Source organism: Williamsia sp. z71 (assembly GCF_059553375.1).
On sequence record NZ_JCANWX010000016.1, the window covers coordinates 1 to 43,042 of the forward strand.

46 protein-coding genes and 1 tRNA gene are annotated in these 43,042 nt (G+C 65.7%); 31 read left to right on the forward strand and 16 right to left on the reverse strand.

All coding sequences use genetic code 11. The annotated features are described in order from the left end of the window. Positions 1–20 precede the first annotated feature (20 nt). Positions 21–1,076: an IS110 family RNA-guided transposase gene (locus AC51GR_RS25280; RefSeq protein WP_496323328.1), complete on the reverse strand. Its 1,056-nt coding sequence runs from the start codon at positions 1,074–1,076 to the stop codon at positions 21–23. Positions 1,077–1,332: 256 nt separating this feature from the next. Continuing rightward, positions 1,333–1,917, reverse strand: coding sequence for a TetR/AcrR family transcriptional regulator (locus tag AC51GR_RS25285; protein ID WP_496327410.1), 585 nt, complete (start codon positions 1,915–1,917; stop codon positions 1,333–1,335). A gap of 81 nt (positions 1,918–1,998) precedes the next feature. Here AC51GR_RS25285 and AC51GR_RS25290 point away from each other — a divergent pair, with 81 nt between their 5' ends. Then, positions 1,999–2,748 carry an SDR family NAD(P)-dependent oxidoreductase gene (locus AC51GR_RS25290; RefSeq protein ID WP_496327411.1) on the forward strand — a complete coding sequence of 250 codons (750 nt, stop codon included), beginning with the start codon at positions 1,999–2,001 and terminating at the stop codon, positions 2,746–2,748. A 159-nt stretch (positions 2,749–2,907) separates the two neighbouring features. On the opposite strand, the gene AC51GR_RS25295 is transcribed toward AC51GR_RS25290, so the two are convergent. Next, positions 2,908–2,981, reverse strand: a tRNA-Pro gene (locus AC51GR_RS25295). 65 nt (positions 2,982–3,046) lie between these two features. After that, the gene (locus AC51GR_RS25300; RefSeq protein WP_496327412.1) at positions 3,047–4,042 is read right to left on the reverse strand and encodes a metallophosphoesterase; all 996 of its coding nucleotides are present in this window, start codon (positions 4,040–4,042) and stop codon (positions 3,047–3,049) included. Between the two features lie 115 nt (positions 4,043–4,157). On the opposite strand from AC51GR_RS25300, the gene AC51GR_RS25305 reads away from it, so the two are divergent. Further along, on the forward strand, positions 4,158–4,625 hold the full coding sequence (locus AC51GR_RS25305; RefSeq protein ID WP_496327413.1) for a GatB/YqeY domain-containing protein: 468 nt from the start codon (positions 4,158–4,160) through the stop codon (positions 4,623–4,625). A gap of 99 nt (positions 4,626–4,724) precedes the next feature. Here the strand turns inward: AC51GR_RS25305 and AC51GR_RS25310 are convergent, their stop codons facing one another. Then, on the reverse strand, positions 4,725–7,193 hold the full coding sequence (locus AC51GR_RS25310; RefSeq protein ID WP_496327414.1) for a penicillin-binding protein: 2,469 nt from the start codon (positions 7,191–7,193) through the stop codon (positions 4,725–4,727). A 225-nt stretch (positions 7,194–7,418) separates the two neighbouring features. On the opposite strand from AC51GR_RS25310, the gene AC51GR_RS25315 reads away from it, so the two are divergent. Continuing rightward, complete coding sequence (locus AC51GR_RS25315; protein WP_495513341.1) at positions 7,419–7,736, forward strand: WhiB family transcriptional regulator; 318 nt, start codon at positions 7,419–7,421, stop codon at positions 7,734–7,736. A gap of 56 nt (positions 7,737–7,792) precedes the next feature. Here the strand turns inward: AC51GR_RS25315 and bagB are convergent, their stop codons facing one another. Continuing rightward, positions 7,793–8,887, reverse strand: a complete 1,095-nt coding sequence (bagB, locus tag AC51GR_RS25320) for an ATPase BagB (RefSeq protein ID WP_496327415.1) — start codon at positions 8,885–8,887, stop codon at positions 7,793–7,795. Further along, positions 8,887–9,897, reverse strand: coding sequence for an ATPase BagA (bagA, locus tag AC51GR_RS25325; protein WP_496327416.1), 1,011 nt, complete (start codon positions 9,895–9,897; stop codon positions 8,887–8,889). The genes bagB and bagA overlap by 1 nt, the downstream gene beginning before the upstream one ends. 144 nt (positions 9,898–10,041) lie before the next feature. Between bagA and sp36 the strand changes: the two genes are divergently transcribed. The 5 genes from sp36 to AC51GR_RS25350 all read left to right on the forward strand — a co-directional run bounded on the left by sp36 (position 10,042) and on the right by AC51GR_RS25350 (position 14,299). Further along, on the forward strand, positions 10,042–10,206 hold the full coding sequence (gene sp36 / locus AC51GR_RS25330; RefSeq protein WP_023956445.1) for a Sp36 family protein: 165 nt from the start codon (positions 10,042–10,044) through the stop codon (positions 10,204–10,206). A gap of 7 nt (positions 10,207–10,213) precedes the next feature. Beyond that, a complete protein-coding gene (locus AC51GR_RS25335; RefSeq protein WP_496327417.1) occupies positions 10,214–10,678 on the forward strand; it encodes a RidA family protein in 465 nt (154 codons plus the stop codon). A 191-nt stretch (positions 10,679–10,869) separates the two neighbouring features. Then, positions 10,870–12,042, forward strand: a complete 1,173-nt coding sequence (locus tag AC51GR_RS25340; RefSeq protein WP_496327418.1) for a CoA transferase — start codon at positions 10,870–10,872, stop codon at positions 12,040–12,042. After that, positions 12,036–13,373, forward strand: coding sequence for an amidohydrolase family protein (locus tag AC51GR_RS25345; RefSeq protein ID WP_496327419.1), 1,338 nt, complete (start codon positions 12,036–12,038; stop codon positions 13,371–13,373). Before AC51GR_RS25340 ends, AC51GR_RS25345 begins: the two co-directional genes overlap by 7 nt. Positions 13,374–13,384: 11 nt before the next feature. Next, a complete protein-coding gene (locus tag AC51GR_RS25350) occupies positions 13,385–14,299 on the forward strand; it encodes an LLM class flavin-dependent oxidoreductase (protein WP_496327420.1) in 915 nt (304 codons plus the stop codon). An 84-nt stretch (positions 14,300–14,383) separates the two neighbouring features. Here AC51GR_RS25350 and AC51GR_RS25355 read toward each other — a convergent pair whose 3' ends face one another. Then, complete coding sequence (locus AC51GR_RS25355) at positions 14,384–15,370, reverse strand: MaoC family dehydratase (RefSeq protein ID WP_496327421.1); 987 nt, start codon at positions 15,368–15,370, stop codon at positions 14,384–14,386. A 169-nt stretch (positions 15,371–15,539) separates the two neighbouring features. Here AC51GR_RS25355 and AC51GR_RS25360 point away from each other — a divergent pair, with 169 nt between their 5' ends. The 8 genes from AC51GR_RS25360 to AC51GR_RS25395 all read left to right on the forward strand — a co-directional run bounded on the left by AC51GR_RS25360 (position 15,540) and on the right by AC51GR_RS25395 (position 23,425). Then, complete coding sequence (locus AC51GR_RS25360; protein ID WP_496327422.1) at positions 15,540–16,694, forward strand: acyl-CoA dehydrogenase family protein; 1,155 nt, start codon at positions 15,540–15,542, stop codon at positions 16,692–16,694. Positions 16,695–16,722: 28 nt separating this feature from the next. Beyond that, complete coding sequence (locus AC51GR_RS25365) at positions 16,723–17,469, forward strand: GntR family transcriptional regulator (RefSeq protein ID WP_496327423.1); 747 nt, start codon at positions 16,723–16,725, stop codon at positions 17,467–17,469. Positions 17,470–17,503: 34 nt separating this feature from the next. Continuing rightward, positions 17,504–18,310 carry an MBL fold metallo-hydrolase gene (locus tag AC51GR_RS25370; RefSeq protein ID WP_496327424.1) on the forward strand — a complete coding sequence of 269 codons (807 nt, stop codon included), beginning with the start codon at positions 17,504–17,506 and terminating at the stop codon, positions 18,308–18,310. Positions 18,311–18,683: 373 nt separating this feature from the next. Beyond that, positions 18,684–21,419 (forward strand): sensor histidine kinase, encoded by a 2,736-nt coding sequence (locus tag AC51GR_RS25375; protein WP_496327425.1) that lies wholly within the window; start codon positions 18,684–18,686, stop codon positions 21,417–21,419. Continuing rightward, entirely contained in the window at positions 21,416–21,829 is a 414-nt protein-coding gene (locus AC51GR_RS25380) for a roadblock/LC7 domain-containing protein (protein WP_496327426.1), read from the forward strand. The genes AC51GR_RS25375 and AC51GR_RS25380 overlap by 4 nt, the downstream gene beginning before the upstream one ends. A 7-nt stretch (positions 21,830–21,836) precedes the next feature. Further along, the gene (locus tag AC51GR_RS25385) at positions 21,837–22,229 is read left to right on the forward strand and encodes a DUF742 domain-containing protein (protein WP_496327427.1); all 393 of its coding nucleotides are present in this window, start codon (positions 21,837–21,839) and stop codon (positions 22,227–22,229) included. After that, positions 22,210–22,791 carry a GTP-binding protein gene (locus AC51GR_RS25390; RefSeq protein ID WP_496327428.1) on the forward strand — a complete coding sequence of 194 codons (582 nt, stop codon included), beginning with the start codon at positions 22,210–22,212 and terminating at the stop codon, positions 22,789–22,791. The genes AC51GR_RS25385 and AC51GR_RS25390 overlap by 20 nt, the downstream gene beginning before the upstream one ends. Positions 22,792–22,861: 70 nt before the next feature. Next, entirely contained in the window at positions 22,862–23,425 is a 564-nt protein-coding gene (locus AC51GR_RS25395; RefSeq protein WP_496327429.1) for a dihydrofolate reductase family protein, read from the forward strand. A gap of 114 nt (positions 23,426–23,539) precedes the next feature. Here the strand turns inward: AC51GR_RS25395 and AC51GR_RS25400 are convergent, their stop codons facing one another. Together AC51GR_RS25400 and AC51GR_RS25405 are read right to left on the reverse strand one after the other, a co-directional pair. Then, positions 23,540–24,214 (reverse strand): Crp/Fnr family transcriptional regulator, encoded by a 675-nt coding sequence (locus AC51GR_RS25400; RefSeq protein ID WP_496327430.1) that lies wholly within the window; start codon positions 24,212–24,214, stop codon positions 23,540–23,542. 168 nt (positions 24,215–24,382) lie between these two features. Beyond that, positions 24,383–24,631, reverse strand: a complete 249-nt coding sequence (locus AC51GR_RS25405; RefSeq protein WP_496327431.1) for a hypothetical protein — start codon at positions 24,629–24,631, stop codon at positions 24,383–24,385. A 246-nt stretch (positions 24,632–24,877) separates the two neighbouring features. Between AC51GR_RS25405 and nth the strand changes: the two genes are divergently transcribed. From nth to AC51GR_RS25425, 4 genes are read left to right on the forward strand one after another with little or no spacing between them, the layout of a single operon-like run. Beyond that, positions 24,878–25,558 (forward strand): endonuclease III, encoded by a 681-nt coding sequence (nth, locus tag AC51GR_RS25410; protein WP_496327452.1) that lies wholly within the window; start codon positions 24,878–24,880, stop codon positions 25,556–25,558. 3 nt (positions 25,559–25,561) lie between these two features. Next, the gene (locus AC51GR_RS25415; RefSeq protein ID WP_496327432.1) at positions 25,562–26,290 is read left to right on the forward strand and encodes a TlpA family protein disulfide reductase; all 729 of its coding nucleotides are present in this window, start codon (positions 25,562–25,564) and stop codon (positions 26,288–26,290) included. After that, the gene (locus tag AC51GR_RS25420; protein WP_496327433.1) at positions 26,287–27,021 is read left to right on the forward strand and encodes an NUDIX hydrolase; all 735 of its coding nucleotides are present in this window, start codon (positions 26,287–26,289) and stop codon (positions 27,019–27,021) included. The genes AC51GR_RS25415 and AC51GR_RS25420 overlap by 4 nt, the downstream gene beginning before the upstream one ends. Then, positions 27,021–28,220: a MarP family serine protease gene (locus AC51GR_RS25425; RefSeq protein WP_496327434.1), complete on the forward strand. Its 1,200-nt coding sequence runs from the start codon at positions 27,021–27,023 to the stop codon at positions 28,218–28,220. Before AC51GR_RS25420 ends, AC51GR_RS25425 begins: the two co-directional genes overlap by 1 nt. Before the next feature lie 36 nt (positions 28,221–28,256). Here AC51GR_RS25425 and AC51GR_RS25430 read toward each other — a convergent pair whose 3' ends face one another. Both AC51GR_RS25430 and AC51GR_RS25435 read right to left on the reverse strand, forming a co-directional pair. Beyond that, positions 28,257–29,183 (reverse strand): alpha/beta fold hydrolase, encoded by a 927-nt coding sequence (locus AC51GR_RS25430; protein WP_496327435.1) that lies wholly within the window; start codon positions 29,181–29,183, stop codon positions 28,257–28,259. A gap of 3 nt (positions 29,184–29,186) precedes the next feature. Then, a complete protein-coding gene (locus tag AC51GR_RS25435) occupies positions 29,187–29,705 on the reverse strand; it encodes a phage holin family protein (protein WP_496327436.1) in 519 nt (172 codons plus the stop codon). A 190-nt stretch (positions 29,706–29,895) separates the two neighbouring features. On the opposite strand from AC51GR_RS25435, the gene AC51GR_RS25440 reads away from it, so the two are divergent. Then, the gene (locus tag AC51GR_RS25440) at positions 29,896–30,399 is read left to right on the forward strand and encodes an SRPBCC family protein (protein WP_496327437.1); all 504 of its coding nucleotides are present in this window, start codon (positions 29,896–29,898) and stop codon (positions 30,397–30,399) included. Positions 30,400–30,415: 16 nt separating this feature from the next. On the opposite strand, the gene AC51GR_RS25445 is transcribed toward AC51GR_RS25440, so the two are convergent. Next, positions 30,416–31,090 carry a response regulator transcription factor gene (locus AC51GR_RS25445; protein WP_496327438.1) on the reverse strand — a complete coding sequence of 225 codons (675 nt, stop codon included), beginning with the start codon at positions 31,088–31,090 and terminating at the stop codon, positions 30,416–30,418. Continuing rightward, positions 31,080–32,282 (reverse strand): sensor histidine kinase, encoded by a 1,203-nt coding sequence (locus AC51GR_RS25450; RefSeq protein WP_496327439.1) that lies wholly within the window; start codon positions 32,280–32,282, stop codon positions 31,080–31,082. The genes AC51GR_RS25445 and AC51GR_RS25450 overlap by 11 nt, the downstream gene beginning before the upstream one ends. Before the next feature lie 183 nt (positions 32,283–32,465). Here AC51GR_RS25450 and AC51GR_RS25455 point away from each other — a divergent pair, with 183 nt between their 5' ends. Then, positions 32,466–32,690, forward strand: coding sequence for a hypothetical protein (locus AC51GR_RS25455; RefSeq protein WP_496327440.1), 225 nt, complete (start codon positions 32,466–32,468; stop codon positions 32,688–32,690). A gap of 14 nt (positions 32,691–32,704) precedes the next feature. On the opposite strand, the gene acs is transcribed toward AC51GR_RS25455, so the two are convergent. Beyond that, positions 32,705–34,648, reverse strand: coding sequence for an acetate--CoA ligase (acs, locus tag AC51GR_RS25460; RefSeq protein ID WP_496327441.1), 1,944 nt, complete (start codon positions 34,646–34,648; stop codon positions 32,705–32,707). Between the two features lie 135 nt (positions 34,649–34,783). Here acs and AC51GR_RS25465 point away from each other — a divergent pair, with 135 nt between their 5' ends. Next, positions 34,784–35,632 (forward strand): LuxR C-terminal-related transcriptional regulator, encoded by an 849-nt coding sequence (locus AC51GR_RS25465; RefSeq protein WP_496327442.1) that lies wholly within the window; start codon positions 34,784–34,786, stop codon positions 35,630–35,632. A gap of 56 nt (positions 35,633–35,688) precedes the next feature. After that, entirely contained in the window at positions 35,689–36,444 is a 756-nt protein-coding gene (locus tag AC51GR_RS25470) for a Fic family protein (RefSeq protein WP_496327443.1), read from the forward strand. A gap of 436 nt (positions 36,445–36,880) precedes the next feature. On the opposite strand, the gene AC51GR_RS25475 is transcribed toward AC51GR_RS25470, so the two are convergent. After that, complete coding sequence (locus AC51GR_RS25475) at positions 36,881–37,717, reverse strand: HAD family hydrolase (RefSeq protein ID WP_496327444.1); 837 nt, start codon at positions 37,715–37,717, stop codon at positions 36,881–36,883. 405 nt (positions 37,718–38,122) lie between these two features. On the opposite strand from AC51GR_RS25475, the gene ssd reads away from it, so the two are divergent. The 7 genes from ssd to AC51GR_RS25510 are packed head-to-tail and all read left to right on the forward strand — an operon-like array spanning position 38,123 to position 42,760. Beyond that, complete coding sequence (ssd, locus tag AC51GR_RS25480) at positions 38,123–39,190, forward strand: septum site-determining protein Ssd (RefSeq protein ID WP_496327445.1); 1,068 nt, start codon at positions 38,123–38,125, stop codon at positions 39,188–39,190. Beyond that, positions 39,187–40,383: a TadA family conjugal transfer-associated ATPase gene (locus AC51GR_RS25485; protein WP_496327446.1), complete on the forward strand. Its 1,197-nt coding sequence runs from the start codon at positions 39,187–39,189 to the stop codon at positions 40,381–40,383. Before ssd ends, AC51GR_RS25485 begins: the two co-directional genes overlap by 4 nt. Next, positions 40,380–41,189 (forward strand): type II secretion system F family protein, encoded by an 810-nt coding sequence (locus tag AC51GR_RS25490; protein WP_496327447.1) that lies wholly within the window; start codon positions 40,380–40,382, stop codon positions 41,187–41,189. Before AC51GR_RS25485 ends, AC51GR_RS25490 begins: the two co-directional genes overlap by 4 nt. Then, a complete protein-coding gene (locus AC51GR_RS25495; protein ID WP_496327448.1) occupies positions 41,186–41,788 on the forward strand; it encodes a type II secretion system F family protein in 603 nt (200 codons plus the stop codon). The genes AC51GR_RS25490 and AC51GR_RS25495 overlap by 4 nt, the downstream gene beginning before the upstream one ends. Before the next feature lie 47 nt (positions 41,789–41,835). Beyond that, complete coding sequence (locus AC51GR_RS25500) at positions 41,836–42,042, forward strand: DUF4244 domain-containing protein (RefSeq protein ID WP_496327449.1); 207 nt, start codon at positions 41,836–41,838, stop codon at positions 42,040–42,042. 41 nt (positions 42,043–42,083) lie between these two features. Continuing rightward, entirely contained in the window at positions 42,084–42,404 is a 321-nt protein-coding gene (locus tag AC51GR_RS25505) for a TadE family type IV pilus minor pilin (protein WP_496327450.1), read from the forward strand. Between the two features lie 5 nt (positions 42,405–42,409). Then, the gene (locus tag AC51GR_RS25510; RefSeq protein ID WP_496327451.1) at positions 42,410–42,760 is read left to right on the forward strand and encodes an Rv3654c family TadE-like protein; all 351 of its coding nucleotides are present in this window, start codon (positions 42,410–42,412) and stop codon (positions 42,758–42,760) included. The last annotated feature ends 282 nt before the right edge of the window (positions 42,761–43,042 follow it).

The following is a 43,042-nucleotide window of genomic DNA, read 5'->3' on the forward strand; positions in this document are numbered from 1 at the left end:
CGCCAAAAGTTGCTCCTATGTCAAGCGGCGGCGGTCTGAATGGCTCGTGGTTGGGGCGCAGTGTCGGTGATCAGGCGTTGATAGACGGTGCGGACCAGGCGGCGTCGGAGTGCTCGGAGGGCTGCGGTGGTGGAGTCGCCGGCGGCGCGGCGTTTGCGGTAGTAGGTGTAGCCGTCGCTGTCTTCGAGTCGGGTTTGGGTCAGGGCGATGCGGTGCAGGGCGGTGGTGAGTTGTCGGTTGCCGCAGCGCGGTAGCCGGACGCGGCCGGCGGTGTTGCCGGACCAGACCGGGATGGGGGCGGTGCCGGCGTAGTTGGCGTAGGCGTCGGCCGAGTGGAAGCGGGCGATGCCGGCGGTTTCGCCGACGATTTTGGCTGCGGTGAGTTCCCCGCAGCCGGGTAGCTGTAGTAGCGAGGGAACCAGTTCGCGGACTCGTTTGCCGATCTCGGTGGCCGTGGTGTTGATCCGGGTGGTCAGGGAGATGATCTCGTCGAGTTCTTCGCGGGCGATGTCGGCCAGCAGTCCGGTCTCGGTGGCCAGCTGTGCGGCGAGGATCTGTTGGTGTTTGTGCATGCTCAGCGAGCGTGGTTTGGGGGCGTAGGCGGGGTTGATTTCATGGACTCGCCACAGCAGTCGGTTGATTGTTGAGGTGCGTTGTGCGACAAACACTTCGCGTCGATCGACTAGTAGACGTATCTCGCGGGATCGGGGGTCGGCGCCGGCGGCGGGCAGGTTCGGTTCGCGCAGCACTGCCCGCGCGACGGCCAGAGCGTCGATGGGATCTGATTTGCCGCGGGTACGTGCCGAGGCACGGGTGTGGGCCATCATTTTGGTGGGTACCCGCACGGCGGTCTGGCCGGCGGTGAGTAGGTCGCGTTCGAGGCGGGTCGACATCTGTCGGCAGTCTTCGATGCCCCAGAGCAGGTCGGTACCGAACTGGGTGTGGGCCCATCGCATCGCGGCATGATGGCCGGCGGTGGTGGCCGGGGCGGTGAGTTGGCCTAGCTTTTTGCCGACGGGATCGACGGCAACAAATGTGTGTGAGCTCTTGTGTACATCGACTCCAACTACAACCATGGTGGTTGCCTCCTGATTTCAGAAACAGGGACCAGGGACGGTTGGGCCGGTCGGTGGGCAATCCTCAGTTGGGGGCGTTGCCACGCTCCTATCAAGCCACATCGGCCGGTCCTTCCCACCTGGTGTTGGCATAACTTTTGCAAGACCAGACATGCGCATCAATGCGATGCCGGCAGGCACATCAAGAGCCAAACACCAGGTGACCAGGACCCAACCACCGCTCAGGCGGCAACACAAGAGTCACACTGAGGGCACATCATCGGGGGAGTGCGTCAAGCGAGGTCGTGGCGATCGCGGTCAACTCGGGTCGGCCGACGCCGGCGTTGGCCAGCACCTCCATACCGCGGGTGACGGCCACAAAATAGGCGGCGAGGGTATGCGGGTCGGCCGAGGCGTCGATCTCGCCGCTGTCCTGGGCGTCGACGATGCAGTTGCAATAGATCGCTTCGAGTCGGGTGAACCCCTCGAGGGCCGAGGTGGCCACGTCCGAGTCCCGGTGGCCGAGTTCGACGACGGCTTTGGTGAACAGCGAGTCCTGGCGCCTCTGTTGGGTCAGTGCGAAGGCGACTTTCAGCATTTGGGCCCTGATCCGTTCCAGCGGGGTCGAATCGGGACCGCCCAAAGCCTGATCCACGGCGGCGACGGCGTCGTTGGCGCTTGCCGACAGCGCCTTCAGGAACAGTTCGCGTTTGCCGCCGAACGCGTTGTACAGGCTTTGTTTTCCGAGTCCGGTCGCCTTCATGAGGTCATCCATCGTGGTGCCGCCGTACCCGTTGTGCGCGAATACTTCGCCGGCCGATGCGATGACCTGGTCCTCGTTGAACTTTCTGGGGCGCGCCACCGGTCTACGTTAGCTGTTTTTGACGTTCTGGTCCATAAGTGTATTTTGGACCAGTCAGTCAATAATCATGGAGGAGAAGTCATGGGACAGATGGATTCGCGGACCGCGCTGGTCACCGGAGGGACTTCGGGTATCGGACGGGCAATCACCATCAAATTGGTCGGTGAAGGCACGCACGTGTTCGTCACCGGTCGTCGTCAAAGCGAGATCGACGCGCTCAAAGCCGAACTGGGTGACGGGATCACCGGCCTGCGCAGTGACGTGGCCGATCTGGAAGATCTCGACCGGTTGTACGCGGCGATCGCCGAACGGGGAAGCGGCCTCGATGTCGTTGTCGCCAACGCAGGAGGAGGCACGTTCGCCCCTTTGGCCGAGCTCGACGCCGAGTCCTTCGACCACACATTCGGCATCAATGTCCGTGGAACGGTGTTCACGGTGCAGAAGGCGTTGCCCCTGCTCAATCCCGGAGCGTCGATCGTGGTGATCGGATCGACCTCGGCGGCTCGGGCTGCCGAGTCGTTCGGTGTCTACTCGGCGAGCAAAGCCGCGATACGTCAGTTCAGCAGAGTGTGGGCGGTCGAACTCGCCGGGCAAGGTATCCGGGTCAACACGGTGACGCCCGGACCCACCGAAACACCCGGACTCGCCGGTCTGGCCGCTGATCCGGAGGCCTCTCGCGCACTGCTGGAGCGGGAGGCGGGACGGGTCCCACTCGGTCGGCTCGGTCGGCCATCGGAGATCGCCGACGCGGTCCTGTTCCTGTCCTCGCCTCAGGCGAGCTTCATCACCGGCAGTGAGATGTTCGTCGACGGCGGCGAATCACAGGTCTGAAAAGGTCTTCGAGGACATCTGCTGCGACCGACGCCCACGCGAGACCGGGAAGGCCAGTAGAACGAGGAAACCCCGGTCCGCATTTGGCGCGAACCGGGGTTTCACTGCTTGTGTCTCAACCAACACATCTTGCAAGACCGATCGAAATCGGTCTCTCTGTCGGGGTGGCGGGATTCGAACCCACGACCTCTTCGTCCCGAACGAAGCACGCTACCAAGCTGCGCCACACCCCGTGACAATCAACCTGCGATAGCTTACCGCAGTCCGACCGTGGCATTAAATCGCCTGGTCAGGAGCGTCAATTGGCCTCGGCACTGATCGGTGGCAGCGAGCCTTCCTGATCAAAATCGGAGTCGCTGTCGGAGACCGGTGTGAGCGTCAACAGCGACGCCTCCGGGCGGCAGCAAAAGCGCGCCGGTGCGTACGGGGAGGTGCCCAGTCCGGCACTGACGTGCAGACGCATCGACGAGCCCCACATGGACGGTCCCTTTACCCGCGAGCGGTCGAGGTGGCAGTTCGTCACCAGCGCGCCGTGCAGCGGCAGGCAGAGCTGTCCACCGTGGGTGTGCCCGGCCATGACGAGGTCGTAGCCGTCGGCGGCGAACCGGTCGAGCACCCGCGGCTCCGGGGAGTGGGTCAGACCCAGTCGCAGATGGGCCAGCGGGTTGGGGCGTCCCTCGATGGTCTCGTAGCGGTCGCGGCCGATATGTGGATCGTCGACGCCCGCAGCGGCCACCCGGACCCCGGCGACCTCGAGCTCGCGGACCGAATGGGTGGCGTCGAGCCAACCGCGCTCGGTGAAGGCCGCGCGCAGGTCCTGCCAGGGCAGAGGCTCACCGTGGGACCGCTTGTGGTCCTTCTTGAAGTACTTGAGCGGGTTCTTGGCGGTCGGACCGAAATAGTCGTTGGAGCCGAAGACGAACAACCCGGGCACCGACAGCAGTTCACCAAGGGCCTGCACGACCGCGGGTACCGCCTGGGGGTGAGCCAGGTTGTCGCCGGTGTTGATCACCAGATCGGGCTTGAGGCCCGCGAGTTCCTGCACCCACGCCTGCTTGAGGCGCTGGCCGGGCATCATGTGCAGATCGCTGATGTGCAACACCCGTAGTGGGCTGGCGCCGGGCTCGAGCACCGGCAGTGTCTGATGACGCAGCGCAAAGGCATTGCGCTCCACCAGGGTTGCGTAGGCCAGGCCGGTGGCGCCGGCGGCGACCGCACCGAGCGCGATCTGCGGCAGCGTCGGGCGTGAGAGTTGATTCCCGCGCCGAGGAGCGCCTTGTAGTCCGTGAATCATGGTCCCAGAATACGCGCCGGTACCGAACCCGCAGGTTGCTCGCCCTGCGCTCGCAGCGAAATCAGTCGGTAAATGGGTTGGGAGCGGGGTGCCCCGTCGGCGTAGCTTTGATCACATGTCAACCCTCAAGGAACAGATCCGCGCTGATCTGACCACCGCCATGAAAGCCAAAGAACCCCTCGTCACCGGGACGCTGCGAATGGTCCTCGCCGCGATCGGTGCCGAAGAGGTCTCCGGCAAGACGGCACGTGAGTTGACCGACGATGACGTCCTCAAAGTGCTTGCCCGCGAGAGCAAGAAGCGGGCCGAGGCGGCGTCGATCTTCGCCGAGAACGACCGTGAAGAACTCGCCGCCAAAGAGCGCGCCGAAGCCGAGATCATCGCCCGCTATCTGCCCAGTCAGCTCGACGACGCCGAACTCGAGGCCGTGGTGAACCAGGCTTATGCGGCCGTCGCCGAACAGACCGGGGCCGAGCCGACGATGAAGCAGATGGGCCGGATCATGGGCCAGGCCACCGCACTCGCAGCCGGCCGGGCCGACGGTAAACGGCTGTCGGCTGCGGTTCGGGCGCGACTTCAGTAACGGCACAACCCCGAGTTCGCGCCACATACGTGCGTTCGCGCTGGTTGCAACCGGCGCGAACGCACGCAAGTGGCGCGAATTTTTGGTTGCGGGGGGTGGCTACGGGGGTGTCGGTATCTCGATCGGACCGATCCCCGGCACGGTGATCGTCGTCGGCAGGACCGGGGCACGTGTCGTCGGCGGCGGCTGGGGTGCCTGCGTGCGCCCGGTGCTGACATAGATAGTGATGGTGCTGCCCCTGATCGAGGTGCCCTCCGGGCTCATCCACACGACGGTGCCCGCGGTCTGAGCGTTGTCGGACTGGACCTGGCTGACCCGGAATCCGGCGTCCTCCAGGCGCTTGACGGCCGCACCTGCCCCCATTCCGGCCACATTCGGGACCGACGTGCCACCGACTCCGGCGACATAGCGGGGATCGTTGGGCGGCAGGGTGGTGGGCCCGAAGTTGTTGGCGATCGGCAGGATCGCGGTGAACCAGGTCCGCGCCGGTTCGTTGCCGCCGAACAGGGTTCCGTCGCCGCATTGCCGAAGCGGATTCGAGCACAGTTCGGACGGCGTCGGGGAGTCGTTGTAGGTGTAGGTCGCCGCGGCAAGGTTGTTGGTGAAACCGACGAACGCCGACGAGCGGTGGGCTTCAGTGGTCCCGGTCTTGCTGGACAGCGGCAGGCTCCAGCCGGTGGAACTGGCGGCACCCGCAGCCGTTCCGGCGCCGCGATCGTCGGCGCTGAGGGCGTTGGCCAGGGTGTCTGCGAGTCCGGGTTCGACGACTTTCTCACACTTGGGTCGCTCGAACGCGACTTCCTGGACCGCGGGGGCGCCGTTGGCATCGACCACCTCGTTGCCGTAGCGGTCCCGTTTGGGCTGGGTGATCGAGGCGATCGGATTGGGTGGGCACCAGATCCCGTGTGAGGCCAGGGTTGCCCCCACATTCGACAGCTCCAATGCGTTGACCGCGGTCGGTCCCAGGGTGAACGACCCGAGGTTGCTCTGCTTGAAGTAGTCCGCGAGCGACTGCTCACCGTTCCCCGAACTTCCCGGACTGGCATAGGACCGCATGCCCAGCCGCACCGCGATGTCGACGGCCGGTGCCACACCGACGTCCTGCAGCAGCTTCACGAATGCGGTGTTGGGCGACTGTGCGAGCGCATTGGTCACCGACATCTGCCCCGGATATCGGCCGACATTCCTGACGCAGTAACTGGCCGCGGGACAACCGTTGACGCCGTCGCTGCTGCCCATCCCCTGAGCCTGAAAGAACGACGGGACCGAGAGCGTCGACCCGGCGCCGAGCCCGTTCTCCATGGCTGCGGCCACGGTGAAGATCTTGAAGACCGATCCGGCACCGTCGCCGACCATGGAGAACGGCTGCGGCTGCACGGTCTGGTTGGCATTCTGATCGAGTCCGTAGACGCGGCTCGAGGCCATCGACATGATGTCGTGCGATTCGGCGCCGGGCTTGATCACGCTCATCACCGTCGCCACACCCTCGAGATCGGGATCGGTGATCTTTTGCACGCCGGCATCGGTCGATCGTTGGACGACCGGGTCGAGCGTGGTGCGGATCGTGTAGCCGCCGCGGGTGATCGCCTCGCGGTTCATCCCGTTCGCGGCGAGGAACTGCAGTGCGTAGTCGCAGAAGAATCCGGCGTCCGCGGCCGAGATGCAGCCGTTCGGCAGCGTGATCGGGGAGGGGGCGACGCCCAGCGGGGCGCTCATCGCGGCCTGGTATTCGGCGGCGCGGTTCGGGAAGTTGGTGACCATCGTGTCGAGGACGACCCTGCGGCGTTCGAGTACGCCCTCGGGATTCGTGTACGGGTCCAGGGCCGAGCTCGACTGGACCATGCCGGCCAGCATCGCCGATTCGGGCACGTTCAGATCCCTGGCCGGTTTGGCGAAGTAGGTCTGGGCGGCGGCCTCGATGCCATAGGCCCCGTTGCCGAACGGCACCACGTTCAGATAGCGGGTGACGATCTCCTTCTTCGCTTCTTGCTTGGCCTGCGCCTCACTGAGATTCCGGTCGCTCTTGATCTGTTCGGTGAGTGTGTTCTCGAGGGTCAACGCCATCCGGACCTCTTTGAGCTTGCGGGCCGGGGTCGTCTCGGTGGCGGCCCGGCGCTCCGCGTCGTTCTGGGCGAGCACCAGCAGCTGGTAGTTCTTCACATACTGCTGGTCGATGGTCGATGCGCCCTGCTGGACCTCACCGGACGACTGGTTCTTGAGGAACGCCCGGATGGTCCCCTTCCAGTCGACGCCGTCGTGGTCGAGGAATCGGCGGTCCTCGACGGAGATGATCGCCCGGATCATCTCCGGGGAGATGTCGTTGTAGCCGACCTGGGTACGTCGCTGGTCATAGAGGTATGCGATCGGCTTGCCGTTGACATCGGTCATGGTCGTGACCTCGGGGACCTGCCCTTCGATGAGCTCCGACGACACGCTTTGCATGGTGTCTGCGGCCCGGTTCGACACCAGACCGAGGCCGCCGGCGATCGGGAACAGGAGTCCGGCGAGCAGAACCCCCGCCAGGACACACGATCCAACGAGCAGGGTTAGCGATTTCGACTTCGGCACGTTCGCCACGATACGTGTCACCCATCACTGCGAAGGCGTTCGAAGGGTCTTGAGATCGACCCGATACCTCATCTGTTTGGACGTCAGTGCCACTTTTTTCAACCCAGGTCTTGACTGTCCATGACTGTGATCCATAGATTAGTTCTACTTGAATGTGACTCACATAACATTCAGTCGTAAATGCAAGTCCGGGCGTACTTCATATGCTTTAGACAGGGGATGCACATGGCGAAAGCGGCAGCTGCGACCGTAGAGAACGAAGCCAGACTGGCCTGGGTTGCCAGGGCACGGTGCCGTGAGGTTGATCCTGACCAGCTGTTTGTCCGAGGCGCTGCACAGCGCAAGGCGGCAACCATCTGTCGGCATTGCCCGGTACAACTCGAATGTGGCGCGGACGCGCTCGACAACCACGTGGAGTTCGGCGTGTGGGGCGGGATGACGGAGCGTCAGCGTCGAGCACTTCTGCGGCAGCATCCCGAGGTCACCTCGTGGAGCACATTCTTCGAAACCCAGCGCAGACGTCAAATCGTCGGCGTCGGATAAGCGGTAACACCGACAACAAAGGAGGCGGCCGGGGAGACCGCCTCCTTCCTTTGTTTTCAGCCTCTGTTGGTGATCTCTTCGGCCACGGCACGCAACGCCGTCATATCCGCGACCTCGAACGGCAGGGCCGGAACTCCCACGATCGGAACCGTGGGATGGGAGGTCGTGAAACTGTGCAGCAGATGGAGTTCACGTTTACCAGTGGTGGCACGCTCGGCGTGAATGGTCAGAATCGCCTTGGTCAGCGGATCTTCGATCTGCGCCGCCGCGGCCTCGGCGGTCGATCCGGTGATACCGGTCAGATTCGGATGGGTCCGATTGAGGATCAGCCCGGCCAGCGGCATCTTTTCCTCGGACAACCGGTCAACGAAAAATGCGGCTTCGCGCAAGGCATCCGGCTCGGCCGTGGCCACGACGGCAAACTGGGTCCCCGGTTGCTTGAGCAAGGTGTATGTCCGGTCGGCACGTTCCCGGAAACTGCCGAACATGGTGTCGAGTGACTGTACGAACACCGAGACGTCGCGCAGGGTTTCGCCGCCGATGATCGTCGAGACGCCCTTCATCGCCAGGCCCACCGCGCCGGTCACCACGCGGCCCACGCCACGTCCACCGCCGACCAGCACCTTCATCAGGCGGCCTTCGAGGAACGAGCCGAGGCGCTGTGGTGCGTCGAGGAAGTCCAGGGCGTTGCGCGACGGCGGGGTGTCGACCACCACCAGATCCCAATCATCCTGCGCCAGAAGCTGGCCCAGCTTCTCCATCGCCATGTACTCCTGCGTCCCGGAGAACGAGCTGGCGACGGTCTGGTAGAAGGAGTTGTTCATGATCGCCTCGGCCCGGTCGGGCGGCGAGTACTGGGTGACCATCTCGTCGAAGGTCCGGCGCATGTCGAGCATCATCGCGTCGAGGGTTCCCTCGCCATCGATCTTCACCGGCTGGGGACTGTTGGTCAGCTCGTCCATGCCCAGTGACTGGGCGAGTCGTTTGGCCGGATCGATGGTCAGGACAACAACTTTGCGACCCCGCTCGGCAGCCCAGACCGCCATCGCGGCGGCTGTGGTCGTCTTGCCGACTCCGCCTGCGCCACAACAGATCACAACCTTGGTACCCGGGTCGGTGAGGATCGCACCCATTTTGAGATCGATGGGCATCAGGCACCCGCTTTCTGAAGGATCTCGGACAGGTCATAAAGGCCGCCGAGGTCCACACCTTCGTCAAAGTTCGGGAGTTGCAGCTTGTCCTTGTGCAACGTCTGCAGTTCCGCACCGGCCTCGAGCTGTGCCTGCACCCGGCTGGCGTGTTCGATGGTCTCGGTCAGCAGGCCCGCGAAGTCGGCTTCGGTGATGGTCAGGCCTGCGGCGTCGAGCTTCGACCGCAACCGGTCTGCGTCGATCACGCCGTCGGCGATGTCGCTGACCGAATCTGCAGGTAGATGCTGCGGTGACACCTTGTTGATGATCAGTGACCCGATGGTGAGATCTTTGCCCTCGAGTTCGCCCACCGCCTCGATGGTCTCCTGGATCGGCATCGCCTCGAGCAGCGTCACCAGGTGCACCACCGTCTCGCTCGAGTGCAGCAGCTTCACGACGCCCTCGCTCTGATTACGCAGCGGGCCGGTCTTGGTCAGATCGGCCATCGCCTTGGTGACATCGAGGAAGTTGCCGATCCGGCCGGTCGGTGGTGAATCCACCACCACGGCATCGTAGATCCGGTTGCCCTTCTTGTCGGTCCGGACCACACACTCCTTGATCTTTCCGGTCACCAGAACATCGCGAAGCCCCGGCGCGACGGTGGTGACAAAATCGATCGCCCCGATCCGGCGCATGGCGCGGCCGGCGAATCCGAGGCTGTAGAACATGTCGAGGTATTCGAGCAAGGCGTGTTCTATGTCGATGGCCAGCGCCGAGACCTGGCCGCCGCCCTCCGCGGTCGCCACCTTGGTCTCGGTCGGTGCCAGCGGTGGAACGTCGAAGATCTGCGCGATGCCCTGCCGCCCCTCGCATTCCACGAGCAGCACCTTCTTGCCCTCGGCCGCAAGAGCCAACGCGAGCGCAGCCGCGACGGTCGTCTTGCCGGTCCCACCCTTACCCGACACGAAATGAAGCCGTGCTTTCCTGGCGGCTTCCGGCCAGTGATAACCCTGGGGCTGTTCTGACGTCACCGGCTCACCTTATCCATCCGATGCGGTGACCAACATGGCGCAGCGAACTTCGGGCCCAAGTTTTGTCGGCTCGCGCGACGGCAGTTCCGGTGGCTCGCCGCGGCTGCCCCTGGCATGCGCATATGCAGCCGTTAGGCTGGGCACATGAGTGAGCCAACTGCCTGGGAATACGTGACCGTTCCGCTTCTGACCCACGCCACCAAACAGATCCTCGACCAGTGGGGTGCCGACGGTTGGGAGCTGGTCAGCGTCCTGCCCGGCCCCACCGGCGAACAGCACGTCGCCTACCTCAAGCGCGCGAAAGGCTGATCTGCACATGACCTGGTCGGAGCGATTGACCGAACTGAACATCGTGCTCCCCAAAGTGGTGGCACCGCTCGCCGCGTACGTGCCGGCCGTCCAGACCGGCAACCTCGTCTACACCTCGGGCCAGCTGCCGATGCTCGGTGGAGAGCTCACCGCGCACGGCAAGGTATCCGAGGGAGCCGAAGGTGTGGTCCGGCCCGACGCTGCCGCCGAGGCCGCTCGGATCTGCGCACTGAACGCGCTGGCCGCGATCGACGCGCTCGTGGGGATCGACTCGATCAAGCGGATCGTCAAGGTTGTCGGGTTCGTGGCATCGGCCCCGGGATTCACCGGACAGCCGGCCGTCATCAACGGCGCCTCGCACCTGCTCGGTGAGATCTTCGGTGAAGCCGGTGCCCACGCGCGATCGGCGGTCGGTGTGGCCGAACTGCCACTCGGTGCACCGGTCGAGGTCGAACTCATCGTCGAGGTCTGACCCCCAGCGGAATCGATCCGTCTGCACCACCGCTCCAACCTTCACCGGTCCGCGCGTCCACTCTCCGAATCATGTGGGCGCGCGGATTCGTCTGCGCGATCACGCCGGCAACCCGAAACCTTGCCGGTGTCGGTGGGTGTGAGCCGGGTAATAGGCTGGTGCGAAATGCCAGGACCGAAAAGGAGCATCCGGTGACCGATCCGGCGAGCCGCTGGGCCAGTGGCGGGATGGCTCATCTGACCGGTGATCCGGATGGCCCAGCCGATTTCAGCCGGGCCGGCATCTTGGCAGTGGCCGATGAGGTCGCCGCGCCGTTCGATGTCTCGGTCGATGACCTCCTGGCCGGTCGGTCGGCGCTGATGGGGACCCGGCGGCAGGGACGGATCTCGGTCGGTGGTGCCACGCGGTTGATCCGCTGTAGTGACAACTGGACGGCGTTCTCCCTGGCCCGCAGCAACGACGTGGACTCGCTGGGAGCGTTGCTCAGTACCGACGAACCCATCGAGGATGTGTGGTCGACGCTCGAGGGCGCGGCCCGGGTCTGGATGGCGAGCGAACTCGTCGAACGCGCACAGATGCTCGAGATCCCGGCGGCCGTGCTGGGTTCGGCGACCGCGCCACCGTCTGTGATCACCCGGGGCTGGGACCGGTCGCGGGAGCGGGTGATCGACCGCGATCTGTTGGTGGTCGACCTGTCCGCGATGTGGGCCGGGCCGCTCTGCGGACAACTCCTCGGGAGTATGGGAGCCACCGTGATCAAGGTGGAGAGTCCGGGCCGGCCGGACGGCGCCCGAGCCGGGAACCCCGACTTCTTCCGGTGGATGAACGGTGGAAAACTTCTCTTCCCGGCCGAGATCACCGGTCAGAACAGCGAATTGGCGCATCTGCTGGACGTCGCCGACGTGGTGATCGAGGCGTCGCGACCGCGGGCGTTGGAGTCCGCCGGGCTCGATGCCGCGAGGCGGGCATCCCGCCCGGGACGGGTCTGGGTTCGGATCACCGGATACGGCACGGCCGCTGACGTGCGGAATCGGGTCGCGTTCGGCGACGACGCGGCAGTCGCGGGCGGCCTTGTCGGACAGGGGAACCGGGGCCCGGTCTTCTGCGGAGATGCCATTGCCGATCCGTTGACCGGCCTCGAGGCCGCGGGCGCGGTGATCGAATCGCTCGGTCGGGGTGGAGGCGAGATCATCGACGTGGTCATGTCTGGGGTGGCGGCCAAATATGCTGCAGTGCCGACGATCCCGAGCCGCGGTGACCACGCCGCGGTCCTCGCGCGGGTGCCCGCGATCCCGCAGGCCACCGGTCGGCAGGTCGACGCACTATGGGTGGCACGTCTGGTCGAGAGCCGGATGGCATGTTGATCATCAATGCGCGACGACTCACCGGAGAGCCCGTCGCACTTCGAACGATCGGCGACCGTATCGGTGAGGTCGGCACCGAACTGGATGCCGCGCCTGACGAAGCGGTTCTGGATGCGCGGGGCGGTGCCCTCATCCCCGGCCTCTGTGACCATCACATCCATCTGCGGGCCACCGCGGCGGCGGCCACGTCGATCAGGGTCGGACCACCACAGGTCCGCACGCCGGAGGAGTTGCGGGCCGCGCTGGTCACCGGGACACCGCAACCCGACGGTTGGATTCGCGCGGTCGGCTACCACCACAGCGTGGCCGGCGACCTCGATCGATACGCTCTGGATGCGTTGATCCCGCACGTGCCCTTGCGGATCCAGCATCGCAGTGGTGCGATGTGGTTGGTGAACTCGGCAGGCCTGGCCGTCCTCGGGCAGGCGAGTCATCCCACCGGACAACTCTTTCGACAGGACGCCCAGGTGGCCGCGGCAACCATCGGCAGTCCAGCCGACTTCGACCGGCTGAGTCGTCGCCTGAGTGGGTACGGCGTCACCGCCGTCACCGAAGCAACCCCGAATTTGACTGCCGCCGAACTGGATTCACTCGACGACGCCGTCGGCAGCGGGCAGATCCGGCAGCGGGTCCTGGTGATGTCGGCCGATTCCGGTCGCTCGCATCCCCATCTGTCCTTCGGCCCGGTCAAGCGTATCCTCGACGACACCACCCTGGACCTCGACGCCCTCACCGAATGGATTGCGGCGGTGCATCACAGCGCAGCGGTGGCACTGCACTGCGTCACGGTGGTGCAGTTGGTGGTGGCCACCACCGCGCTGCGCGCTGCCGGGGTGCGTGCCGGCGACCGGATCGAACACGCTGCGGTGGTGCCGGAGTCGATGATCGATGACCTCATGGAGCTCGGCCTCACCGTGGTTACTCAGCCCGGCTTCGTTGCCGAACGCGGCGACGAGTATCTGCAGGACGTGCCCGCCATCGAACACGATGAACTCTGGCGGTTGCGGAGTCTGCAATGTGCCGGGATACCGGTGGCGGGCAGCACGGACGCCCCCTTCGGGGATCTCGATCCCTGGGCGGCAATGCGTGCGGCACGCGACCGAAGGACGCCGAGCGGATCGGAACTGGCCATCTCCGAACGTGTTCCGGCCATCTCCGCGGTCGAGCTGTTCCTGGGTGAGCCGGGAGACCCGGGAACGCTGCGCGATCTGACGCCCGGATCGGTGGCGGACCTGTGTCTGCTCTCCGAACCGCCCGAGGTGGTCCTGCAAGAGCTGAGCGCAGAATTGGTGGCCGCCACGCTGATCGGCGGACGGTTGATGGAGCGATGAGGAATGACGCGATGACACAGCTGCCGCAGTTCGGGATCTTCGTCCCCCAATTGGGGATGGAAGCCGAGGCCGTCATCGACGCGGCGCGGGGAGCCGAGCGGGCCGGATTCGATTCGTTCTGGGTGATGGACCACCTCTTCGCGCCGGGCGCTCCCACACTCGACGCGCTGGAGAGCTGGACACTACTCGCGGCGATCGCAGTATCCACCTCGGATATCCGGCTCGGGCATCTGGTGGTGTGCAACCCGCTTCGGCATCCGGCGGTTCTGGCGAAGATGGCGGCCACCGTCGACCGGATCTCCGGGGGCAGGCTCGATCTGGGCCTGGGGTGGGGATCGATCGAAGCCGAGTTCGAGATGTTCGGCATCGACCACGGGTCCCGGAAGCAACGCGCGCAGCAGTTGGGGGAAACCGTCGAGATCCTCCGGCTGATGTTCTCCGGGGAGCCGTTCGACTTCGACGGCGAGCACTTTCAGCTCTCCGGTGCCCATGGCAGGCCGACGCCGGCTCAAGGAACGATCCCCATCCACATCGGCGGGGCGGGTAGACAATTGACGATGCCGTTGGTCGCCGAGTACGCGGACTGGTGGAACTGTGTCGGCGGCGCGCGTGATCAGCTCGACGACCTGCGGCCGTTGAGCGGCGGTGCGCGCCTGTCGGTGCAGTACGCCGTGGGTGTGGTCACCGACGAGTCGCTGCGCGCCAAGGTGATCGAGCGGACAGCCCGCCGTCTGCCCCAATCCGGCTGGGGTGCAGCCATGGTCGGCACACCTGCCGAGCTGGTCGACATGTTCGAGGCCGAGATCGATCGGGGAGTGGAACTCTGCATCGTCCGCCTCCACGATCTCGCAGATCCGGAGACCATCAAGATCTTCGGGCGCGAGGTGATCGCCCCCATCCAAGAGCGCAGATCACCTTCGCGATAGGCATTTTCGGCACGGTCGACGGTGATTTCGGCACGGTCGACGGAGGGGGTGTCGAGCGTGCCGTTGTTGTCGGGCGTCGAGGCGCTAGGTGGTCAGGGCGGTGAACTTCCAGTCGAGGACCGGTGCCGTCGAACCATCTGCCGCAACAACATCGGCGAGCGACCGCAGCTTCAGCACTGTTCCACCGCCGTCGAGCGGTTCGGCCGACTCCACCTCCAGGCGGCTGGTGATCGTGTCGCCCTCGTGCACCGGACCCACGTGGTCGCAGGACTGCCATCCCAGCACCGTCACCAGGTTCGGCAGCGCCCGATTGGCCTGCGCCAGGGCGATGCCGATGGTGTGACCGCCGTACACCAGGCGGCTGCCACCGACCCGCGCATCATGATGCGTGGCGGCGATATTGAGCGAGAGTCGTGCCAGCTCCGGGGCACTCGACACCACGTCGGCGCTGGAGTCGTAGACCGTGCCCGGGGCCGGAACCTGGTCCGACTGCGGCAATGCGGATAGATCCCACCCGGCCGGGACCTCATAGGCGGGTTCGTCGGCCGGGCCGATCGTCGAGAGGTCGTCGTTCGGCTGCGGATGGTCGGCGGCCGAAGAGTCGGACAGCGGGATCATCGCGCATCGGTAGAAGTCCAGGATCTTGTTGCCCGCGGCATCGGTGGTCTCCATCCGCAACGCGGCAAGTCCGGTCGGCCGTCGTCCGGGTTTGATCGAATTGGCCCGCAGCCCGACAACTTCGGTGCGCGTGTACAGCGTGTCGCCGATGTGGGGGAAACGGTGGAACCGAAGGCCGCGGTAGAAGAGATTGGCCTTCACGTGGTGTGTGACCAGTGTCGATTGTCCGATCGCCACGTCGCAGACCAGTCCGGGGTGGGCCAGCGCCCTCGGTTGCCCGGTCACCGACCCTGCCAGGTGGACGTCGAGGGACAGGCGCATGCGGTCACCGAGGATCGACTGATGCACGGCGGCGGCACCTTCGGTCAGCGTCATCGACGGCGCGGTGTCGAAGACCTGTCCCACCACGAGTTCATCGAAATACGGTCCACCGACGGTCACCGGATCAGACATGGGTGTTCTCCTCTGCTTTGTCTCATCGGGACCCTTCGATTTCGGTTCAGATTCTATGTACGGCCAAATCATGTCGGTCGTTGTTTCCGCTGTCAAGCAATGGTGGTTGACAACCGACCAACGAGCGCCGAATATGGCCGTACAAAGTTTCACTCTCGCGGAGGATGTCATGAGCTACAACCTGAACGACGAAGAATCGATGCTGGTGCAGACGGTGCGTGACTTCGTCGACCGTGAGGTGAAGCCCTCGGTGCGAGAGGTCGAGAAGGCCAACGAGTACCCCGACAAGTGGATCGATCAGATGAAGCAGATCGGTATCTACGGTCTTGCCGTCGATGAGGAATTCGGTGGCTCACCGGTGTCGATGCCCTGCTACGTGGCGGTCACCGAAGAACTGTCCCGTGGCTGGATGAGCCTGGCCGGAGCCATGGGCGGCCACACTGTCGTCGCCAAACTGATCACCACTTTCGGGACCGACGAACAGAAGCAGAAGTACCTCCCGCTGATGGCGACCGGCGAGATGCGGGCCACGATGGCGCTGACCGAACCCGGTGGCGGTTCGGATCTGCAGGCGCTGAGCACCGTGGCCAGGACCGACGGCGACGACCTCGTCATCAACGGATCCAAGACCTGGATCAGCAACGCGAGGCGATCGGGCCTGATCGCGCTGCTCTGTAAAACCGATCCGGACGCCACGCCGCGTCACGCCGGCATCTCCATCGTTCTGGTCGAACACGGACCGGGACTGACGGTCTCGCGGGACCTGCCGAAACTCGGATACAAGGGCGTCGAGTCCTGCGAGCTCTCGTTCGACAACTACCGCATCCCGCAGTCGGCGATCCTCGGTGGTACGCCCGGCAAGGGGTTCCCCCAGATGATGAAGGGTCTCGAGACCGGGCGCATCCAGGTCGCCTCGCGGGCACTGGGTGTTGCCGCGGCCGCCCTCGAGGACGCGTTGGCCTACGCCCAGCAGCGGGAGAGCTTCGGCAAGCCGATCTGGAAGCACCAGTCGATCGGAAATTACTTGGCAGACATGGCAACCAAGCTGACCGCTGCCCGCCAGCTCACCCGGTTTGCGGCCGAGAAGTTCGACTCGGGACAGCGCTGCGACATGGAGGCCGGTATGGCCAAACTCTTCGCCTCCGAAGCCGCAATGGAGATCGCCCTCAACGCGGTCCGGATCCACGGCGGTTACGGATACTCCACCGAATACGACGTCGAGCGCTACTTCCGGGACGCTCCGCTGATGATCGTCGGTGAGGGCACCAACGAGATCCAGCGCAATGTCATTGCCGGACAATTGGTGTCCCGCGGCGGCCTATAGGCCCGGCCCGCGTAGCATCGTGGCGATCATGCCAGGGAAAAGGAGCGAGGCCGCGCCCGCCTACCAACTGTTGGCGACCCAGCTGCGGCAGGACATCGCCGCGGGCCGCTACGACAACGGGGTGCGCCTGCCGACGGAATCCGAGCTGTCGGAGCGCTACGAGGTCAGCAGGCAGACCGTCCGCCGGGCATTCGTGGACCTGGTGGCGGACGGCATCGTCTATCGCGTCCCCGGCCGCGGCACGTTCGTCAACGAGTCCGGTGGACGGTACGTGCGGCAGCAGGGGTCGATCGAGGACCTGCTGAACCTGTCGCACGACACCACGATGGAAGTGGTCGATCCGCTTCGCCGGAGGATCGATGTCGAGGCCGCCAGCCGACTGCGACTGGACAGCGACGTCGTCTACACAGTGGTGTTCCGGCGGATCCACGAGGGGATCCCGTTCGTGCTGACGACGGTTCATCTACCCGAGGATGTCGCACGGCTGGTGATCGACGCACCCGAGCTGGCGCAGGGCGCGGTCAGTACCTACACGGTGATCGGGCTCCTGGAACGGCACCTCGCCGCGCCGATCGCCGAGGCTGCGCAATCCATCACGGTCGGCCGGGCCGACGACCTCGACGCCGTTCATCTCGACTGTGAAGCGGGAGAGCCCGTCCTGCGGATCGATCGGCTCTACACCGACAGCAACGGGGTGGTCAGCGAGCTGTCGGTCAGTCACTTCCTGCCCGAGCACTACACCTACCGCGTCACGCTGTACCGCGATCGCGGGTGAGCTGCGTCATGCCGGGGGCGTTAGCCTGAGTCGCATGAGTGAATTGCAGCATCCCGCATACCGTGAAGTTCGGCCGGTCACCGATTTCGCCTCGGTGCTGCTGTGTCGCAATCCCGGCGTGATGACCTTGGACGGTACGAACACCTGGATCCTGCGGGCTCCCGGACACCCGGATTGTGTTGTGGTGGACCCGGGGCCGAAGGGCAAGAAAAAGCATGTGAAAGCCGTTGCTGCGCAAGGCAACGTGGTGTTGGGCCTGATCACGCACCGGCATCACGACCACACCGGTGCGATCAAGGACTTCCGCAAACAGACGGGGGCGCCGGTCCGGGCCCGCAGTGCCGAATACACCCGCGGCGCCCCGACCCTGGCCGACCGGGAGGTGATCGAGGCCGCCGGCCTGAAGATCACCGTCCTCCACACCCCGGGCCACACCGGGGACTCGGTCAGCTTCCTGGTCGAGCATGATGGCAGGCGCGCGATGCTGACCGGCGACACCATCCTCGGCGGCGGCACCACGGTTCTCGATCCGTCGGACGGATCGCTGCGCGACTACATGAACTCACTCAACCGGCTGATCGTGGAGGGCGACGATTGCGCGATGCTGCCCGGACACGGTCCCGATCATGCCCAGCTGATCCCGGTGGCCCGCTACTACAAGGCACACCGCGAGCAGCGCATCGATCAGGTGCGGGCGGCACTGACCGAACTCGGGGTCAGCGCACAGGATGCCAAAGCCGGCAAGGTGGTGAAAAAGGTATACGCCGACGTCGACAAGAAACTCTGGCCCGCCGCCAAGATGTCGGTCAAAACACAGCTCGCCTATCTTGCGGAACGTTAAAATTCAATGACATGGATTCTCCCGGCGATATTCAAAAGAATTCGTTAGCATTGAAAAATACTGTCGGACAACAGGTTTCGCCGTAGCTCTAATTCCCTGATCGTGACGATCAAAACGATGGCTTTGAAGCCAGTTCGACCAACGAACCGTTCATTGCTAAGTGAGTCAAGGCGATCTCAAAACTTTCTTGACGCACCTTGTTGGTATAAGTTGCACCCACAGAAGATGCCCAAGCTTTCGTTTATGCCACATCAAGCAAAGGCGTCCTTTGCGGGGGAACATCCGTTGTCCCTGTCTCCAGCCCACCCGGGCGAATCGAAGCAGGATTCGAGTCGTGGTCGAAATCGGAACAGAGTCATCGAAGCGTAGAGGTGTGCCGCGGGTATGGGCCCTCTCCGGCTGGCCGGTCAGCGTCAAGGTCGCGGCCGTCGTCGCGCTCCCACTCGCGCTGGCCATCTTTTTCGGTGCGTTGCGCATCCAATCCGTGGTGGCCGACGCATCGGACCTGTCGGCGAACGTCGAGAAGTCGAGTGCTTCCTCGATGCTGTTCGTCATCGACAACCTGGTTGGCGACCTCGCCACCACCGGTGATCCGGGGCAGGAGGATCAGCTCGGCAAAGTGTTGTCGGGGCTCGCAGTCGGTGACCGACTGGAAGATTCGCCGCTGCAGGCCAGCGTCGCCGGCGAGTTCCAGGCGGCCTTGGCGGCTGCGAGTGAGCTGCGAACTCGCCTGCAGTCCGGGCCGGTACCGATCGCAGAGCGAATTGCCGTCGCGGAGGGCATGACAGCGGCGGCAACGGAACTCTGGCTCGCCTCTGTGACTAACCTCACAAACGGATTGGCCGACGACAAAACGGATTTGAGGACACTCGGCAACGGCATCATCGATGCGCTCTCCGGTAACCGGGCCGCACAAACCCAGCAGATCCTGCTGTCCGAGCCGAACAGGGCCATGTTCGGCCTGGCCAACCGGGCCGCGGGTCGCGAGAGCGCTTATCTCGCGGCGTTGGCCGTGCTGCTCGGTGATGACTCCCCGGAGATCCAGGAGCTTCGTTCTCAACTCGACACCCGCCTCGCCATCTACTCCACCGCATCGAATGCGAACCTGGCCGAAGCGGCTGCCTCGGCGGAGAGGTCGGGGCAGATGTACAGCACCGTCACCGAACGTCTGCTCGGGGAGTCGATCCAGTCACTGACCGCGCAGGCCGACGACCGACGCAGGGCCGCGTGGATCGAGTCGGCGATCGTCCTGGCCGCCGTGTTGATCGCGTCTCTGGTAGCCCTGTTGGTGGCCCGATCGCTGATCCGGCCGATCAGGCGACTACGGCAAGGCGCGCTCGATGTCGCGCACCGGGCCCTTCCCGCGGAGATCGAAGAAATCCGCCTCGGCGGCGACATGCCCGAGGTCGCACCCATCCCGGTGCACACCAAGGAGGAGATCGGTCAGCTTGCCCGGGCCGTCGATGACATCCACGAAGAAGCCCTGGCACTCGCCGGCGAGCAGGCGCGATTGCGACTCCAGGTCGGCAACATGTTCGAGACGCTCTCGCGGCGGAGTCAATCGCTGGTGGACCACCAACTCTCCCTCATCGAGGAACTCGAGCGCGACGAGGACGACCCGCGCAGGCTGGAGAGCCTGTTCCGCCTCGATCACCTCGCGACGAGGATGCGGCGGAACGGGGCCAACCTGATGGTGCTCGCCGGCACCGCGCCGCGTAGAAACCAGAACGACCAACCGGTGGCTGTGGACACCGTCCTGAGCGCCGCAGTGTCCGAGGTCGAGGACTATCGCCGCGTGTCGATGCAGGAGGTGCCCGATGCGATGGTGGTGCCGACGGCGGCATCCGACATCGTGCATCTCCTCGCCGAGTTGATCGACAACGCGCTGCGGTACTCACCTCCCGACACTCTCGTCTCCGTCGCGGCCGCGCGTGCCGTCGACGGCGGCATCCTCATGGAGGTCGCCGACCGTGGTCTCGGGATGTCCGCAACGGAGATCGACGAAGCGAATGTCCGGCTGTCCGTCGGAGGCGAGGTCACACCCGAGACGGCGCGCCGGATGGGCCTGTACGTGGTGGGGAGCCTTGCGCAACGCCACAATGTGACGGTTCGACTCCGTATGACGCAGGCGCAGGGGAGTACGTCGGGAGTCACCGCCAGCGTGCACATCCCCGTGAACCTGGTCGTCACCTCCTTCCCGTCGCAGGGTCGGAACGGGCGGTCGGCCAGGCGGGACTCGGCAGCATCGCCTCGTGCTGCGGCCAACCGTCTGTACGAAGGTGCCGATGCGGGCAGGGGCGCCCCGACCACGCATGCACCTACAGCGGTCGCCTCACCGGCAGCACCCGCAGCGAGGTCCGGTCGCTCGGCGGCGTATACAGAGCTCACCGCGGCGAAGTTGCCACGTCGTAGGCCAGGCGCGAGTGGAGTCGACAAGGCACCGGCACAGGTCTTCCCTCCCACCGACTCCGTCTCGTCGACTGTCGACTGGAATGTGAACGGTTCGCCCTCCGATACATCTGCGTTCTTCAGTGCCCGGCCCGCGGCTCGTGCCGACAGAGCGGCGGCCGACGACACCGTGAACGGTCCGACAACCAACGGCCGCAACCGTCCACAGCCGCAGGACCAGACCTCCGCCTATGAAGCCACCTCCGCCTATGAAGCCACCTCCGCCTATGAAGCCACGGAGCGGGCCGTTCCTCCACCGCCGGAACGCGAGGCTGTGTCGTCTGAACAAGGCCCGCCGGCGTCCATCTATGACCGCATGGTCTCGGAATGGTTGCTCGATCCCGCAGACGCTCAGCGTCCGAGCGGTTCGTGGTTCACCGCTGCCGACGCCGGATGGGCCGCGGCGGAGAGCGCAACCGAGTCTCCGGTCACCACCCGGACGGAGAGCGGTCTGCCCGCCCGCACGCCCGGCGCCCGCCTGATCCCAGGAACCGTCAACTCGCCGCAGGCGTCCCCCCAACGGCCCCGCCCCGATCCGGCGAGTGGACCGGCGAGAAATCCTGAGGCCGTGCGGCGAAAGTTCACGAACCATTTCGACGGCGTCCGCGCCGGCCGTTCCGAAGACGCCTCCCATCGACACAGAACGGATGAGAACGAATGAATTACTCCGTGGCTCCAACACCCGACCGGTCGCTCGATTGGCTCGTGTCGAACTTCGCGAGAGACATCGTCGGTGTCGTGCACGCCGTCCTGGTCTCGGCCGACGGCCTGCTCATGGCGACAAGCGAAGACCTGCCGCAGGAGCGGGGCGAGCAGTTGGCGGCCGTGACATCCGGTCTGGCGAGCTTGTCCACAGGTGCGGCGCGATTGTTCGACGGCGGCCCGGTATTGCAGTCGGTGGTCGAGATGGAGAACGGCTACCTCCTGCTGATGAGCGTCGGTGACGGATCGCACCTGGCGACACTGACCGCCGCATCGTGCGACATCGGCCAGGTCGGGTACGAGATGGCCGTGCTCGTCTCGCGCGTCGGCAGCATGGTGGAACCGTCGGCCCGAATGCGAGAACGGTGACGCGCTCATGCCCCCACCCGATTCGACGCAGGACGATTTCTCTGAGGATGGTGCACCGTCGCCCAATTTGGTGAGGCCGTACACGCTCACGGCGGGACGTACCAACACCGACATCTACCTCCCGCTCGAAGCTCCGGTACACACCACACCGGACACCATCCCGAACTTCTGGCCGGCCAGCGACGTACGTACGAAAATCATTGCGCTATGCAGTAATGGGCCGTCCGTGGCCGAGATATCGGCCCGTCTGAATCTGCCCCTCGGCGTTGCGCGTGTGCTGGTCGGGGATCTCGTCGAAACCGGAAGCCTGCGCCTTTCGGAGACTCTCAGCGACGACGCGACTGCGGCCGAGCGCCGCGAACTCATCGGAAGGACACTTCGTGGACTACAGGCACTCTGATACGAGAGGCCGAGCCGCATCGACAAAGATCGTGGTCGCGGGCGGATTCGGCGTGGGCAAAACCACGTTGGTCGGCACGATCTCGGAAATCGTGCCCCTTCGCACCGAGGCCCTGATCACCGACGAGTCCGAAGGCGTCGACGACCTCGACACGTCGGGCACGAAATCGACGACCACCGTCGCCATGGACTTCGGCCGGATCACGCTGTCCGACGATCTCGTCCTCTACCTCTTCGGTACACCGGGCCAACGTCGCTTCTGGTTCATGTGGGACGACCTGGTGCGCGGAGCGATCGGTGCCATCGTGCTCATCGACACCCGACGCCTCGACGATTCGTTCGCGGCAATCGACTACTTCGAGGCCTGTGGTCTTCCGTTCGTGGTTGCCATCAACCAGTTCGACGAAGCACCACGTTTCGCGATCAACGATATTCGGGAAGCGTTGGCGATCTCGGCTTCCGTGCCCATTCTCGAGGTCGACGCCCGGCGTGCGCAGTCGGTCCGCCACGCTTTGATCACGCTCACCGAGTACGCACTGACGAGCGTGAAGTCAGCCAGCTAGCTGTACCGATCAGTTTTTTGCGCTGGGACGGTCTACATCTCGGAAACCGACCGACGAAAGGTGTTGCGCAATGCGGAAACTGATCTACGGGATGAACCTGACACTGGATGGCTACGTCGCCGCGCCCGGCGACGACATCGGGTGGAGCGGGCCGAGCGACGAGCTGTTCGAGTTCTGGCTCCAAGAGGAACGGCCGATCGGCGTGCAGCTGTATGGGCGCAAGCTGTGGGAGACAATGAGTTCGTACTGGCCGACCGGCGACGAGCAGCCCGATGCCACCGCGGCGCAAATCGAGTTCGCGCGGAACTGGCGGGACACCCCGAAGGTGGTGTTCTCCTCGACGCTCGAGAAGGTGGACTGGAACTCCCGCCTGGTCTCCGGCGACGCGGTCGCGGAGATCGCCCGGCTCAAGGCCCAGGACGGCGAGCCGATGAGGGTTGGTGGTGCCACGCTCGCCGGGGCGGCCATGCGGGCCGGGCTGATCGACGAGTACACGATTGTGACCCATCCGGTCCTGGTGGGCGGCGGCACGCCGTTTTTCGCCGAGCTGGACAGTTGGGTGAACCTGGACCTGGTGGAGACGCGAACGTTTGCCGGCGGGGTGCTTATGACCAGGTATCAGACCAGGCGTTGAGCGCTTGTCCCGTGATGCGGCCTACGAAGTGACGAGGCCGTCATGGCCAAAACAAAACCGCCGGATCCGGCCACCACATGGGTGCGTCGGAACCGGCGGTTCGGGTTATGGAAATCAGCGGGCGCGGCGTGCCAGGCGCTCGGAGTCGGCGATCAGCACACTCTTGCCCTCGAGACGTAGCCAACCGCGCTGCGCGAAGTCGGCCAGGGCCTTGTTCACGGTTTCGCGGGAGGCGCCCACCAGCTGGGCGATCTCCTCCTGGGTGAGGTCGTGCGTCACCCGCAGAGCCCCGGCTTCCTGCGTTCCGAAGCGCTGGGCCAGCTGCAACAGCTGCTTGGCCACGCGTCCGGGGACGTCGGTGAAGATGAGGTCCGCGAGGTTGTTGTTGGTGCGTCGCAGGCGACGGGCCAGAACACGGAGCAGCTGCTCTGCGATCTCGGGCCGGTCGGCGATCCACGACCGCAGTGCCTCACGATCCATCGAGACCGCACGGACCTCGGTCACGGTGGTGGCCGACGACGTACGCGGACCCGGATCAAAGATGGACAGCTCACCGAACATGTCCGACGGTCCCATGATCGTCAGCAGATTTTCACGGCCGTCGACCGACTTGCGGCCGACCTTCACCTTGCCCGACAAAATGATGTACAGCCGGTCCCCGGGCTCACCTTCGTTGAAGATGACATGTCCACGGGGAAAATCAACAGGCTGGAGCTGTTTGGCCAGTGCTGCGACGGCGGTGGGCTCGACACCTTGAAATATGCCCGCCCGCGCCAGTACTTCCTCCACTTACGCCCCTTTCTAAGGGTCCAGCCAGACCACGTTCAAACCTGAGGATGTTCACACAAATCATGCTGTTGTGTTCGTCACCCGTTATGCAGTCTACGGGTAACCGGAAGAAAAGCTGGCCGTTACCCCCACTAAACCGATGGGCCTGTCGTGAGAGGTCCGCAATCGCTAACTGACACGGATCGAATCGTCCGATTCGGAGTTCGACGGCATCCGGCGATCGCGGAACTCGTCGAGTGCGGCGGGAAAACCGTGTGTGGCCAGCGTGTCGAGCTGCTCGGGTTTCGCCGACTCCAGGAACTCCTCGACGTGTTCGCCGCGGACGGTCAGCCGCTCGAGCCGGCTCTCGAGGCGCTCCATCGACAGGGCGAAGAGCATGAGGGCGGCCGGGAAGAGAAGTACTGCGAGTCCGTGCATGGGGAGTAGTAAACACAACCCAGGTCTCAGAAGTGAAACAATCGCCATGGGAACGGTCACGAAAGAGGCATTCGGCGGAGCCCGAACCGATCGTTGGTCGCGAAGCCCGACCCCCATCTGGAGCGCACTCCGCGCGGCGCCCCGTACTCTGAGTTGGTGAGTTCGAAGGCAGGGGTCAAGCGCGCCAAGACTGCGGCGCAGCGCGGAACCGAGACCCACACGGGTCTGGTGCGCCGCGCGCGGCGGATGGATCGCACCCTGCAGATCGCATTTCCGCACGTCTACTGCGAGCTGGACTTCACCAATCCGTTGGAACTGTCGGTGGCCACCATCCTGTCGGCGCAGTGCACTGACGTGCGGGTCAACCAGACGACGCCGGCCCTGTTCAAGCGTTACCGCACCGCCGAGGACTACGCGGGCGCCGATCGGACCGAACTCGAAGAGATGATCAGGTCGACCGGTTTCTACCGGAACAAGGCCAACTCGATCATCGGACTCGGCCAGGCACTCGTGGAACGTTTCGACGGTGAGGTCCCGTCGAATCTGAAGGACCTGGTGTCGCTGCCCGGGTTCGGGCGCAAGACCGCCAACGTCGTTCTGGGCAACGCCTTCGGTGTACCCGGAATCACAGTGGACACGCACTTCGGACGGCTGGTCCAGCGCTGGAAGTGGACCGCGGAAACCGACCCGGTGAAGATCGAGCACGCCGTCGGTGAGCTCATCGAGCGCAAGAACTGGACCGACCTGTCGCACCGCGTGATCTTCCACGGCCGCCGAGTGTGCCATTCCCGCAAGCCCGCCTGCGGTGTCTGCGTGCTTGCCGCCGACTGCCCGTCCTACGGTCTGGGGCCCACGGAGAAATCCGAGGCCGCGGCCTTGGTGAAGGGGCCCGAGACCGACCATCTACTTGCACTGGCAGGTCTCTAGTCAATGTCGGATTCACCTGATCCGGGCCAGGCCCGGTCCGCTGAGCGGTCGCGTTTTGTGTTCTCGACGTCGGCTCGCTGGACACTGGCTGTCCTGATTGTCGTGGTTGCGCTCATCGTCGCCATCTGGCCGCGGTCCTCGCCTGAGCCGGCACCTGCGCCGTCCGCGGCATCGACGGACGGGACCGGGAAGCTCCCCGGACTCCAGGCGGCCGTCTCGGACGACGACATGGTCAAGGCCCGGGAGAAGGCCGGGTTGCAGCCGTGCCCGGCCGGGTCCGGGCCGGCACCGGAGAACTCCGCGCTCAAGGGCGTCCTGGTGCCCTGTCTGGCGGACGGCTCGACGGTCGACCTCGGAGCCGCGACGGCAGGCACGCCGATGCTGGTGAACGTCTGGGCGCACTGGTGTGGTCCGTGCCGGGCCGAACTCCCGGTGATCGCCGACTACGCCGAGCAGGCGGGTGACAAGATCCAGGTGCTGACCGTGCAGGGCAAAGAAGGGTCGGAGAATGTCTTCCTGTCCCTGAACCTGTTGGCCGAGATCGGGGTGAACCTGCCGACCGTCGTCGATCCGGACGCGAAGATCGCCGCCGCCCTCGGCATTCCCCGGGTCTATCCGGCCACCGTCCTGGTGCGGGCCGACGGTACGGTGGCCGCCGTCCTGCCGACGGTCTTCGACACCGTCGAAGAGGTGTCGGCGGCCGTCGACAAACATCTGGGTGTCGCCGCGTGACCGAGATCCTGGTGCCGACGGCGTCGGTACCCCCGTGGATGCGTGGGCTCACCGCAAATCTCGCCGGCGTCACGCAATCGGTCGAGGACCGCGGCGGTATGACCGCCCGACGCCTCCGCTCACAGATGCCCGTCACCCGCCCCGCTGCGGTGCTGATCCTGATCGGCGGCGACTGGGACGGCGACCCGACCCATCACGGTGGTGTCCCCGCCGATGCGACGGTGCTCCTGACCCAACGCGCCAGCACGCTGCGTAACCACGGCGGACAGATCGCCTTCCCCGGTGGCGCTCGCGATCCCGGCGACGACTTCCCGCTCGGCACCGCGATGCGTGAGGCGGAGGAGGAGACCGGTCTCGACCCGTCCGGGGTCACCCCATTGGCGGTCCTCGACATGTTCCCGGTGCCGCCCTCGGGCTTCGAGGTGTCGCCGGTCCTGGCCCACTGGACCGAGCTGTCCGACGTCGGTGTCGTCGACGTCGGCGAGACCTCCCGGGTGGTCCGGGTTCCGCTGCGCGACCTGATCGATCCGCGCAACCGGATCCAGGTCGAACGGATGATCGCCGGTACCCGCGTCTACCAGGCTCCGGCGTTCCGCGTCGAGGGCATGTTGGTGTGGGGCTTCACCGGTGGACTGCTGGCCGCGGTCATCGAAGCCGCCGGCTGGGAGATCGGATGGGACAAGTCGGATATCCATGACCTCGACGAGGAGCTCGCCAAGGTGGGTCAGTGATGAGCGGATCCGCCTGGGTCGACGTGATCGTCATCGGTGTGGCATTGCTCGCCGCCGCGTCGGGATACCGGCAGGGCGCGATGTCGTCGGCGCTGGCGTTCATCGGGGTCCTCCTCGGTGCCGCGGCAGGCGTGCTGCTGGCGCCGCACCTGATCCGCAACATCGAAGATCAGCGGTGGCGGCTGATCGCGGGTGTTCTGCTGTTGGTCGCGTTGGTGATCATCGGCGAGATCTCGGGGATGGTGCTGGGCCGCGCGGCCCGCAGCGGTATCCGGACCCTGTCATTGCGGCGGGTCGATTCGGTGATCGGCTCGCTCCTGCAGGCGGTGGCGGTCCTGTTGGCCGCCTGGATCCTGGCGACGCCGATCAGCACGTCGGCGCAACCGCAGATCGCTGCGGCGGTCCGGGATTCGAAGGTGATCGAGGAGATCAACGAGATCGCGCCGACGTGGCTTCAACGGGCCCCGCGCGACTTCTGGGACATGTTCGACAACTCGGGGCTCAAGGAAGCCATCGGACCGTTCGGCCGGACCCCGATCACCAGCGTCGATCCTCCCGACCAGACGCTCCTCGAGCAGCCGATCGTCGAACAGGTCCGCGGCAGTGTCGTCAAGATCGAAGGCATCGCGCAGAGCTGTCGCCAGGCACTGGAGGGGAGTGGCTTCGTGGTCTCGCCCGAACGGGTGATGACCAACGCGCATGTGGTGGCCGGCACCAACCTGCTGCAGGTCGCGGCCTCCGACGACACCTTCGACGCGACCGTCGTCTATTTCGATCCGTTGACCGATGTCGCGGTCCTCGACGTCCCCGGCCTGCAGGCCCCGGCGATGCGGTTCGCGGACGAGCTCGCGAAAACGGGTACCGATGCGATCGCGCTCGGTTTCCCCGAAGGCGGTCCGTTCAACGCCAGCGCCGAGCGGATCCGCGAGGTCATCCAATTGCGGGGGCCGGGCATCTATCCCGATACGGCGGTCACCCGCGAGGTCTACACCGTGCGTGGCTCGATCCGGCAGGGCAATTCCGGCGGGCCGCTGATCAATTCGGACGGGGAGGTGCTCGGCGTGGTGTTCGGTGCCGCGGAGGACCCGTCCACGGAGACGGGTTTTGTGCTCACTGCGGCCCAGGTCCAACCGGGTCTGGCCGAATCCGAACGCCTGAGCGCTCCGGTCGACACCCAGTCGTGCGTCCACTCGTCCTAAAGGGCCGGTACGGCCGGGTGATCGGTCAGCGGCGGGTCAGCACTGCAGGAACTCGACCAGTCGGCGGTTGACGTCGTCTGGCTGTTCCTGATGTGAGTAGTGACCCGCGTCCGCGACCTCGGTCAGTTCCAGCTTCGACGACCAGTGCGCGCTCGCGGTGAGGGTCGATCGCTGGATGTAGTCGTCGACGGCACCGCGGATCGCCAGTACCGGGATGTGCAGTTGCTTGTCCATGAGCTCCAGGAAGCGGCTTCCGTCCGGACGGAATTGGGATCGGAAGGCCCATCGCTGATATTCCAGGCTGCAATGGGCCACGCCCGGGATCTGGATCGCGGATCGGTTCCGGCGGGCGGTGTCGGTGAAGTCCTCGGTGTCGATCCAGCTCGGACCGGAGTGCCTGCGCAGGAGCATCTCGGCCATCGCGCCGTCGTCTTCGGTCAGTGCGCGCTCGGCCGTCCGGGGGATCTGGGACTTGAGGAATCCGCGCAGGAACGCTTTGCGCTGGGTCGATTCGCGCAGCGTGGCGGTCTTGAGTGCCTGGGGGTGCGGGGAGGCGAGTACCGCCATCGAACGGACGGACCGGGGATGCAGGGTCGCGGTCGCCCAGCAGACCAGACCGCCGTCGGCATGGCCCACCAGGGTGGCGTCGGTATGCCCCAGCGCCCGGATCAGGCCGTCGGTGTCACCGGCCAGGGTCCAACCGTCGTAGCCGCGGGGAGGTTTGTCGCTGTCCCCGTAGCCGCGCAGGTCGACGGCGACGGCCCGGTAGCCGGCGTCGTCGAGTGCGGTGAGCTGGTGGCGCCAACTCCACCAGAACTCGCCGAAACCGTGCATGAGGAGGACCAGCGGACGATCGTTCCGCGGGGCCTGTGCCTCGACCGCATGGAGCCGGACACCGTTGGCGCGGACATCACTGTGGTGCCAACCCGTGAACCGGACGGTCGACGGATCCGGGGCAGGCAAATGTCAGCCCTGGGAAGGACGGCTGGGCTTGCGCAGGTCGGCACCGGGCCGAACCGGTGCGTCGCTGCCTGCATGGCCTGCGGGCAGCACATCCGAGAGGTGCTGGACGGATGCGATGGTCTTTTTGGGTCCGGTCATCCGTTTGAACACGATGTACCCGACGAGCCCGGTGATGATCGCTGCGACGAGCAGGATCAGGAACACGATGCCGAATGCAGCCCAACGCGGCAGCCACTCCGAGAGCAGTTCGCCGAGGAACCAGAAGAAGAACAGGCTGGCATAGAGCGCAACGGTGAGGGCCACGACGATCAGGCCCGTGCCGATTGCGGCCTTCTTCGCCTCACCGGCCAGTTCGGCCTTGGCCAGCGCCACTTCGGCTCGGAACAGGGTCGACAGGTGTGCGGTGGCTTCTTTCACCAGCGCGCCAACACTCGGGTCACCACCGGGGCGCGCGTTGGGATCGGACAACGGGATCGATGAGACGTTCGGAACATCTCCCGAGGTGCGGTCGTCCAGAGTCACTGCTACTCCTCCATCCTCGGACAAGCATCCGAGACCACCCGGACGCATGTCTTACTTCTCGCCGGGGTTTGTAGCCTCTTATGTTGCCATGCCAGGATTGATCGCAGGCTCATCGGACCGTTCTCGCGCGAGTGATCGAACCATGTGGTCCTCTCACACTCGCCGGGAGTGACGCCCCAGAAAGGCAATCATGCCCGCGTACCCCCTCGAACCGTTCGGACTCGACTTCTTCGAGACCGCCCCCGTGACCCACCGTTTCTCGGTCAACCTGCCGGTCAGCCCCGCGACCGCATGGGCCGAACTGACCCGACAGAACACGCTCGACTGGTGCCGGGTCATCAAATCGATCACCTTCACCTCGCCGCCGCCCTACGGGGTCGGCACCACGCGGTCGGCCGCGTTGGCCCCCGGATACGTGAAGCTGTCGGAGAAGTTCTTCTGCTGGGACGAGGACCCGGAGGCCGGGCGCTACCGCAACGCCTTCTACGTCGAGCAGGCCAACGTCCCGAGCCTGCGGGCGTTCGGTGAGCTCACCGAGATCGAACCCGCGGCGATCGGCTGCCGTTTCACATGGTCGTTCGCGATCGAGCTCGCCGGGGTGATGGCCAAGACCACGAAGTTCGCGACCCCGATCTCCGCGAAGACCTTCTCGACCATCGAAGCGGACACGGTCAAACACTTCGCGACGCTGTAGCGCCGCCCGGGGGTGATCAGCGGGCGCGGGGACTGACCACCCCGTGGTCGAACGCGTACACCACCGCTGCGGCCCGGTCGCGGACTCCGAGTTTGTGGAAGACGTTGCCGACATGGCTTTTGACGGTGACCACCGAGATCACCAGTTCGGCGGCGATCTCGTCGTTCGACAACCCGCGGCCGATCAGGCCCAGCACCGCCGATTCTCGGGATGTCAGGCGATCGAGTGAGGTGCCGGCGGCGGCCGGTCCCGGCGCCGCCCGATAGGTGTCGAGTACCCGTGCGGTGATCGCCGGGTCGAGGACTGCCTCACCATCGGCGACGATGCGCACCGCGCGGATCAGCTCTTCGGCCGGCGAATCCTTCAACACGAACCCGGCCGCACCGGCGCGCAGGGCCTCCGACAGCAATTCCTCGTCCCGGAACGTGGTGAGCACCAGGACCGGTGGGGGCTCGACCGTGGACGCCAGTATCCGGGTGGCGGCCATCCCGCTGACCCGCTTCATCCTCAGATCCATCACCACCACATCGGGCCGGTGGTCTGCCACGGCGGTGAGCACCTCGTCGCCGTCGGAACATTCGCCGACCACGTCGAAACCGTCTTTGCGGCGCAGGATTCGGCGCAGCCCGGATCGGACCAGGTCCTGATCGTCGACCAGGAGTACGCGGATTCGCGGCGCCTCAGCGGTCACCGGGTACCGCCGTGGTGGTCAGGTCGGTGCCGATCGGGTGACCGGTGGCGAACGGCAACACCGCGTCGACCTCCCACGCGTCCTCGATCGAGGCCGCCCGGAACCGGCCACCCAGATGTTCGATTCGTGAACGCATTCCACTCAGTCCGGAGCCACCCGGCCGGCGCCTGCTGCCCGGTGTGACCTTGTTGCGCACGCTGATGTGCAGACTCCCGGCCGCGTCGGGCCCCACCTTCAGATCGACGGTGGCGCCGGGGGCGTGCTTCGACGCGTTGGTCAGGGATTCCTGAACGATGCGGAACGTGGCGAGTTCGGTGGCACCGGTCGCGGGCGCGCCGAGATCGTCGTAGTCGAACCGGATGTCCGCTCCGGCGCGCCGGAACGACGAGACGAGTTCGTGGAGATCGCTCAGACCCGGTGTCGGGGAGTCGGGTTCGGCATCGGCACGGAGCAATTCGATGGTCTGACGGATGTCGGCCATCGCCGTGCGGCCCTGTTGTTCGGCGTCGACCAGGGCGGCAACGGCCTCGGCGGTGTCGTTGTCCTCCTGCAACGCGCGCCGGGCGCCGGTGACATTGAGCAGGACGATGCTGAGCGAGTGGGCGATCACATCGTGTACCTCGCCTGCCAGGGTGACGCGATCGAGCCGTAGCCGCGCTGCTCGGGCCTGACGTTCGCGCAACAGCAACGCCAGCTGCGCCTGCATCAGATGTCCCACTGCGACACCGAAACACAGCATCGCGGCGATGAGCCATCCCTGTTGAACTGCTCCGGTCGCAATGCCGATCGCCAGGGCGCCGGAGCTCAGCATCATGTTGAAGACCGACTGCTTCCACGTGCTGATCGCCCCGCCGGTGGTGACGCCGAGGACCAGCAGCAGTGGCGCGGCATCGGCGTACACCGGGATCATCCAGAAGAGGGCCACCGAGATGACCGTTCCCACAACAAGTAACGGGGTGAACACCATTCGCCTCTTGAGGAACAGGCAGGCGATGTGGGGAGCGAGCGCGAAGAGCACCGCCAGTGAGAGGTACAGCCATTCCCAGCCGCGCGGGTGGTCGGCGATCCGTTGCACGGTCGCGACACCGACCGCTGCCACCATCGCGATGTCGGCGATCAGCATGTAGTACCAGGGGTACTGGTACCCCATCAGCGCGAAGGTGCGCGCATACCGTGCAGTCAACCACCGCATCTCGCTGATCTTATCGGCAGGCGGCTGCGAAAACCTCCGTCCCGGGGAGGATTCTCCAAACCTGCGGTGGTAGGAGTGAAAGATCGTCCCCGAGGTGGCTGACCTGCGGATTCGTTCTCAATAGCGTTCTCGGTACCCGATTCGGTGTCGCCTTCGACACCGGCAGAACCAAGGAGAGCGACGATGTTCTGGATTCTGGTGTGTGTGGGTGTTGTGGTGGTCTCGGCGCGGCCGTTCGGTGGCGGGGACGGCCTGGACTATCGGGCGCGCGAGGTGCGGGCCGCGATGGAGCGGCGGGACGCCGCGGACAGTGCGCAGATGCGGCGGATCCGGCGGGCTCACCGTGGCCACGAGCTTCGTGAATCGCTGCGGTGGGCCCGGACGACACCTGAGGTCGTCCGGGCCTGACGCAACCGGTGGTGTCAGCTGTTGTTGCCGCGGCGGATGTTGTCGAAGACCGTCGGGTCCACCAGGGTGGAGGTGTCCCCGAGTTCACGGCCCTCGGCGACGTCCTTCAGCAGCCGGCGCATGATCTTGCCGGACCTCGTCTTCGGCAGTTCCGGCACGACATGGATCTCACGCGGCTTGGCGATGGGTGAGATGTCTTTGGAGACCTGATCTTTGAGCTCCTTGACGAGCTGATCGCCGGTGTCCTCCTGGCCCTGGCGCAGGATGACGAACGCGACGATGCCCTGTCCCGTGGTCGCATCGGCGGCACCGATCACCGCCGCCTCGGCGATGCTGTGATGGCCGACGAGCGCGGATTCGACTTCGGCCGTGGAGATCCGGTGCCCCGAGATGTTCATGACGTCATCGATGCGGCCCAGCACCCAGAGATCGTGATCGTCGTCGTAGCGGGCTCCGTCGCCGGCGAAATACCAGCCCTGGTCGGCGAATCGCGACCAGTAGGTATCCCGGAAACGCTGGTCGTCGCGCCAGATCCCGCGGAGCATCGACGGCCACGGCTTGTCGAGGACCAGGAAACCCTGTTCGCCGGCGCCCACCGAACTGCCTTCTTCATCAACGATGTTCGCGCTGATGCCGGGCAAGGGGGCCATCGCCGAACCGGGTTTGGTGGCGGTGATCCCGGGAAGCGGAGAGATCATGATGGCGCCGGTCTCGGTCTGCCACCACGTGTCGACGATCGGGCAGCGTTCGCCACCGATCACCTCGTGATACCAGCGCCAGGCCTCGGGATTGATCGGTTCACCGACGCTGCCGAGAAGCCGCAGCGAGGTCAGGTCGTGGGCGTCGGGGATCTCCCGTCCCCACTTCATGAAGGTCCGGATCAGGGTCGGCGCGATGTAGTAGATGCTGACCTTGTGCTTCTCGATGATCTCGAAATGACGATGTTCATCGGGGGAGTTGGGAGTTCCCTCGTAGACGACCTCGGTCGCGCCGTTCGACAGCGGGCCGTAGACGAGGTAACTGTGCCCGGTGACCCAGCCGATGTCGGCGCCACACCAGAACACGTCCTGGCCGGGCTTGTGGTCGAAGACGTTGTGAAAGGTGTAGCTGACCTGTGTCAGGTATCCGCCCGAGGTGTGCACGATGCCCTTGGGCTTGCCGGTGGTTCCCGAGGTGTAGAGCAGGAACAGGGGATGCTCGGCGTCGTGGGCTTCGGGGGTGTGTTCGGTGTCGGCCTTGGCGACCGTTTCGTGCCACCAGAGGTCGCGGCCGTCGGTCCAGTTGATGTCGGAGTCGGTGCGGTTCACCACGAGCACATGCTCGACCGACTTCGCGGCATCGTCGCCGCTGCCGAGGGCTTCGTCGACGGCGGCCTTGAGCGGTGCAGGCTTGCCGCGCCGGTACTGGCCGTCGGTGGTGACGACCAGTTTCGCCTCGGCGTCGTCGACGCGGGAACGTAGTGCAGCGGCAGAGAATCCGGCGAAGACCACGGAATGGGTCAGTCCCAGCCGGGCACAGGCCAGCATGGTGACGATCGCTTCGGGAACCATCGGCATGTAGATGGCCACGCGGTCGCCGGAGACCAGGCCGATCTCGGTGAAGTAGTTGGCGGCCTGCGAGACCTCGGCGAGCAGCTGATCGTAGGTGACGTCGCGGGAGTCTCCCGGTTCGCCGACCCAGTGGATCGCCACGCGACCGCCGTTGCCGGCTTCCACATGGCGGTCGACGCAGTTGTAGGCGACGTTGAGCTTGCCGCCGACAAACCATTTTGCGAAGGGGGCGTCGGACCAGTCGAGGACGTCGGTGAAGTCGGTGTCCCAGTGCAGACGGTGTGCCTGCTCGGCCCAGAAGGCCAGGCGATCGGCCTCGGCCGCCTGTTCGAGTTCGGGTCCGGCATTTGCCTGTGCGACAAACTCGGCCGATGGGGGATATACCGCTTGTACAGTGCCTTCGCTCATTGTTTCCCTTTCGCTCGCCGCTGATCCGCATGCCGCCATCGACTGTGATGCGGGCGGGTTCGGCTGCCGCTGTGTTGTGTACCACATCATGTCTGCGGCATCATCAACTGAAATAGCCCCGAAAGTGGATAGTGCATGAGCGGTGACAACACGGTCCTCCGTCCCAGCGATCGCGAGCTGGTGCGGGCCACCAGCGCGCGCTTTCGCCGGATGACGGGAACACCCGTGGTGTTCGCGGGACTGCGGGATCAGGACACCATCGCGGTCACCGCATCGGTCGGCCACAAGACCCCTGCACTGCGCACGATCCGGGTCACCCCACAGCGCGGGCTCGGTGGGCTCATCTGGCTCAACAAGCGGGCCATCCTTCTGCGTGACTACGGCTCGGCCGACGTGATCACCCACGATTTCGACGACCAGATCCTCGGGGAGGGCATCACCGATCTCGCTGCGGCGCCGATCGTCGTCGACGGTTCGGTGCGCGGCCTCCTGTACGCCGGCTGGCGAGGTCAGGGGCCCCTGGGCGACGACGTGATCAACGCGTTGACCATGGAAGCCGGCCGGGTCGCCACCGAGCTGAGCACCCGCGATGAGGTCGATCGCCGCGTTGCGGCCCTGGCGGCCCGCACCCAGGCGGAGCGGGCGCAGGCGTCCGCACTCGATTGGTGCAATGAGCTGCGCGATATCGCCACGGTGTCGACGGACGAGCAGACGCGTCGACGGCTCCTCGAGCTCGTCGACCAGATGAGCGACGGTGGCCGGTCGTCCGCGGAACCCTCGATACCGCTCACACCGCGACAGTTGGAGGTGTTGTCGCTGGTGGCGATGGGTTTCGGCAATCGGGTGGTGGCCGACCGGCTGGGGTTGACCGTGGAAACGGTGAAGACGTACCTGCGCGCCGCGATGGTCCGTCTGGGTGCGCACACTCGGCACGAGGCCGTGGTGAAGGCGCGCAGTGCGGGCCATGCTCTCGAGCTCTCCTGACCACCGGGAGATGCGCTGATCCTGGCACCGGCGTGGGCCGCGTACGCTGATCTGTCGTGACCGATCCGCTGGCTCCATTGTTCGAGATGCCGGGCGTCGCGACGGCTGCCGACCGTGCGCGTGATGCGCTGGCCGCAGCACACCGACACCCCGCCAACCTGCGAGGCTGGGACAAAACAGCCACCGAGGCGTCCTGGCGGGCCGGCCGGTCTTCGGCCGCAATCGACGGCGGCAGTGTCGAACTCGTCCGCGACGGCGATTTCGACGATCCGGTCCTCGCCGGCGCGATGCGGGTCGCCCAGGCGCTCGACGGTGACTCCCTGCCACAGTTGGTCGCGGTCTGGACGCGCGCGCCGTTGCAGACTCTCGCGAGGTTGCATGTGCTCGCGGCCGCCGACATCACCGACGAGCAGCACCTGCTGGGTCGTCCGCGCCCCGAAGCCGAACTCGGGGGCAGACTGGACCTGCTTGCCCAGCTGATCACCGGTGCGACCAAGGCTCCGGCGCCGGTGCTGGCGGCCGTGGTGCATGCCGAGTTGCTGGCACTGGAACCCTTCGAGCACGCCAACGGTGTGGTGGCCCGGGCTGCGTCCCGTCTGGTCTGTGCCAGTACCGGGCTCGATCCGCACAATCTCGGGGTCCCCGAGGTGACGTGGTTCAAGCGGGTTTCCGAATACCGCGACCTGTCGAAGGGGTTTGGTACGGGCGATCCCGAGGCGATCCGCGGGTGGTTGCTGCTGCACTGTGAAGCGCTGGAAGCCGGTGCTGCCGAAGCGATGTCGATCGCGGAAGCGGCGCGCCCGCGTAAGTAGAAAAGGTGCACAACGCGCTGCGGACGGCTCTCTGGCCCGACGTGTGAAGTCGTGGGGTCAGATCGCCGCCCGCTAGCACGGATCCGAGTTACACATGCGTGCGTATTGTGGTTGTGTGGGATGACCTCGGCAAGTCTTCCGGCACCTTACCCAAATGCGCTCCCACCCAAAGGAACTCACTTGAACTCGGCACGGATCTTGCAGGTCCACTACCTGTAGCCTCCCGCGGCGTGCTTCGCGTGGGTGCTCGCTATCCGTGCTGGGAGTGCGCGGTCAGGAGTCCGTACCTTCTCTTCCGGCCCGAACTTGGCGTTCCACGCTTTCCGTAACTACTTTGTACACCGTGACCACAGTCACATCAAGGGTTCGTTGGATTCTAATTCGCAGAATTGTTCATCCGTTGCGCCCGAACATGTTTGAAACTGCGGCCCAGGATTCAATGGCGCTTTCGCTGCAGGATGGTGTACGTCAGCGCCCCTGCCGCCAATGCGCTCAAACCGACTGCGGCAGAAGCGGTTACCTTCGGCGAAGGCGTTGACGGTAGGCGATCTCGGAGTGAGATCGGTTTGGTGAACGACAGCATCGGCCACCCCCGTTCGGCGGCCTCGCGCCGGAGGGCGCGGTCGGGATTGATGACGGTCGGATGACCGACAGCACTGAGCATCGGCAGGTCGGTGATCGAATCGGAGTACGCGAAACACTGGGAGAGGTCGTAGCCGACGGCCCGGGAGATCTCGTTCATCGCCACCGCCTTCTCCTCGCCGTAGCAGTAGAATTCCATCACCCCGGCGTACTTGCCGTCGACGACTTTCATGCGGCTGGCCAATGAGTAGTCGGCACCCAGCATCTCGCCGATGGGCTCGACGATCTCAGCTCCCGACGCCGACACGATCACCACATCGTGGCCCCGCGCCTTGTGTCCGGCGATGAGGTCGGCGGCCTCTGCGAACACGAGTGGATCGACGATGTCGTGCAGTGTCTCGCGGACGATGGAGGAGACCTGCTCGACATCCCATCCGGTACACATCTCGGTGACGTGTTTGCGCATCCGCTCGACCTGATCGTGGTCGGCTGCCGACAGCAGGAACATGAATTGGGCGTACGACGACTTGAGGACCGAACGCCGGTTGATCAGGCCCTGGTCGAAAAATGGTCGGGAGAACGCCAGCGAACTCGACTTGGCGATGATCGTCTTGTCGAGGTCGAAAAACGCGGCGATGGGAGTGCCGGCCCGGTGCTGTGCGCGGTCGTCGGCCGACCCGGATGCTGTCACCCGTCGAGGGTACGTCGGGGGCGCACGGGAGGCGAAGATTCAATTGTTCGGGTTACACCAATGGAAGTCTGCGATCGGCGGCTCTGGCCGAGTCGAGCCAATGGTTGAAGTTGCAATCAATCATGGATTCTTGTGTATAGTCGTACTTACCCGGACGAGATCCGGGGCTTTCAGCCCGACCCCCCGGGGCTGAACGCGACGACCCTGGCCTCCTCCCCCCCTGGCCGGGGTCGTCCCCATTTCCAAGGGTTTTCTGGTCGTCTGACCGACCATTCATCATGCGCCTACCAGCGGTTTTGCTTCCACCGAGCGACTGTTGTCCACAGTTCCCGGTTTCCTCCACACCTGACGTCCGACCCGGTGCTTTCCGGCGGGGGCACGGACGCGGAACCGCCACTGTGGGGCATGACCGAATCCCCCCGGGTATTGGCGATGGTGTCCCCCGAATTGACCGACGATATCGAGCGCGTCGCCGCCGCATCGGGTTATCACGTCATTCATGCACGTCCCGATCGTTGCCGCCGCGAATGGGCCGAGGCGACGGCCGTTCTCGTCGACGCCTCGACCGTCGAAGAGACGCTCGCGGCCGGTTTGCCCCGGCGCAACGGTCTGATGGTCGTCGGTGTCAGCGGGGACGGTCCGAACATGTGGCGGAGCGCGCTCGCGCTAGGAGCCGGACACGGGTTCGTACTCCCCGATGACGAACACGCGGTGGTGCAGGCGTTGTCGAGGGTCCGCAGGCCCACCGGCCCGCAGGGCGTCGCCATCGCGGTGATCGCCGGGCACGGCGGGGCCGGCGCGTCCACACTTGCCGCCGGGCTCGGACTGGTCGCGTGTGAACGCGGCCACGGCGCACTGCTGCTCGATCTCGACGAGCTCGGTGGGGGCCAGGATCTGCTGCTCGGCGTCGAGGATCGTCCCGGATTGCGTTGGCAGGAACTGACGTTGGAGAGCGGACAGGTCGTCGCCGAATCGCTGCACACCGCATTGCCGCATGCGCGGGGAGGCCTGGCTGTCCTGACCGGTCGCCGGGGCGCGCCTGCCCCGGTCCGTCCCGAGGCGGCGCTCGCCGCGATCGATGCTGCCCGCGCGAACGGTGATGTGGTGGTCGTGGACGTACCGCGGCGAGGTGACGACGTGGTCACCGCGGTGGTGGAGGCGGCCGATCTTGTGGTCCTGGTCTGTGGCGCCTCGATCCGGGCGTGTGCCGCCGGTCGTGAGATGGCGTCCAGACTTCGGGGGCGCGCCGGACGGGTCGAGGTGGTGGTGCGCGGGCCTTCGCCGGGTGGGTTACGTGCCGCGCAGGTGGCGCAGGTGCTGGGTTTGCCGCTGCTGACGGCCACCAGGCCGGATTCCCGGCTTGCCCGCGACCTGGAGTCCGGTGGGCTGCTCCTGTCGCGGCGGTCGCCGTTGCGGCGCTGTGCGACGTCGGTCCTCGACCACGCGGAAGCACTCCGAAAGGTTGTGCGATGAGTAAACCGCCCGCCGTGGCCGCGTCCAACCGCAGCCAACTCCTGACGCGGGTCCGCGAACGACTGGCCGCGACCGCCCAGGACCCGACGCCCGAGGTGATGGCCGCCGTGGTGCGCGCCGAGGCCGGTGGCGTGCTCGGCGACACCGATCTGCTCGACGCACTGCGCTTCCTGCAGACCGAACTGGTGGGCGCCGGCCGTCTCGAGGACCTCCTCGCCGGTCCTGGCGTCAACGACATCCTCGTCGTCGGACCCCGGGCTGTCTGGGTTGACCAAGGGAGAGGACTTCGCCTGTCGGACATCGAGTTCGAGGACGACGACGCGGTCCGGCGATTGGCCATGCGCCTCGCGCTGGCGGCCGGCAAACGACTCGATGATGCGCAGCCCTGGGTCGACGGTCAGTTGTCGGGACTGGGCCGCCGCGGGTACAGCGTTCGTCTGCACGCGGTGATCCCGCCGATCGCCGTCGACGGGACCTGCCTGTCGCTGCGCGTGCTGCGTCCGGCGACCCAGACCATGGACGCACTGGTGGCGTCCGGTGCCATCGCCGAAGAGGCCGCAACCCTGTTGGAGACGATCATCGACGCGCGGCTCGCGTTCCTGGTTGTCGGTGGGACCGGAGCCGGAAAGACCACCCTGCTGTCGGCATTGCTCGGTCGGGTCGATCCGGCCGAACGCATTCTCTGCGTCGAAGATGCCGTCGAGCTGGCACCGCAACATCCGCACGTGGTGCGGTTGGTCGCACGAACTCCCAACGTCGAAGGGGCAGGCGAGGTTCCGGTCCGGGCTCTCGTGCGGCAAGCGCTGCGGATGCGCCCGGATCGGATAGTGGTCGGTGAGGTGCGCGGCGCCGAGGTCGTTGATCTGTTGACCGCGATGAACACCGGCCACGACGGAGGCGCCGGAACGCTACATGCCAATTCGACTGCCGAGGTACCGGCCCGGATGGAAGCGCTCGCCGCGCTCGGCGGCATGGACCGGCCTGCGCTCCACAGCCAGCTCGCGGCAGCGATCTCGGTCGTGATCGGGGTGTTCCGCGACGGGAATGGTGACCGCGGGGTGGGGGAGATCGGGATGTTGCGTCGCGGTGCCGACGGCTTGGTCCATGTCGATGCGGTGTGGCGTCGCCGTGATGGCTTCACCACCGCGGCCGCCGACCTGGCCTCGCTCCTCGACAGCAGGGGTGTGCGGTGAGCCCGGTGCTCGCGGCGGGCGCACTGCTGTTGTTGCTCTGGCCGCGGACCAGGGCACAGGTCAGGACGCTGTCCTTGAGTGGCGCCCCTGGCGTTCGCCGCCGCCGATCCACCGAAGAGGTCGTTGCACTTGCCGCGACCGGGATTCCCGTCACGATCCTCCTGGTTGTCGGGGCTTCGGCCGGTATTGCCGCGTCCATGGCGTCGGGTATGGCCTACGTCTTGTTTCGGGCCAGGAGACGTGAGGCCGAGGTGGCCGCCGAGTTCGCTGCGCTGCTCGCGGCGCTCGAGGTGATGATCTCCGAACTCCGGGTGGGCGCTCATCCTGCCCATGCATGCCGTCAGGCGGCCCAGGACGCGCGGGGTGGATCGCGGTCGGCCGTTGCCGAAACGTTGTCGACGATGGCCGGACGTTCTGTCCTCGGTGGCGATGTCGCAGGTGGGATCGAGCAGGCTCAGGTCCGTGACCCGCAGGCCTGGTCTCGGGTGGCGGTGGCCTGGCGGACAGCCGAACAGTATGGGCTGCCGATTGCCGAGCTGTTGACCTCCGTGCGATCAGACCTGCTCGCGCGCAGCCGTTTTCGCGCGCGGACCAGGGCAGCGCTGGCCGGTGCCAAGGCGACGGCGATGGTGCTGGCGCTGTTGCCGGTCCTGGGAATCGGTCTCGGACAGGCGATCGGCGCCTCACCGTTGTCGGTTCTGCTCGGTGGTGGGCTCGGAGGCGTTCTCCTGGTACTCGGCGTCGGCCTGGTCTGTGCGGGCTTGTTGTGGTCCAGGCGGATAGTCGGAAAGGTCGCCGGGTCATGACGGGGTGGGTCGTGGCCGCACTGGCCTGCGCGACAGCGATTCTTGTATGGCCGGCGCCGGTATGGATCACCTACCGGGTGCTCGGCCCGCCGCTGCGACGTGAACGCAACCGGGAGCCGCGCTGGCTGGGGGCCAAAGCCCAAGCCGACGATCCCTTCGCCGCGGCTGCCGGATACGACCTGTTCGCGGTCTGCCTGCGCTCTGGGCTTCCGGTCGCCATGGCAGCCCGGGTGGTGTCGCAGTCGGCGCCTCCCGCGCTCGCACGCACGCTGATCCAGGCCGCCGACCTCCTTGCCCTGGGTGCTGACCCGATGCAGGCATGGGCGGTAACCGACAACGCAGATCCGGCGGCCGCGGCCCTGGCGTCAATGGCCCGCCGGTCCGCGCGGGCAGGTTCCTCACCGGTACGGGGACTGGGCGAGCTGGCCGAGAGCCAACGAGCAGACGCCCAGGACCGGGCGGCTGCTGCGGCCGAGCGTGCGGGCGTGGCGATCAGCGGACCACTGGGTTTGTGCTTTCTGCCGGCGTTTGTCTGTTTGGGCATCGTGCCGGTGGTCATCGGGCTCGCCGGACCGGTCTTCGGTAGCGGGCTGATGTGAGACCTGCCGCGGATATCCCGCGGCACGGATAGGGGGAGGAAATGACGATGATCAACAGAATGATCCGAGAGGCCCAGGTCAAGGCCGCACTGCTGATGACGGAGGACAGCGGGATGAGCACCGCCGAATATGCGATCGGGACGATAGCTGCGGCGGCTTTCGGCGCGATCCTCTACACGGTGGTCACCGGCGACAACATCGTGGCGGCGCTGACCGGAATCATCGACAAGGCTCTGCAGACCGCGGTCGGCTGACCGTCGTGCGACGGCGGGGATTGCCGGCCGACGACCGGGGGATGGTGACAATCGAAGCAGCGTTCGCGATCGCTTCGATCATCGCGGTGGTGGTGATCTCCGTGGTCGGGGTGGTGGCCATGGCAACCCACATTCGCTGTATCGATGCCGCGCGGGAGGTCGCACGTATCGCAGCGAGGGGAGATCCGGCCCAAGCTCGCGAAGTGGGTTCACAGGTGGGACCTCGGGGTGCCTCGGTGACCTTGCGGACAGTGGGGGAGGTGGTGGAAGCAAGGGTCAGCGTGTCGGTGCCGATGTTGCCGATGCTCGACGTGGCCGCCACCGCCGTCGCTGCACTGGAGCCGGAAGGGGCCGATCAGTGAACCTGATGCGCGATGAACAAGGCTCCGCGACCGTGGTCGGGGCGATGGCGATAGCCGCCCTGGCGGCTGTGGTGATGGTGATTGTGTATGTGGGAGCGGCAATTTCGGCTCGTCATCACTCGCAGTCGACCGCTGACCTCGCGGCACTGGCCGCAGCGCAGCAATTGGTGAGGGGCGAATCCGACCCGTGTGGGGCCGCCCGCGACATCGCCTCTCGCATGTCTGCATCAGTGAAGAAGTGCCGAGTGATGGGCGGTGACGTGGTGGTCACCGCCCAGGTCGTGGTCGAGATAGGGGCCTTGGGGATTCGCCATGCTCGGGCGAGCGCTCGTGCGGGACCGACAGAACCGGGATGAGGAGGGGCTTTGACTCGCAGGGGTGGCAGGGCCGCACCCAGTGGCCACGGTCACAGAAGGTGCGCAGCCCGCCGGTGTCGGCGGTCGCCGGTCTCTGATCTGCGGCGATTCGGCCAAACATCGCCCGGACCAGGCGATTTGACGGTAGGTGTCCGGTTCCCGTAACTTTCTTCAAGTCAGCGAGTGAGGCGCCGGAGAGCAAGAAGCCGGGAGCCGAGAACACCGACAGGGAAGTCTTTTCCTGAAGGAACAACGCAGACCGCCCATAGTGTGAATGTGCTC

Coding starts and splice junctions, on each gene's coding strand:
- AC51GR_RS25280 (WP_496323328.1), bottom strand. CDS start 1,076: ATGGTTGTAGTTGGAGTCGATGTACACAAGAGCTCACACACATTTGTT.
- AC51GR_RS25290 (WP_496327411.1), top strand. CDS start 1,999: ATGGGACAGATGGATTCGCGGACCGCGCTGGTCACCGGAGGGACTTCG.
- AC51GR_RS25300 (WP_496327412.1), bottom strand. CDS start 4,042: ATGATTCACGGACTACAAGGCGCTCCTCGGCGCGGGAATCAACTCTCA.
- AC51GR_RS25305 (WP_496327413.1), top strand. CDS start 4,158: ATGTCAACCCTCAAGGAACAGATCCGCGCTGATCTGACCACCGCCATG.
- AC51GR_RS25315 (WP_495513341.1), top strand. CDS start 7,419: ATGGCGAAAGCGGCAGCTGCGACCGTAGAGAACGAAGCCAGACTGGCC.
- bagB (WP_496327415.1), bottom strand. CDS start 8,887: ATGCCCATCGATCTCAAAATGGGTGCGATCCTCACCGACCCGGGTACC.
- sp36 (WP_023956445.1), top strand. CDS start 10,042: ATGAGTGAGCCAACTGCCTGGGAATACGTGACCGTTCCGCTTCTGACC.
- AC51GR_RS25335 (WP_496327417.1), top strand. CDS start 10,214: ATGACCTGGTCGGAGCGATTGACCGAACTGAACATCGTGCTCCCCAAA.
- AC51GR_RS25345 (WP_496327419.1), top strand. CDS start 12,036: ATGTTGATCATCAATGCGCGACGACTCACCGGAGAGCCCGTCGCACTT.
- AC51GR_RS25350 (WP_496327420.1), top strand. CDS start 13,385: ATGACACAGCTGCCGCAGTTCGGGATCTTCGTCCCCCAATTGGGGATG.
- AC51GR_RS25355 (WP_496327421.1), bottom strand. CDS start 15,370: ATGTCTGATCCGGTGACCGTCGGTGGACCGTATTTCGATGAACTCGTG.
- AC51GR_RS25360 (WP_496327422.1), top strand. CDS start 15,540: ATGAGCTACAACCTGAACGACGAAGAATCGATGCTGGTGCAGACGGTG.
- AC51GR_RS25365 (WP_496327423.1), top strand. CDS start 16,723: ATGCCAGGGAAAAGGAGCGAGGCCGCGCCCGCCTACCAACTGTTGGCG.
- AC51GR_RS25370 (WP_496327424.1), top strand. CDS start 17,504: ATGAGTGAATTGCAGCATCCCGCATACCGTGAAGTTCGGCCGGTCACC.
- AC51GR_RS25380 (WP_496327426.1), top strand. CDS start 21,416: ATGAATTACTCCGTGGCTCCAACACCCGACCGGTCGCTCGATTGGCTC.
- AC51GR_RS25385 (WP_496327427.1), top strand. CDS start 21,837: ATGCCCCCACCCGATTCGACGCAGGACGATTTCTCTGAGGATGGTGCA.
- AC51GR_RS25395 (WP_496327429.1), top strand. CDS start 22,862: ATGCGGAAACTGATCTACGGGATGAACCTGACACTGGATGGCTACGTC.
- AC51GR_RS25405 (WP_496327431.1), bottom strand. CDS start 24,631: ATGCACGGACTCGCAGTACTTCTCTTCCCGGCCGCCCTCATGCTCTTC.
- nth (WP_496327452.1), top strand. CDS start 24,878: ATGGATCGCACCCTGCAGATCGCATTTCCGCACGTCTACTGCGAGCTG.
- AC51GR_RS25415 (WP_496327432.1), top strand. CDS start 25,562: ATGTCGGATTCACCTGATCCGGGCCAGGCCCGGTCCGCTGAGCGGTCG.
- AC51GR_RS25425 (WP_496327434.1), top strand. CDS start 27,021: ATGAGCGGATCCGCCTGGGTCGACGTGATCGTCATCGGTGTGGCATTG.
- AC51GR_RS25440 (WP_496327437.1), top strand. CDS start 29,896: ATGCCCGCGTACCCCCTCGAACCGTTCGGACTCGACTTCTTCGAGACC.
- AC51GR_RS25450 (WP_496327439.1), bottom strand. CDS start 32,282: ATGCGGTGGTTGACTGCACGGTATGCGCGCACCTTCGCGCTGATGGGG.
- AC51GR_RS25455 (WP_496327440.1), top strand. CDS start 32,466: ATGTTCTGGATTCTGGTGTGTGTGGGTGTTGTGGTGGTCTCGGCGCGG.
- acs (WP_496327441.1), bottom strand. CDS start 34,648: ATGAGCGAAGGCACTGTACAAGCGGTATATCCCCCATCGGCCGAGTTT.
- AC51GR_RS25465 (WP_496327442.1), top strand. CDS start 34,784: ATGAGCGGTGACAACACGGTCCTCCGTCCCAGCGATCGCGAGCTGGTG.
- ssd (WP_496327445.1), top strand. CDS start 38,123: ATGACCGAATCCCCCCGGGTATTGGCGATGGTGTCCCCCGAATTGACC.
- AC51GR_RS25485 (WP_496327446.1), top strand. CDS start 39,187: ATGAGTAAACCGCCCGCCGTGGCCGCGTCCAACCGCAGCCAACTCCTG.
- AC51GR_RS25495 (WP_496327448.1), top strand. CDS start 41,186: ATGACGGGGTGGGTCGTGGCCGCACTGGCCTGCGCGACAGCGATTCTT.
- AC51GR_RS25500 (WP_496327449.1), top strand. CDS start 41,836: ATGATCAACAGAATGATCCGAGAGGCCCAGGTCAAGGCCGCACTGCTG.
- AC51GR_RS25505 (WP_496327450.1), top strand. CDS start 42,084: ATGGTGACAATCGAAGCAGCGTTCGCGATCGCTTCGATCATCGCGGTG.
- AC51GR_RS25510 (WP_496327451.1), top strand. CDS start 42,410: ATGCGCGATGAACAAGGCTCCGCGACCGTGGTCGGGGCGATGGCGATA.